This window comes from Haematobacter genomosp. 1 (assembly GCF_002196855.1).
Taxonomy (GTDB): domain Bacteria; phylum Pseudomonadota; class Alphaproteobacteria; order Rhodobacterales; family Rhodobacteraceae; genus Haematobacter.
This window is the reverse complement of the sequence record NZ_NIPW01000003.1, coordinates 1-54,772: the sequence shown is the minus strand read 5'-3', so window position 1 is coordinate 54,772 and position 54,772 is coordinate 1. Positions and strand designations below refer to the sequence as shown.

General features: G+C 66.2%; 56 protein-coding genes, 1 tRNA gene, 1 other RNA gene and 2 pseudogenes (1 of these 60 cut by a window edge). 34 read left to right on the top strand and 26 right to left on the bottom strand.

Annotated features, from left to right (window positions below):
* Positions 1–522: pseudogene (gene mutS / locus CDV49_RS00390) on the top strand (DNA mismatch repair protein MutS) (it extends 2,104 nt beyond the left edge of the window).
* Positions 523–1,050: 528 nt separating this feature from the next.
* Here the strand turns inward: mutS and CDV49_RS00385 are convergent.
* Positions 1,051–1,809 (bottom strand): SDR family oxidoreductase, encoded by a 759-nt coding sequence (locus CDV49_RS00385; RefSeq protein WP_088213605.1) that lies wholly within the window; start codon positions 1,807–1,809, stop codon positions 1,051–1,053.
* Between the two features lie 134 nt (positions 1,810–1,943).
* Positions 1,944–3,242 carry a FliI/YscN family ATPase gene (locus CDV49_RS00380; RefSeq protein ID WP_088213604.1) on the bottom strand — a complete coding sequence of 433 codons (1,299 nt, stop codon included), beginning with the start codon at positions 3,240–3,242 and terminating at the stop codon, positions 1,944–1,946.
* A 79-nt stretch (positions 3,243–3,321) separates the two neighbouring features.
* On the opposite strand from CDV49_RS00380, the gene CDV49_RS00375 reads away from it, so the two are divergent.
* From CDV49_RS00375 to CDV49_RS00335, 9 genes are read left to right on the top strand one after another with little or no spacing between them, the layout of a single operon-like run.
* Entirely contained in the window at positions 3,322–3,702 is a 381-nt protein-coding gene (locus CDV49_RS00375; RefSeq protein ID WP_179209074.1) for a FlgB family protein, read from the top strand.
* Complete coding sequence (gene flgC, locus CDV49_RS00370) at positions 3,702–4,091, top strand: flagellar basal body rod protein FlgC (protein WP_035741849.1); 390 nt, start codon at positions 3,702–3,704, stop codon at positions 4,089–4,091. Before CDV49_RS00375 ends, flgC begins: the two co-directional genes overlap by 1 nt.
* 8 nt (positions 4,092–4,099) lie before the next feature.
* Positions 4,100–4,381, top strand: coding sequence for a flagellar hook-basal body complex protein FliE (gene fliE / locus CDV49_RS00365; protein ID WP_035709173.1), 282 nt, complete (start codon positions 4,100–4,102; stop codon positions 4,379–4,381).
* Positions 4,381–4,647, top strand: coding sequence for a flagellar biosynthetic protein FliQ (locus tag CDV49_RS00360; protein ID WP_035741853.1), 267 nt, complete (start codon positions 4,381–4,383; stop codon positions 4,645–4,647). The genes fliE and CDV49_RS00360 overlap by 1 nt, the downstream gene beginning before the upstream one ends.
* A 1-nt stretch (position 4,648) precedes the next feature.
* Positions 4,649–5,371, top strand: a complete 723-nt coding sequence (locus CDV49_RS00355; protein WP_088213602.1) for a flagellar hook-basal body complex protein — start codon at positions 4,649–4,651, stop codon at positions 5,369–5,371.
* A gap of 9 nt (positions 5,372–5,380) precedes the next feature.
* On the top strand, positions 5,381–6,166 hold the full coding sequence (flgG, locus tag CDV49_RS00350; protein ID WP_088213601.1) for a flagellar basal-body rod protein FlgG: 786 nt from the start codon (positions 5,381–5,383) through the stop codon (positions 6,164–6,166).
* Positions 6,166–6,600: a flagellar basal body P-ring formation chaperone FlgA gene (gene flgA, locus CDV49_RS00345; RefSeq protein WP_088213600.1), complete on the top strand. Its 435-nt coding sequence runs from the start codon at positions 6,166–6,168 to the stop codon at positions 6,598–6,600. The genes flgG and flgA overlap by 1 nt, the downstream gene beginning before the upstream one ends.
* On the top strand, positions 6,597–7,325 hold the full coding sequence (gene flgH / locus CDV49_RS00340) for a flagellar basal body L-ring protein FlgH (RefSeq protein WP_088213599.1): 729 nt from the start codon (positions 6,597–6,599) through the stop codon (positions 7,323–7,325). Before flgA ends, flgH begins: the two co-directional genes overlap by 4 nt.
* 9 nt (positions 7,326–7,334) lie before the next feature.
* Entirely contained in the window at positions 7,335–7,784 is a 450-nt protein-coding gene (locus tag CDV49_RS00335; RefSeq protein WP_088213598.1) for a flagellar basal body-associated FliL family protein, read from the top strand.
* A gap of 96 nt (positions 7,785–7,880) precedes the next feature.
* Here the strand turns inward: CDV49_RS00335 and CDV49_RS00330 are convergent, their stop codons facing one another.
* The 10 genes from CDV49_RS00330 to CDV49_RS00285 form a co-directional block, all read right to left on the bottom strand.
* Positions 7,881–8,198 (bottom strand): hypothetical protein, encoded by a 318-nt coding sequence (locus CDV49_RS00330; RefSeq protein ID WP_088213597.1) that lies wholly within the window; start codon positions 8,196–8,198, stop codon positions 7,881–7,883.
* On the bottom strand, positions 8,195–9,268 hold the full coding sequence (gene flhB / locus CDV49_RS00325; RefSeq protein WP_088213596.1) for a flagellar type III secretion system protein FlhB: 1,074 nt from the start codon (positions 9,266–9,268) through the stop codon (positions 8,195–8,197). The genes CDV49_RS00330 and flhB overlap by 4 nt, the downstream gene beginning before the upstream one ends.
* The gene (locus tag CDV49_RS00320) at positions 9,265–10,044 is read right to left on the bottom strand and encodes a flagellar biosynthetic protein FliR (protein ID WP_088213595.1); all 780 of its coding nucleotides are present in this window, start codon (positions 10,042–10,044) and stop codon (positions 9,265–9,267) included. The genes flhB and CDV49_RS00320 overlap by 4 nt, the downstream gene beginning before the upstream one ends.
* A complete protein-coding gene (gene flhA / locus CDV49_RS00315; RefSeq protein ID WP_088213594.1) occupies positions 10,041–12,128 on the bottom strand; it encodes a flagellar biosynthesis protein FlhA in 2,088 nt (695 codons plus the stop codon). Before flhA ends, CDV49_RS00320 begins: the two co-directional genes overlap by 4 nt.
* A gap of 3 nt (positions 12,129–12,131) precedes the next feature.
* Positions 12,132–12,836, bottom strand: a complete 705-nt coding sequence (locus CDV49_RS00310) for a lytic transglycosylase domain-containing protein (protein WP_256947166.1) — start codon at positions 12,834–12,836, stop codon at positions 12,132–12,134.
* A gap of 112 nt (positions 12,837–12,948) precedes the next feature.
* Positions 12,949–13,971 carry an aspartate-semialdehyde dehydrogenase gene (locus tag CDV49_RS00305; RefSeq protein WP_088213593.1) on the bottom strand — a complete coding sequence of 341 codons (1,023 nt, stop codon included), beginning with the start codon at positions 13,969–13,971 and terminating at the stop codon, positions 12,949–12,951.
* 38 nt (positions 13,972–14,009) lie between these two features.
* Complete coding sequence (locus tag CDV49_RS00300; protein ID WP_088213677.1) at positions 14,010–15,641, bottom strand: ABC transporter ATP-binding protein; 1,632 nt, start codon at positions 15,639–15,641, stop codon at positions 14,010–14,012.
* 41 nt (positions 15,642–15,682) lie between these two features.
* Positions 15,683–16,792 carry an ABC transporter permease gene (locus CDV49_RS00295; protein WP_088213592.1) on the bottom strand — a complete coding sequence of 370 codons (1,110 nt, stop codon included), beginning with the start codon at positions 16,790–16,792 and terminating at the stop codon, positions 15,683–15,685.
* A 3-nt stretch (positions 16,793–16,795) separates the two neighbouring features.
* Positions 16,796–17,896, bottom strand: coding sequence for a microcin C ABC transporter permease YejB (locus CDV49_RS00290; protein WP_088213591.1), 1,101 nt, complete (start codon positions 17,894–17,896; stop codon positions 16,796–16,798).
* Position 17,897: 1 nt separating this feature from the next.
* Positions 17,898–19,799, bottom strand: a complete 1,902-nt coding sequence (locus CDV49_RS00285; protein ID WP_088213590.1) for an extracellular solute-binding protein — start codon at positions 19,797–19,799, stop codon at positions 17,898–17,900.
* A 431-nt stretch (positions 19,800–20,230) separates the two neighbouring features.
* On the opposite strand from CDV49_RS00285, the pseudogene CDV49_RS00275 reads away from it, so the two are divergent.
* A pseudogene (locus CDV49_RS00275) lies at positions 20,231–20,617 on the top strand (transposase); the annotation flags it as partial.
* Positions 20,618–21,051: 434 nt separating this feature from the next.
* Here CDV49_RS00275 and CDV49_RS00270 read toward each other — a convergent pair.
* Entirely contained in the window at positions 21,052–21,570 is a 519-nt protein-coding gene (locus CDV49_RS00270) for a c-type cytochrome (RefSeq protein ID WP_088213589.1), read from the bottom strand.
* A 144-nt stretch (positions 21,571–21,714) separates the two neighbouring features.
* On the opposite strand from CDV49_RS00270, the gene CDV49_RS00265 reads away from it, so the two are divergent.
* Positions 21,715–22,548 (top strand): prephenate dehydratase, encoded by an 834-nt coding sequence (locus CDV49_RS00265; protein ID WP_088213588.1) that lies wholly within the window; start codon positions 21,715–21,717, stop codon positions 22,546–22,548.
* Positions 22,549–23,176: 628 nt separating this feature from the next.
* Here the strand turns inward: CDV49_RS00265 and CDV49_RS20635 are convergent.
* Both CDV49_RS20635 and nudC read right to left on the bottom strand, forming a co-directional pair.
* Positions 23,177–23,317, bottom strand: a complete 141-nt coding sequence (locus CDV49_RS20635) for a hypothetical protein (protein ID WP_218821861.1) — start codon at positions 23,315–23,317, stop codon at positions 23,177–23,179.
* Between the two features lie 170 nt (positions 23,318–23,487).
* Entirely contained in the window at positions 23,488–24,519 is a 1,032-nt protein-coding gene (gene nudC, locus CDV49_RS00260; RefSeq protein ID WP_088213587.1) for an NAD(+) diphosphatase, read from the bottom strand.
* A gap of 249 nt (positions 24,520–24,768) precedes the next feature.
* Here nudC and CDV49_RS00255 point away from each other — a divergent pair, with 249 nt between their 5' ends.
* The 5 genes from CDV49_RS00255 (at position 24,769) to CDV49_RS00235 (ending at position 30,039) form a co-directional block, all read left to right on the top strand.
* A complete protein-coding gene (locus CDV49_RS00255) occupies positions 24,769–26,745 on the top strand; it encodes a bifunctional 2',3'-cyclic-nucleotide 2'-phosphodiesterase/3'-nucleotidase (protein ID WP_088213586.1) in 1,977 nt (658 codons plus the stop codon).
* A 163-nt stretch (positions 26,746–26,908) separates the two neighbouring features.
* Complete coding sequence (locus CDV49_RS00250) at positions 26,909–27,919, top strand: ABC transporter substrate-binding protein (RefSeq protein WP_088213585.1); 1,011 nt, start codon at positions 26,909–26,911, stop codon at positions 27,917–27,919.
* 52 nt (positions 27,920–27,971) lie between these two features.
* Entirely contained in the window at positions 27,972–28,763 is a 792-nt protein-coding gene (locus tag CDV49_RS00245; protein WP_088213584.1) for an ABC transporter ATP-binding protein, read from the top strand.
* Entirely contained in the window at positions 28,763–29,527 is a 765-nt protein-coding gene (locus CDV49_RS00240) for an ABC transporter permease (protein WP_088213583.1), read from the top strand. The genes CDV49_RS00245 and CDV49_RS00240 overlap by 1 nt, the downstream gene beginning before the upstream one ends.
* Before the next feature lie 68 nt (positions 29,528–29,595).
* Positions 29,596–30,039 carry a DUF305 domain-containing protein gene (locus CDV49_RS00235; protein WP_088213582.1) on the top strand — a complete coding sequence of 148 codons (444 nt, stop codon included), beginning with the start codon at positions 29,596–29,598 and terminating at the stop codon, positions 30,037–30,039.
* A gap of 1 nt (position 30,040) precedes the next feature.
* On the opposite strand, the gene CDV49_RS00230 is transcribed toward CDV49_RS00235, so the two are convergent.
* Positions 30,041–30,604, bottom strand: a complete 564-nt coding sequence (locus CDV49_RS00230) for an NADPH-dependent FMN reductase (protein ID WP_088213581.1) — start codon at positions 30,602–30,604, stop codon at positions 30,041–30,043.
* Between the two features lie 95 nt (positions 30,605–30,699).
* Between CDV49_RS00230 and CDV49_RS00225 the strand changes: the two genes are divergently transcribed.
* The 3 genes from CDV49_RS00225 to CDV49_RS00215 all read left to right on the top strand — a co-directional run bounded on the left by CDV49_RS00225 (position 30,700) and on the right by CDV49_RS00215 (position 32,388).
* The gene (locus CDV49_RS00225; protein ID WP_088213580.1) at positions 30,700–31,077 is read left to right on the top strand and encodes a winged helix-turn-helix transcriptional regulator; all 378 of its coding nucleotides are present in this window, start codon (positions 30,700–30,702) and stop codon (positions 31,075–31,077) included.
* A gap of 38 nt (positions 31,078–31,115) precedes the next feature.
* Positions 31,116–31,212: signal recognition particle sRNA small type (gene ffs / locus CDV49_RS00220), an RNA gene on the top strand.
* 78 nt (positions 31,213–31,290) lie between these two features.
* Entirely contained in the window at positions 31,291–32,388 is a 1,098-nt protein-coding gene (locus CDV49_RS00215) for a transglutaminase-like domain-containing protein (protein ID WP_088213579.1), read from the top strand.
* Positions 32,389–32,403: 15 nt separating this feature from the next.
* Here CDV49_RS00215 and CDV49_RS00210 read toward each other — a convergent pair whose 3' ends face one another.
* The gene (locus CDV49_RS00210) at positions 32,404–33,741 is read right to left on the bottom strand and encodes an MFS transporter (RefSeq protein ID WP_088213676.1); all 1,338 of its coding nucleotides are present in this window, start codon (positions 33,739–33,741) and stop codon (positions 32,404–32,406) included.
* 723 nt (positions 33,742–34,464) lie between these two features.
* Between CDV49_RS00210 and CDV49_RS00205 the strand changes: the two genes are divergently transcribed.
* A complete protein-coding gene (locus CDV49_RS00205; protein ID WP_088213578.1) occupies positions 34,465–34,659 on the top strand; it encodes a hypothetical protein in 195 nt (64 codons plus the stop codon).
* A 49-nt stretch (positions 34,660–34,708) separates the two neighbouring features.
* Here CDV49_RS00205 and CDV49_RS00200 read toward each other — a convergent pair.
* The 4 genes from CDV49_RS00200 to CDV49_RS00185 all read right to left on the bottom strand — a co-directional run bounded on the left by CDV49_RS00200 (position 34,709) and on the right by CDV49_RS00185 (position 38,640).
* Positions 34,709–34,784, bottom strand: a tRNA-Thr gene (locus CDV49_RS00200).
* A gap of 107 nt (positions 34,785–34,891) precedes the next feature.
* Positions 34,892–36,481: a heme biosynthesis protein HemY gene (locus tag CDV49_RS00195; protein ID WP_088213577.1), complete on the bottom strand. Its 1,590-nt coding sequence runs from the start codon at positions 36,479–36,481 to the stop codon at positions 34,892–34,894.
* Between the two features lie 7 nt (positions 36,482–36,488).
* Positions 36,489–37,790, bottom strand: a complete 1,302-nt coding sequence (locus CDV49_RS00190) for a COG4223 family protein (protein WP_088213576.1) — start codon at positions 37,788–37,790, stop codon at positions 36,489–36,491.
* Between the two features lie 142 nt (positions 37,791–37,932).
* The gene (locus CDV49_RS00185; RefSeq protein ID WP_088213575.1) at positions 37,933–38,640 is read right to left on the bottom strand and encodes a uroporphyrinogen-III synthase; all 708 of its coding nucleotides are present in this window, start codon (positions 38,638–38,640) and stop codon (positions 37,933–37,935) included.
* Positions 38,641–38,700: 60 nt separating this feature from the next.
* Between CDV49_RS00185 and tsaD the strand changes: the two genes are divergently transcribed.
* The 5 genes from tsaD to CDV49_RS00160 are packed head-to-tail and all read left to right on the top strand — an operon-like array spanning position 38,701 to position 42,253.
* Positions 38,701–39,801, top strand: coding sequence for a tRNA (adenosine(37)-N6)-threonylcarbamoyltransferase complex transferase subunit TsaD (gene tsaD, locus CDV49_RS00180; RefSeq protein ID WP_088213574.1), 1,101 nt, complete (start codon positions 38,701–38,703; stop codon positions 39,799–39,801).
* Complete coding sequence (locus CDV49_RS00175) at positions 39,798–40,760, top strand: NAD(P)H-dependent glycerol-3-phosphate dehydrogenase (protein ID WP_088213573.1); 963 nt, start codon at positions 39,798–39,800, stop codon at positions 40,758–40,760. The genes tsaD and CDV49_RS00175 overlap by 4 nt, the downstream gene beginning before the upstream one ends.
* Positions 40,760–41,026 (top strand): YciI family protein, encoded by a 267-nt coding sequence (locus CDV49_RS00170; RefSeq protein WP_088213572.1) that lies wholly within the window; start codon positions 40,760–40,762, stop codon positions 41,024–41,026. The genes CDV49_RS00175 and CDV49_RS00170 overlap by 1 nt, the downstream gene beginning before the upstream one ends.
* Positions 41,026–41,439, top strand: coding sequence for an EVE domain-containing protein (locus CDV49_RS00165; protein WP_088213571.1), 414 nt, complete (start codon positions 41,026–41,028; stop codon positions 41,437–41,439). The genes CDV49_RS00170 and CDV49_RS00165 overlap by 1 nt, the downstream gene beginning before the upstream one ends.
* Positions 41,440–41,455: 16 nt before the next feature.
* Positions 41,456–42,253, top strand: a complete 798-nt coding sequence (locus CDV49_RS00160) for a DUF72 domain-containing protein (RefSeq protein ID WP_088213570.1) — start codon at positions 41,456–41,458, stop codon at positions 42,251–42,253.
* Here the strand turns inward: CDV49_RS00160 and CDV49_RS00155 are convergent.
* Together CDV49_RS00155 and ahcY are read right to left on the bottom strand one after the other, a co-directional pair.
* Complete coding sequence (locus CDV49_RS00155; RefSeq protein WP_088213569.1) at positions 42,244–42,585, bottom strand: DUF2853 family protein; 342 nt, start codon at positions 42,583–42,585, stop codon at positions 42,244–42,246. The genes CDV49_RS00160 and CDV49_RS00155 overlap by 10 nt on opposite strands.
* 62 nt (positions 42,586–42,647) lie before the next feature.
* Positions 42,648–44,036, bottom strand: a complete 1,389-nt coding sequence (gene ahcY, locus CDV49_RS00150; protein ID WP_088213568.1) for an adenosylhomocysteinase — start codon at positions 44,034–44,036, stop codon at positions 42,648–42,650.
* A 162-nt stretch (positions 44,037–44,198) separates the two neighbouring features.
* Here ahcY and CDV49_RS00145 point away from each other — a divergent pair, with 162 nt between their 5' ends.
* Complete coding sequence (locus CDV49_RS00145) at positions 44,199–44,798, top strand: YfbR-like 5'-deoxynucleotidase (protein WP_088213567.1); 600 nt, start codon at positions 44,199–44,201, stop codon at positions 44,796–44,798.
* 45 nt (positions 44,799–44,843) lie between these two features.
* Here CDV49_RS00145 and CDV49_RS00140 read toward each other — a convergent pair whose 3' ends face one another.
* From CDV49_RS00140 to CDV49_RS00130, 3 genes are all read right to left on the bottom strand, one after another.
* Complete coding sequence (locus CDV49_RS00140) at positions 44,844–45,152, bottom strand: H-NS histone family protein (RefSeq protein ID WP_373447773.1); 309 nt, start codon at positions 45,150–45,152, stop codon at positions 44,844–44,846.
* Between the two features lie 143 nt (positions 45,153–45,295).
* Complete coding sequence (locus CDV49_RS00135; RefSeq protein ID WP_035741931.1) at positions 45,296–45,847, bottom strand: ActR/PrrA/RegA family redox response regulator transcription factor; 552 nt, start codon at positions 45,845–45,847, stop codon at positions 45,296–45,298.
* Between the two features lie 84 nt (positions 45,848–45,931).
* Positions 45,932–46,561 carry an SCO family protein gene (locus tag CDV49_RS00130; RefSeq protein ID WP_088213675.1) on the bottom strand — a complete coding sequence of 210 codons (630 nt, stop codon included), beginning with the start codon at positions 46,559–46,561 and terminating at the stop codon, positions 45,932–45,934.
* A 96-nt stretch (positions 46,562–46,657) separates the two neighbouring features.
* Here CDV49_RS00130 and regB point away from each other — a divergent pair, with 96 nt between their 5' ends.
* From regB to addB, 7 genes are all read left to right on the top strand, one after another.
* Complete coding sequence (gene regB, locus CDV49_RS00125; RefSeq protein WP_088213565.1) at positions 46,658–48,004, top strand: sensor histidine kinase RegB; 1,347 nt, start codon at positions 46,658–46,660, stop codon at positions 48,002–48,004.
* A gap of 116 nt (positions 48,005–48,120) precedes the next feature.
* Entirely contained in the window at positions 48,121–49,641 is a 1,521-nt protein-coding gene (locus tag CDV49_RS00120) for a PAS domain-containing protein (protein WP_088213564.1), read from the top strand.
* Between the two features lie 147 nt (positions 49,642–49,788).
* On the top strand, positions 49,789–50,106 hold the full coding sequence (locus CDV49_RS20020) for a hypothetical protein (protein WP_143413088.1): 318 nt from the start codon (positions 49,789–49,791) through the stop codon (positions 50,104–50,106).
* Between the two features lie 98 nt (positions 50,107–50,204).
* Positions 50,205–50,690 (top strand): tRNA (adenosine(37)-N6)-threonylcarbamoyltransferase complex ATPase subunit type 1 TsaE, encoded by a 486-nt coding sequence (gene tsaE, locus CDV49_RS00115; protein WP_088213563.1) that lies wholly within the window; start codon positions 50,205–50,207, stop codon positions 50,688–50,690.
* Positions 50,691–50,992: 302 nt separating this feature from the next.
* Entirely contained in the window at positions 50,993–52,015 is a 1,023-nt protein-coding gene (locus tag CDV49_RS00110) for an aminoglycoside phosphotransferase family protein (RefSeq protein ID WP_088213562.1), read from the top strand.
* Positions 51,991–52,668 (top strand): nucleotidyltransferase family protein, encoded by a 678-nt coding sequence (locus CDV49_RS00105; RefSeq protein WP_088213561.1) that lies wholly within the window; start codon positions 51,991–51,993, stop codon positions 52,666–52,668. The genes CDV49_RS00110 and CDV49_RS00105 overlap by 25 nt, the downstream gene beginning before the upstream one ends.
* On the top strand, positions 52,661–54,772 hold a 2,112-nt coding region (addB, locus tag CDV49_RS00100; protein WP_143413087.1), incomplete at its 3' end, for a double-strand break repair protein AddB. The genes CDV49_RS00105 and addB, both read left to right, overlap by 8 nt.

The window sequence follows — 54,772 nt, the reverse complement described above, 5'->3', positions numbered from 1 at the left end:
CTGGACGAGATCGGCCGCGGCACCGCGACATGGGATGGCCTCTCCATCGCCTGGGCAACCCTCGAGCATCTGCACGGGGTGAACCGCTGCCGCGCGCTTTTCGCTACGCATTACCACGAGATGACAGGACTTGCCGCGAAGCTGCCCGGGCTCAGGAACGCCACCGTCGCCGTGCGGGAGTGGCAGGGGGAGGTGATCTTCCTGCACGAGGTGCGGGAGGGCGCGGCGGACCGGTCCTATGGCGTGCAGGTCGCGCGCCTCGCGGGGTTGCCGCCTGTCGTGGTGGACCGTGCGCGGGTGCTGCTCGAGGCGCTGGAGAAGGGGGACCGCGAGGGCGGCGGCCATCGGCGCGCCATGGTGGAGGACCTGCCGCTCTTTGCCGCGCGGCCCGCACCGCCGGTCGCGGTCGAGACGCCCGACGGGGTGAGGCGCGCGCTTGAGGAGATCGAGCCCGACGCCCTCACCCCGCGCGAGGCGCTGGAGGCCCTCTATCGGTTGAAGGCATTGCTGACCGCCGGCTGACGCCACCCTTCCCCGGGGCTTTGATAAAAGGTTGCCGCCGGGTCCGGCCTGTTCAGGGGAGGCTCCGTCCGGCAATCCCGTAGGCTGACCCGCAGCGTTCCGACCGGTGGCAGGGTGGGAGGCAGCGCTTCACCGGCAAGACCTGCGCTCCGGCAACGCCCCGGGCAGGACAGTCCGGCATCGTTCGGCAACAGGACGGACCGGACACCCGTCCTCCCGGCCCCTCTCCGCCCGACGCCGCAGGCGAAGGGCGGGCGGGTTCACGACAGGAAAGAGGCGGTATGCCCGCCGCTACCCCGTCCGTCCGGCAAGCAGGCGGCAAGGCGCGGGGGCCGCCCCCCGCGACCCCCGGCGGAGCGGGTGCGCTAGCAGGCTGCTGAAAAAATCCTGAAATGTGATGCCTACGCCTCCGGAATCGGAAAATCGGCCCGGAAACGCCCGGACGTATATCGATTTCCGGCTGGATTTCGTCAGATGGAGAAGGATTTCCGCTCCAACACAGGCCAAAAATCCTTTTTCAGCCGCCTGCTAGGCCTTGTCCGTCTCGCGGCGGTGAACGCGCAGCGGCGCCCAGGACTGGCTGACAGGCATCATCTCGATGCTGTTGAAGTTCAGATGCGGCGGTTGGGTGGCGAGCCAGTGGATCGTTTCGGCGATATCCTCCGGCTGGATCGGATCGGCCCCTTCATAAAGCGCGTCGTAGGCCGCCTGATTGCCGCGGGTGCGGATCATCGTGAACTCGCTCTCGCACAGCCCCGGCTCCAGCGAGGTGACCCGGACCCCGGTGCCGTGCAGATCGGCCCGCAGACCCAGCGAGAACTGCCGCACGAAAGCCTTGGTGGCGGCATAGACATTCCCCCCCGGATAGGGCCAGTGCGCGGCGATGGAGGAGAGGTTCACGATCATGCCCTTCCGCGCGATCAGCCCCGGCAGCAGCCTGTGCGTGACGGCGAGGAGGCCCGACACGTTCGTCTCCACCATCGCCTGCCAGTCCGCGAGCGGCGGTTCCGGCGCAGGCGCGGTGCCGAGCGCCATGCCTGCATTGTTCACCAGCAGGTCGATGGCGGCAAACGCGTCGGGCAGGCTGTCCAGCGCCGCAGCGACGGCGGCGGGATCGGTGATGTCGAAGGCGAGGCCGTGGAAAGCCGGGCCGATCTCCTCGGCCAACGCGCGGAGGCGCTCCTCCCTCCGGCCGGTGCCCACGACGGACCACCCGGCGCGCGCAAAGCGGCGGGCGGTGGCCTGACCGAAACCGGCGGTCGCCCCGGTGATGAGGATGGTGGGCATGGCTGTCTCCTTTCACGGATTGCGACCCGAGGTATTCCGCGACACGGCGGGCAACACAAGCAAAAGCGGCCCCCCCCCGCGACTGGTCCCCGCGGATGGTCTCCCCGAATGGTCCCGGCGGATGGTCCCGTGGCTCAGGCCAGAATCGCTGCGAGGCGGGCGAAGCTTGCCGCCGTTCCATCCTCCGCCCGCTCCGCCAGAAAGGCATCGAGCGCGGGCCAGACGGCGATGGCGCGATCGACCAGCGGATCGGAGCCGGGCACATACAGCCCCGCCTGGATCATCATCTCCGCCCGGTCATAGGCGCCAAGGAGCCGCCGCGCCTCCCCGATCAGCAGGTTCTCCTCGGCGCTTGCGGCGGCGGGCAGGCTGCGGGAGACGGAGCGGAGCAGGTCGATGGCCGGGAAGCGTCCGCGCTCGGCGATGCTGCGGTCCATCACCACATGGCCGTCCAGCACGCCGCGCAGAATATCGGCAACCGGCTCCTCCATGTCGGACCCGGCAACGAGCACACTGAAGATCGCGGTGATGTCGCCCGCGCCCTTCGGCCCCGGCCCCGCCCGCTCGGCCAATGCCGTGATCATCTGGCTGGTGGAGGGCGGGAAGCCCCGCAGGCTCGGCGGTTCGCCGGAGGCAAGCGCGATCTCCCGGTGCGCCTCGGCATAGCGGGTGACCGAATCCATCAGGAGGAGCACCTGTTTGCCCGCGTCGCGGAAATGCTCCGCCACGGCCATCGCGGTCCAGGCCGCGCGGCGCCGGAGGAGGGGCGACTGGTCGGATGTCGCAGCGACGACCACCGCCCGCGCCATCCCGTCAGGCCCCAATACGTGATCGACGAATTCGCGGACCTCGCGCCCCCGCTCACCCACCAGCCCGACCACCACCACATCGGCGGCAACATGGCGTGCCAGCGCCGCCAGCAGCGTGGACTTGCCCACGCCCGACCCCGCAAAGAGCCCGATCCGCTGCCCGCGCACGAGGGGCAGCAGCGTGTTGAATACGGATAGACCCGTCTCCATGCGGGTGCCCAGCGGCCGGCGCAGGGCCGCATCGGGCGGCGCGGCGGCATAGTCCCGCGCCCGCACCCCCGATCCCAGAGGCCGCCCGTCCAGGGGCTTGCCGGAGGCATCGACCAGCCTGCCGATCCAGCTTTCATCCGGGGCGATGCCGCTCCCCTGCTCCCAGAGCGCGAGATCGCCGACGGCCAACCCCTCCGGCCGTTTCTCCGGCAGCACGCCCGCGCCCTCCTGCGTGAGCGAGACGATCTCACCCGCCAGCCCCGCGCGCGTAAACTCCACCCGGTCACCCAGCGCGGCCCTTCGCGGCAGCCCGCCCACACCGATCAGCGCGCCGCTGACGGAAACGACCCTCCCCACGGGACGGGTGACGGGAATGGCTGCGATCCTGGAAAGAAGGATTTCGGGGGGCGACATCGGATTCTCCTGCGGCTCTTACCATTCTTAAAGGAATCACTCTTAAAGCTTGGTTTCGCCGAGAGAGGGAGAAACGCCGATGTTCGAAAGACTTGCACTGTCGCGACTCGCTGGCGCGCTCGCCAATCACGCCGCCGCCCGGCAGGCCATGGTGGCGGAGAACGTCGCCAATGCCGATACGCCGGGATACCGCGCCCGCGACCTGCGCCCCTTCGCCGAACTGGTCGAGCGGGGCGACATGCCGATGGCCGTCACACGGGCGGGCCATCAGCCGGAGGGGCTCTCCAGCCTCCGCAGCCCCGTGGACAAGGGAGGGGAGCCTGCGCCCAATGGCAATACCGTCTCGCTGGAGGGTGAGATGGTGACGGCGGCGGAGATCCGTCACAGCCATGACCTCGCGCTCGCCGTCTATCGCAGCGCGGGCGGCATCATCCGCGCCAGCCTCGGGAAGGCGGGCTGATGGCGGACCTGAAGCAGATCCTCGCCGTATCCTCCTCCGGGATGGAGGCGCAGGCCGGCAGGTTGCGCAACATCTCCCAGAACATCGCCAATGCCGATACACCCGGCTACCGCCGCAAGACCGCCGCGTTCGAAGCGGAAATGCGCGGCGCGGAGGCCGGGCAGGTGCATCTCTCCCGCACGCGGCTTGATCGCTCGGAGCTTCAGCGCATCCATGACCCCGCGCATCCGATGGCCGATGGCTCGGGCTACTACGATGGCTCCAACGTCGATCTGATGGTGGAGATCGCCGACGCACGTGAGGCCCAGCGCAGCTACGAGGCCAACCTGCGCATGTTCGATCAGGCCCGGCAGATGGCCTCCGCAGCACTCGACCTTCTCCGCCGATAGGATACCAGATGGACCTGACCCCCTCCCTCGCCATCCGTGGCTATGACACCGCCCGCCCCGCGACCCGCCCCGAACCGGGCGGCGCGGGCGGCCTGCTCGGCGCCGCGCAGGACTTTGCTCGCGTGCTTTCCGAAGGCGAGCAGACGGCCACCGCCGCCCTGAGCGGCAAGGCGGACGCCCACGCCCTGGTGCAGGCGCTCTCCGCCTCGCAGACGGCGGTGGAGACAGTCGTGGCCGTGCGCGACAAGGTGGTGGAGGCGTATCAGGAAATCCTCAGGATGCCGGTCTGATGGCGGATACCGTCCTTTACGACACGCTCCGGCAGGCGCTCTGGATCGCGGCGCTGACAGCCGCGCCGCTTCTGGGCGTGGCGCTGGTCACCGGCGTGGTGATCGGGCTCTTTCAGGCCCTCACCTCCGTGCAGGAGGCAACGCTGACCTTCGTGCCGAAGCTGGCGGCGATGCTCGTCGTCTTCTGGGTGTCGATGAGCTTCATGACCGAAACGCTGGTGAGCTTTTTCACCGACCGCATCGTGCCCCTGATCGCAGGAGGATAGGATGGACACCCCCGTTTATGTCGCCCTCACCCGCCAGCGCGGATTGACGCGCGAAATGGATGTGATCGCCAACAATATCGCCAATGCCTCCACCACCGGGTTCCGGCGCGAAGGGCTGGTGTTCTCCGAACACGTGAAGCGCTCGGGTCAGCCCGGAGAGGTCCTGTCCATGGCGACGGCCCATGGCCGCACCATCGACCCGCGCGCAGGCGCGATCACGGCGACAGGGGGCACCTACGACTTCGCCATCGAGGGGGACGGCTATTTCCTAGTGGAAACGCCGGACGGTCAGGCGCTCACCCGCGCGGGTCACTTCACGCCGAATGCCGAAGGGGAGCTTGTGACGCCGGAGGGGGACCGGTTGCTCGACGAAGGCGGCGGCCCGGTCTTTGTCCCGGCGGAAGCCCGTGCCGTGACGCTCTCGCCGGATGGCACGCTCGCCGCGGATGGCACGCCGCTCACCCGCATCGGCCTGTGGCAGCCCGTCGATCCCGGCCGGAGCCAGCTGGCGGGTGCAAGGCTCCAAATCCCAGAAGGCGGCGCAGAACCCGTCGCGGAAGACGGAGCGCGGCTTCTGCAGGGCCATCTGGAAGGCTCCAACGTCAACCCGATCTCGGAGATCGCGCGGATGATCGCCGTCCAGCGCGCCTACGAGATGGGACAAAGCTTCCTCGAGATGGAGGACGGGCGCATCCGCGTCGTCGTCCAGACGCTCGGCCGATAGGAGAGAGAGATGCGTGCACTTCAGATCGCCGCGACCGGCATGACCGCCCAGCAGATGCGGGTGGAGGTCACGTCGAACAACCTCGCCAACATGAACACGACCGGCTACGCCGCCCGGCGGGCAGAATTCGCCGACCTCCACTATCAGCAGATGACGCGACCCGGAACGATCACCGCCGCCGACGGGACAATCGTGCCCGCGGGTGTGCAGCTCGGCCTCGGGGTTCGTCCTGCCGCCGTATCAGTGCAGATCGCCCAGGGCACCCTCTCGCAGACGGGGGGGGATCTCGACATTGCCATCGAGGGGCGCGGCTACATCGAAGTCACACTGCCCTCCGGGCTGGCGGCCTACACGCGCGACGGGGGGCTCAAGCGCTCCGCCGAAGGGTTGATCGTCACGGCGGAGGGGCATGAAGTTGCCCCGGGCATCACCATTCCCACCGATGCGCGGACGATCTCCATCAATGCGGCGGGAGAGGTCTATGCCTATTTCAGCGACCGGGTGGAGCCCGAGATGCTGGGCCAGATCACGCTTGCAGGGTTTTCCAACGAAAAGGGGCTGGAGGCGATGGGCTCCAACCTGTTCACGGAAACGGAAGCCTCCGGCCCTGCGCTTCCCGGCAATCCCGGCGAAGATGGGCTGGGCACATTGCGGCAAGGATATCTGGAAAGCTCCACCGTCGATGCCGTGCGCGAAGTGACCCAGCTGATCGAGGCACAGCGCGGCTATGAACTGAACGCCAAGGTGATGACAGCGGCGGATCAGATGATGGCAGCGACGGCTCAGGTGCGCTGATGCGGCTGGCGGTGTTCCTTCTTCTGGCAGCTTCCCCCGCGGGAGCGGAGGCGCTGGTCGCGGCACATACGATCCGCGCGACAAGCGTCATCGCGCCGACCGATCTCGCGCTTTCGGCAGAGGTCGTGCCCGGCGCGCTTACCGACCCAGGCGATGCCATCGGTTTCGAGGCCCGTGTGGCGATCTATGCAGGACGCCCGATTCGTCCCGGCGACATCGCACCGGCCGCCGTGGTGGAGCGCAATCAGATCGTGCCCCTTGCCTGGCGGAAAGGCGGGCTGCTCATTCGCGCCGAAGGCCGCGCGCTCGGCCGTGCCGCCCCGGGCGAGGATGTCCGCGTTCTCAATCTCGCCTCGCGCACCACGGTGACCGGCATCGCCGGCCCGGACGGGACTGTGCATGTCGGCGGCACTCCCAAGGATTACACGCAATGAAAAACCGAGTTCTCGCCACCCTGATTCTGCTTCCGCTGACCGCCGCTTGCGGGCGCATGGCGGAGGTCGGGCGCGCACCCGCTTTCAAGCCGGTGGAGGACACCTACCAGATGCAGGCGATGTATGCGCTCCCCTCCCATACCGACGCGCGGGAGGGGCAGGCCCCCGCCGCCTCGCTCTGGAACGGGGGGCGCGAATCGCTGCTGGGCGACAGGCGCGCGGGCATGCGGGGGGATATCCTGACGGTGGTGATCGAAATCGATGACCGGGCGGAGATCTCCAACACCACGGGGCGCTCCCGGCAGGGGTCCGACACGATGGGGATACCGCAGCTGTTCGGCCTTCCCCAGCGTCTGAACGAAAAGCTTCCCGAAGGCGCGGGCATGGCGGAGGCGATCTCCACCGGCTCGGCCAGCAACTACAAGGGCAACGGCTCCGTCAAACGGCAGGAGAAACTCACGCTCCGCGTGGCGGCCACGGTGGTCGAGCGCCTGCCCAACGGTGTGCTGCGAATCGAGGGCAGTCAGGAGGTACGGGTGAACTTCGAGCTGCGGGAGCTTCTGGTGACCGGCTATGTCCGCCCCAATGACATCACCCGCCAGAACGAGATCGCCTATGACAAGATCGCAGGCGCTCGGATCGCCTATGGCGGGCGCGGTCAGATCACCGATGTTCAGCAGCCGCGCTACGGCCAGCAGATCAGCGACATTGTCCTGCCGTTCTGAGGAGAAACCATGAAGCGCCTTCTTCTCCCGATCCTGCTTTGCGTCACCGGTCTTGCCGGAGGGGTCGCTGCCGGCATCGCGCTCCGGCCGGCACCGACGGAGGAGGAACCGGCCCCGCCTCCCCCGCCAGCGCTGCGTGACTATGCCCGGCTCAACAACCAGTTCGTGGTCCCGGTGATCCGGCAAGGTGAAACGCGGGCGCTCATCGTGCTCTCCCTCAGCGTGGAAGTGCCGCAGGGGCGGAGCGATGTCGTGCACCGGTACGAGCCGAAGCTTCGCGATGCGCTTTTGCAGGTTCTGTTCGATCACGCGAATACCGGCGGTTTCGACGGGGCCTTTACCGAAGGCGGCCCGATGATCGCGCTTCGCGCGGCATTGGGCGAGGCGGCCAGGGGCGTCGTGGGGCCGGATGCTCTGGACGTGCTCGTCACCGACATCGTCCGGCAGGACAGCAGATAGCCGCAGCCCTGCCCGGGGGCTCCCGCCCTGCTGCCCGGCAGTTCCCTAGCTACAAGATGCACCTACCCCGATCCACTCCGGCAGATCTCGCGGCGATCACTTGTCCTTCGCCGCGAGAAGGGAAAGCGCATCCTTCTGACCAAAGGCCCGCATCGCGCTCTCCCGGGCCTCCTCGATGCGCACGAGCCGGTTTGCCAGGTCCATATTCAGCGTCTCCATGCGTTGTCTGATCCATAAAGCGTGACGTTCGCCCAGCCGCTGATCGTCCCGACGCGCCAGCAGCGCGCTATCGGCCAGATGCCGCATCTCGGATCGAAGCGTCTCCGCAGCCTCCGTCTCCCGACGGAGCGCGTTCAGTTTCAGATCGAGCCGGAGGCCCGCAAGATGCTCCAGTCGAAGCACGTCCCTTTTCATGCGCCCGTCCTCCGTGCGGCCCGCACGCGTTCGGCAAACCGGATAGCGATGGCAACCGCCCGGTAATGCTCCGGCCGGATACGCGTACCAACCTCCACCGTTGCATGAAGGGCCCGGGCCGTGGGCGGATCGCTATGGATCGGGACACCATGCTCCGCCGCCATGGCGCGGATACGGGCAGCCACCTCATCGACACCCTTGGCAAGACAGAGCGGCGGTCCAGGTTCGCTCCGCGACCATTTCAGCGCCACGGCATAATGCGTGGGATTGACGATCACCACATCGGCCTTCGGCATATCGGCCATCATGCGGTTCGTGGCGATCGCCTCCGCCTTGGCGCGACGCTGCTGCCGGATATGAGGGTCGCCCTCCTGCTCCTTCATCTCGTCCGTTACTTCCTTCCGCGTCATGCGATTGCGGCGAAGGAAATCGAAACGCTGCCACAGATAGTCCAGCACCGCGAAAACCACCGCGATCGTGAGGATCGGGACAAGAAACGCCAGAAGAAGCTCCCCCAGCAGGCCGGCTCCTTGAGCGGGCGCCAGATGGGGCGCGGTCAGGAGCAACGACATGCGGTTGGAGAGAAATACGCCGAGCAGTCCCGCGATGAGAAGGAGCTTGATGAAGCTTTTCAGGAATTCGACCAGCCCGGTGGGGCCAAATTTCTGCTTCGCATTGGCAAGGGGCGAGATGCGTGAAAGTTTTGGCTCGATCTTGGATGGTGCAAAGATCATTGCCCGTTGTGCAAGGGTTGCGAGCAGCACCAGCGCCGCCGGGAGAAGAAAAAAGGGGGCGACCGATCGGACGGCGGACAACATGACGCCAGACATGCCCCCTTCCGGCGTGGCGACAAGCCCTTCCGCCACCATGTCCGCCTGCCCCAGCAGCAGGCTGCCGAGCGTCCCTATTCCATCGACCGCCGCGTGTCCTGAAAACAGCCCTGCCAGCAGCAGGCCGCCATAGGCCGCCGCCGTGCCGATATCCGCAGACCGGACGACCTCCCCCTTCCTGCGCGCGTCGTCGAGCCGTTTCTGTGTCGGCTCATGTTCCTTTTCGGCATCGTCGCTCATGGCATGCCGAACGGTGCGGAGAGGAATTCGGCGAACCGCCCGATCCAGACGCCCAGCATGACGGGCGCGAGCAGCGCCAGAAGCGCGATCCCGCCAAGCACCTGTGCCGGCGCGCCGACCAGAGACACCATGAGCGACGGCATCGCGCGGTTGATCGCCCCGATTGCAAGGTTGTAGAGCGTGCCCCCGATCACGAAGGGCAGGGCAAGGGAAAAGGCCAGCCAGAAGCTTTCCGCGATCAACGCCACTCCCCAACGGGTCATCTCCGCAGCAACCGGACGCCCCCCCGCGGGTAGCAGGTCGTAGGACAGGATAAGATATTCCGCGAAGCGCACGTGAAGTCCGATCGTCACGGCGAGAGCCAGACCCGCAACGGTCAGAAGATGGGAGACGACAGGCTGCGGCTCGCCCACCGTGCCGAACATCTGGGCCAGCGAGATCGTTTGCGCGACGATCGCGCCCGCGGTTTGCAGGGCGAAAACAAAGAGCCGCAGCGCCGCGCCAAGTGCAAGACCGATCAGCGTCTCCGTCAGCAGCGGCAGGCCGAGAAGGGCCTCCTCCGTCGCGATGGCGGCCACCCTGTCGGCAACAGGCGGCAGAACGATCGCCGTGAAGGCCAGCGCCAGCACCAGACGGATGCGGACCGGCACCGACTGTTCGCCGAAGGCGGGCAGGAGCGCCATGGCGGCGCCAACGCGGAGGAAAACGGCAAAACCGGCAAGGAACATCTCCCGCAGGGAAAGGACCAGGTCGAGCAGCGCCGCGTCCAGCGTCATGCCGGAACCTGCCCGACGAGGGAGGGACGCGCGTCGAAGCCGATCTCGTCGAACGACAGGACGGGCGCGGAGAGGCCACGTGCGCTCATCACCGTGCGCAGGAACCGCCGCCGCAGCGGCGAGGTGATGACGGCGGCATGCACCCCCGTCTCCCCCGCCCGCGCCAGCTTTTCCGCGATGCCGTTGGCGAGCCGGTTGAACAGATCGGGCGGCAGGGCCACCTGCCCCCCAGTACCGCCCAGCTCATAGGTCGCAAAGCTCTGCTCCCACTCCGGCGCAAGCTGCACGAGGGGTATGGTGCCGTCAGGGCGGCGCAACTCGGCCACGAGTTGAAACCCGAGGCGCTGACGGACGTATTCGCAGACCGCTTCCGCATTCGGCAGCGCAGTTTTCGCTTCGGCTATTGTCTCGAGAATCACCGGCATGTTGCGGATCGAGACACGCTCCTCCAGCAGAAGCCTGAGCACGGAGAGCAGCAGGTCCATCGGCACACGCTCCGGGACAAGCTCATCTATCAGCCGGCGGTTGGCCTCCGCCCGCGTGCTGTCGGAAAGGTTTGTCATCTCGTCCAGCACCCGGCGAAGCTGGCGAAGCGTCAGCAGGCGACCGAAGTTCCGCTTGATGACCTCCAGCATGTGGGTTGCAAGCACTTCCGGCGGAGAGACGACCGTGGCGCCGGCAATCGCGGCTTCCTCCTGCCGGGAGGGGAGAAGCCAGCGGGCGGGCGCGCCATAGACCGGCTCCCGCACATCGTCCCCGGCCGGCATCAGCGCCTCCTCCGAGCCGCCGGGCATCAGCGCCAGAACCCTGTCCGCCTCCAGCCGATCGGCGGCCTGCTCCACGCCCTGAATGCGGATCCGATAGCCGCCCGGGGGCAACGTTGCATCATCCGTCAGCCGGATCTCCGGCAGGATCAGGCCGAATGTCGCGGCGACATGACGGCGCATGTTGCCGATGCGTGCATCCAGACCCGAAGAGGGATCGAGCACCATGGAAATCAGCGTGGGCGAGAACTCCACATGGATGTCATCCAGCTCCAGAATATCGCCCAGGGACTTCTCAGCCGGCTTCTCGACGATTGACGGTCCCTGAGCCGGTTCCGCGGCGCGCTTTTCCCGCCGGAGGCCGATCCAGGCGCAAAGGCCAAGCAGCGCCGCCCCCGTCATGAAGGGCAGAAACGGCATGCCGGGGACAAGGGCGAAGAACGCCATCAACCCGCCCACCGTGGCAAGTGCGGCGGGGTAGCGCCCGAGCTGACCGAAGAAATCGAGGTTGACCGCGCCCTTGGAGCCACCGCGGGAGAGCAGCAGTGCGGCGGCGACGGAAACGATCACGGCGGGGATCTGCGACACGAGGCCATCGCCCACCGTCAGGATCGCATAGGTTCGGAACGCGCCGCCGATGTCCATGCCGTGCAGGCCGATGCCGACGGCCAGCCCCACACAGATGTTCAGAAGCGTGATGATGAGGCCCGCGACCGCATCGCCCTTCACGAATTTGGAGGCCCCGTCGAGCGAGCCGAAGAACGTGGTCTCCGCCAGTTCCCGCTCCCGCCGCGCCTTGGCCTCCGCATGGTCGATGGCACCCGCCGCCATGTCGCTGTCGATGGCGAGCTGCTTGCCCGGCATCCCGTCGAGCGCGAAACGCGCGCCGACCTCCGCCATGCGGCCCGCGCCCTTGGTGATGACCATGAAGTTGACGATCATGAGCACGCAGAAGATCACCACGCCCAGAAAGACGTTTCCGCCCATCACGAACATGGCGAACCCCTCGATCACATGGCCCGCTGCCGCCGTCCCGGTATGGCCCTGCCCGATGATGAGCTTGGTCGAGGAGACGTTGAGCGAGAGCCGCAGCAGAAGCGTGGCGAGCAGGATCGTCGGGAAAGCGGAAAAGTCGAGCGGCCGTTCGATGAACAGCGTGATGGTGAAGATCAGGATCGCCAGCGCGAAGGAAGCCGCCAGCCCGATGTCCAGCACGAAGGCCGGCACAGGCAGCACCATCATCACGATCACCGCCATCAAGGCGACGGCGAGCAGGACCGTGGGATGAAAGACGAGCTTAAGGTCGAATTTCGCGGGCATGGCTCACTCCTGCGAGGGTGGGCCGATCAGCGGCCGGGAGGAGGGCGCGGAACCGGGAAACAGCGAGCCGCGCCGCCCGCGTTCGCCCCCCTGCAGCAGCGGGAACAGGTTCTGCCGGGGAGCAGGCTCCCCGCCGTTCAGGGCGAGCACGATATCCGGTATGTCGGGGATGCCGTCCTCCTCCGCCAGACCGGCGCGGATCGTGTCGAACCGTTCGCGGTAGCGCGCGGCATATTCGGGCGTTCGGGAGTGGAACGCGCCCGCGGCCGCGCTCCATGACCCGAATTCCCCGTGCAGCTCCGACAGGAAGCGCGCGGCATAGAGCGCGTTGCCGAGAGGATCGAACATCTCCTCCACCGTCTCGAACGCATCGCCGTGCCAGCGGTAGTTGATCTGGAAACACCCGACATCGAAGGACCGCGCGCCGCGGGCGAACTCCTGCCGGACATAGGCGAGCGCCGCCTCCGGCGTGTCGAACCAGCGCCCCTCGCCCTCCATGTTCACGGTCCAGGGCCATGACTGGAAGCGCCCGCCCTGCCGCCTGCCAGTCTCCGTGAGGGAGATGGCGCGGAGGACGGAAGCGGGCACGCCGCTCTGCCGCGCCGCGATCAGTGCCGCGCGTTCACAGACCGTCGCCGGATCGGCAACGGGAAGCGCGGCAACAGGGGTTGCCAGCAGGAGCAGGAGGAAAAGAAGAAAGCGCGCCATGGATCCCGCCCGGTTGGGGTTCTGGGATCAGGCTAGGGGAAGTTCCTTGAGATTCGGTAACCACCCCGGAAGAAAAACGCGGCCCCTTTCGAGGAGCCGCGCGGGAAGAGCCTCAGCCCTTCTTCAGAACCCGGCTGCCCAGCGTTTCCGCGATCTGAACGGCGTTCAGCGCGGCGCCCTTGCGCAGGTTGTCGGAGACACACCAGAGGTTGATGCCGTTCTCGATGGTGGAATCCTGCCGGATGCGGCTGATGTAGGTGGCGTATTCGCCGACCGATTCGATCGGCGTGATGTAGCCACCCGGCTCCCGCTTGTCGACGACGAGAATCCCCGGCGCTTCGCGGAGGATGTCGCGCGCCTCGTCCTCGTCGAGGAACTCCTCGAACTCGATGTTGATGGACTCGGAATGGCCGACAAAGACCGGAACCCGGACGCAGGTCGCCGTCACGCGCACCTTCGGATCGAGGATCTTCTTGGTCTCCGCCACCATCTTCCACTCTTCCTTGGTGGTGCCGTCCTCCATGAAGACGTCGATATGCGGGATCACGTTGAAGGCGATCTGCTTGGTGAATTTCGACGGCGCCACTTCCTGACCGGGGACATAAAGGCCCTTGGTCTGGTCCCAGAGCTCGTCGATGCCCGCCTTGCCCGCGCCGGAGACCGACTGGTAGGTGGAAACCACGACCCGCTTGATCCGCGCGCGGTCATGCAGCGGCTTCAGCGCCACCACCATCTGCGCGGTGGAGCAGTTGGGGTTCGCGATGATCATCTTGTTGCGGTAGTCCTCCACCGCCTCCGGGTTCACTTCCGGCACGACCAGCGGAACCTCCGGGTCGTAGCGGTAGAGCGAGGAGTTGTCGATAACGACGCAACCCGCCGCGGCAGCCCGGGGCGCGTAGATCTTGGTCGCATCCGAGCCGATGGCGAAGAGCGCGATGTCCCAGCCTTCGAAATCGAACGTGTCGAGATCCTTCGTCTTGAGCGTCTTGTCCCCGAAGCTGACCTCCGTTCCCAGCGACTTGCGCGAGGCAAGCGCGGTAATCTCGTCGATGGGGAATTCCCGCTCGGCGAGGATGTTCAGCATTTCGCGGCCCACGTTACCGGTGGCGCCCGCGACGACGACCCTGTAGCCCATCCGGACCTCCTGTCTGTCAAGGGACCCGGTCCCTTAGCCTAAAGGGGGGAAGGTGGAAAGGGCTTTGGTGGTTCGGGGGGCAATTCCGGCTGGCGTGTATCGGCGACGGGGGGTGCGTCCTCCGCCGACATGTTGAGCGCGGCGGCCATGAGCGCGCGGGTGTAATCGGTCTTCGGCGCGGCGAAGATCTCCGCCGCCGGACCCTCCTCCACCACATCGCCCGCGCGCATCACCATGACCTTGTGCGACAGCGCCCGCACCACCCGCAGGTCATGGCTGATGAACAGATAGGCGAGGCGGTGCTTCTGCTGCAGCCCGCGCAGCAGGTCCACGATCTGCACCTGCACCGTCATGTCGAGCGCGGAGGTCGGCTCGTCCAGCACGACGAGGCGGGGCCGCAGGATCATCGCGCGGGCTATGGCGATCCGCTGCCGCTGGCCGCCGGAGAATTCGTGCGGATAGCGGTACATGGACTCGGGGGGCAGACCCACCTCCTCCATGATCTCCGCCACGCGGCCGTGCCGCTCCGCCGCGGACAGGGTGCCATGCACGCCCAGCCCTTCGGCGATGATCTGCTCCACCGTCATGCGCGGAGAGAGGCTGCCGTAGGGATCCTGGAACACGATCTGCATGTCGCGGCGCACCGCCCGCATCTGCCGCGAGCGCCAGCCCTGGATGTCGCGCCCCAGAAACACGATCGGCCCTTCGGAGGAGATGAGCCGCAGGATGGCGAGGGCGAGCGTCGTCTTGCCGGAGCCGGATTCGCCCACCACCCCCAGCGTCTCCCCCTCGCGCACGGAGAGGCTGGCGCTGTTGACCGCCTTCACATGGCCGGTGACCTTGCGGAGAAAGCCCCGATGGATCGGAAACCAGACGCGGAGCGCGTCCGTCCTCAGCAGTTCCTCCGCGCCCTCCGGCACCGGGGCGGGGCGCCCCTTCGGCTCGGCGGCGAGGAGCTTCTGCGTATAGGGATGCTGCGGATCGGCAAAGACCGCCGCCGTGGGGCCGGTCTCCACGATCTCGCCGTCCTTCATCACACAGACCCGGTCTGCGATCCGCCGCACGATGCCGAGGTCATGGGTGATGAACAGCATGCTCAACCCCTCCTCACGCTTCAGTTCCGCCAGAAGGTCGAGGATCTGCGCCTGAATCGTCACGTCGAGGGCGGTCGTGGGCTCGTCCGCGATGAGCAGCTCCGGCCCGTTGGCGAGCGCCATGGCGATCATCACCCGCTGCCGCTGCCCCCCCGAGAGCTGGTGGGGATAGGCGTCCAGCCGGCTCTCCGGGTCTCGGATCCCGACCTTGCGCAGAAGTTCGAGCACACGCGCCCGCGCGGCGGAGCCGGAGAGGTTCTGGTGGAGCGACAGGCTTTCCGTGATCTGCTTTTCGATGGTGTGCAGCGGGTTCAGCGATGTCATCGGCTCCTGAAAGATGAAGCTGATGTCATTGCCCCGCACCTCCCGCAGCTTCGCCTCCGGCGCGCCGCGAAGCTCCTCGCCCTTGTAGCGGATGCTGCCCGTCACCTCCGCGCTGTCGGGCAGGAGCGAGACGGTGGACAGCGCGGTGACCGACTTGCCCGAACCGGATTCGCCCACCAGCGCCACCGTCTCCCCCCGCCCCACGGTGTAGGAGACGCTGCGCACGGCCTCATGCACCCGTCCGTCCTGCATGAAACGGACGTGAAGATCGCGGACATCAAGGACGGGATCGCTCACCGGAAGGTCTTTCTGGGGTCGAAGGCATCCCGCACCCCTTCAAAGATGAAGATGAGCAGGGACAGCATGATCGCGAAGGTGAAGAAGGCGGTGAAGGCGAGCCACGGCGCCTGGAGGTTGTCCTTGGCCTGCTGGGTCAACTCTCCCAGCGACGGATAGGAGGAGGGCAGCCCGAAGCCCAGAAAGTCCAGCGCGGCCAGCGACCCGATGGTGCCCGTGATGATGAACGGCAGCATGGTGACGGTCGCGACCATGGCATTCGGCAGCACGTGGCGGAACATGATCTTGCCGTCGGAGACGCCGAGCGCGCGGGCCGCGCGGACATATTCGAAGTTCCGCGCCCGCAGGAACTCCGCCCGGACGACCCCCACCAGCGCCGTCCAGCCGAAGGCGGTCATCAGGATCACGAGCAGCCAGAAATTCATCTGCCAGATCGCGCCCACGATGATGATGATGTAAAGGCTGGGCGTCGCCCCCCAGATCTCGATGATCCGCTGAAAGCTCAGGTCGATCCAGCCGCCGAAATAGCCCTGCACGGCGCCGGAGGCGATGCCGATCACCGTCGTGGCGAAGGTCACCACCAGCGCAAAGACCACCGACAGGCGGAAGCCGTAGATCACCCGGGCCAGCACGTCCCGCGCGGTATCGTCGGTGCCGAGCCAGTGCTGGGCATCCGGGGCGGACGGCGCGGTGCCCTGAATGTCGTTCACGGTGTTGTAGCTGTAGGGAATGAACGGCCAGATCATCCAGCCGGTCTGCACGGGCGCGCCGCCCACGGTTCCGGTGGCCTGCGCCTCCGCCATCGCGGCGGCGGGGTCATCCCAGCAGGCCTCCGCCCCACCGGTCGCGATCAGGCACTGCACCTCCGGGTCGCGATAGACGGCCTCCGTGGCGAAGTCGCCGCCGAAGGTCGTCTCCGGGTAGAAGCGCATCACCGGCACGAAAAGCTCCCCCCGGTAGCTCACCAGCAGGGGCTTGTCATTGGCCACGAATTCCGCGCAGAGCGCGATGAGGAACAGGACCGAAAAGATGACCAGCGCCCAGGAGGCACGCCGGTTGGCCCGGAAGGTCCGCCAGCGGCGGCGGGTCAGCTCTGAGACTGCCATCACTCAGGTCTCACGTGATTCGAAGTCGATGCGGGGGTCGATCCAGACATAGGTCAGATCCGACAGCAGCCCGAGGATCAGGCCGATCAGCCCGAACACATAGAGCGTGGCGAACATGACCGGATAATCCCGCGACACCGCCGCCTCGAAACCCAGCCGTCCCAGTCCGTCGAGCGAGAAGATCGTCTCAATGATCAGGCTGCCGCCGAAGAACACTGATACGAACAGCGTCGGGAAGCCCGCGATCACGATCAGCATCGCATTGCGGAACACGTGGCCGTAAAGCACCCGCCGCTCCGGCAGGCCCTTGGCACGGGCCGTCATGACATACTGCTTCTTGATCTCGTCCAGAAAGGAGTTCTTCGTCAGCAGGGTCAGCGTGGCGAAGCTGGAGATGGTGGAGGCGATGACCGGCAGCGTGATGTGCCAGATATAGTCCAGCACCTTGCCAATGGGCGAAAGCTGATCCCAGTTGTCCGAGGTCAGCCCGCGGAGCGGAAACCACTGCCAGTAGGAGCCGCCCGCGAACAGCACGAGCAGGAGCACCGCGAACAGGAAGCCCGGGATCGCATAACCCACGATGATGAGGCCGGATGTCCATGTGTCGAAAGGGGTGCCGTCCTTCACCGCCTTGCGGATGCCGAGCGGGATGGAGATGAGATAGGCGATCAGCGTGGACCACAGGCCGAGCGAGATCGACACCGGCATCTTCTCCAGCACCAGATCGACCACGGAGATGGAGCGGAAGTAGCTCTCGCCGAAATCGAAGCGCAGGTAGGACCACATCATGTCTAGGAACCGCTGGAGCGGCGGCTTGTCGAAGCCGAACTGCTTCTCCAGATCGGCGATGAAGTCGGGCGGCAGGCCGCGGGCGCCGAGATAGCGGTCGTCCCCCCCGGCGTTGCCCGCCGAAAGCTGTCCGGCCCCGGCATCGCCGCCGCCGCCCGAGATGGAGGAGAACACATCCCCCCCGCCCCGGACCTGCGCGATGATCTGCTCGATAGGGCCGCCCGGCACGAACTGCACCAGCGTGAAGTTGATGACCATGATCCCGATGAGGGTCGGGATCATCAGCAGGAGGCGGCGAAGGATATAGGCAGCCATCTTAGCGGAGCGCGCCCTGTGCCTTCAGCCGGCCGAGCTTTGCCTCGTCCATCCACCACATGCCGTCCCCGCGGGAATAGGGCGGCTTTTCAGGCGGCTTGCCGAACACGTCCCAGTAGGCGACGAGGTATTTGCCGGAGTACCAGTTCGGCACCCAGATCTGCTTGGAGCGGAGCACCCGGTCCAGCGCCTTGGCACGGGCGTCCAGTTCCTCGCGTGTTTTGGACTGGATGACCTTTTCGATCAGCGCGTCCACCACCGGGTCGGCCACGCCCGAGAGGTTGGCCGAATCCGGTGTCGCCGCCGCTTCGGCGGAGAAAAGCTGCCGGAGTTCGATGGAGGGGCTGAGCGACATGACGAACCGCCCGCTCATTATGTCGTAGTCGAAGTCCTTCTGCCGCTGCTGCATCTGCGCGCTGTCGATCCGCGTCAGGCGGGCATCCACGCCGATGCGGCGCAGGTTCTGGATATAGGGGTTTAGCACCCGGTCCATGGAGGTGCCGTCCTCGATGAATTCCAGCGTCAGCCGCTCGCCCTTCGCGTTCTGACGCATCCCGTCACCGCCGACGGACCAGCCCGCCTCGTCCAGAAGCTGCGAGGCGCGGCGCATGTTGCCACGGTCAAGCTGCTGCTTGCCCGAGACCGGCGGCTCGAAGGCGGGTGCGGTGAAGATTTCCGGGGGGAGCTTGTCGCGGAACTCCTCCAGCACGGCCAGTTCCTCCCCTTCCGGCAGCCCCTCGGCCTGCATGGGAGAATTCTCGAAGAAACTGTCGGTGCGTTTGTAGAGGCCGTAGAACAGCGTCTCGTTCGTCCATTCGAAGTTGAACATCAGCCCGATGGCCTCGCGCACGCGCGGATCCTGAAACTTCTCGCGCCGGAGGTTGAACCAGAAGCCCTGCGTGCCCGAGGGCGTCGCATCCTCCAGCTCCTCCCGCTTCACCCAGCCGCGCTCCACGGCGGGGAAGTTGTAACCCGTGGCCCAGAGCAGCGAGAAGAATTCCTGCTGGTAGAGGAACTGGCCGACCTTGAATGCCTCGAAAGCGGCATTGTTGTCGGCGAAATACTGGTAGGTGTAGCAGTCGAAATTCGCCATGCCGACATTCACCGGCAAATCCTTCGCCCAGTAATCGGGGTTCCGGCAATAGGTGATGGATCGGCCGGGCTGTGCGTCCTTGACCACGAACTGCCCCGATCCCACGGGCGGGCTCATCGTGGACTGGGCAAAATCGACGGTGTCGTAATAATGCTTCGGCAGGATCGACAGCCCGCCCGCCAGCATCGGCAGATCGCGGGTGGCCGCACCCTCCTTGAAGGTGAATTTCACCCGGTGCGGGTCCAGCGCCTCGACATTCTCGATGTCGCGGAGAGAGATGCGATAGGCGGGGGATCCCTTCTCCAGCAGCACCTTCCAGGTAAAGACCACATCCTCCGCCGTGATCGGCTGACCGTCGGAGAATGTCGCCTCCGGCCGCATGGTGAAGGTCACCCAGGAACGGTCCTCCGGATACTCGACGCTCGAAGCCACCAGCCCATAGGCGGCATCGGGATCGTCCGGCGCGCCGGAAAGCAGGCTGTCATAGAGCAGCCCCAGCCCCTGCGCCGGGTTGCCCTTCAGCACGAAGGCGTTCAGGCTGTCGAAGGTCTGGCTCGCTCCGGTGCCGCGGAAGGTCATCGTGCCGCCCTTGGGTGCCTCCGGGTTCACGAAGTCGAAATGCTTGAAATCGGCGGGGTATTTCAAATCGCCGAAGGTGGAGATCCCGTAGGAGGTGATGACCTTCTGCTCCTGCGCCGCAGCCATCGAAGAGCCGAGCGCCAGGAACGGCAGTGTCAGGAGCAGGACGCGGGAGGAAATCGCAGACGGCTTCCGTCCGGCGATAATAGTAGTCCTCGGGTCAACCGGCATCCTGTCCCTCCGATCAGCGTCGTTCCGCGCCAGCTAAGGGCGCAAGCGGCAAAGTTTCAAGTTGCGATTGCGTGAGAGACTGCGCCATCGGGCAGGATAGACGGAAAACCGACCACATACACCCCAAAGCGGCAGCGCGCTGAGCCGACGGTATCTGGGTGACGTTGCCCGGCGCCGGTTTCGTACCTCCGCTCTCCGCTCTCCGCTCTCCGCTCTCCGCTCTCCGCTCTCCGCTCTCCGCTCTCCGCTCTCCGCTCTCCGCTCTCCGCTCTCCGCTCTCCGCTCTCCGCTCTCCGCTCTCCGCTCTCCGCTCTCCGCTCTGACGGGTGCTGGCTCACCACCCTTTCCGCAAGTGCCATGGCGGACGAGCTGTGCTCGGCCACGGTGAGCATCGCCTGAAGCTTGCGGCTCGAGTAAATCCTTCGACACGGAGCCTGCAGACCATGCCGGGCATTGGTCCAATGACTGCCGTCGCCATCGATGTGTTTGCACCCCCCGCCGAGAACTTCCGAAGCGGCCGAGACTTTGCCGCGTGGGTCGGTCTCGTGCCAAGGCAACATTCCACCGGCGGAAAGACGCGGCTTGGGCGCGTCTCGAAGATGGGGCAGCAGGATATCTGCAGGCTGCTCATTATCGGCGCCATGGCTGTCGTGCGATGGGCGATACGCAAGGCGCCAAAGCCCGGCAGTTGGCTGGCAAACATGCTGGCGCGAAAATCAAAGATGCTGGTCGCCATCGCGCTTGCCAACAAGATGGCGCGCGGTATCTGGGCCATGATGCGGCGGGGCGAGAATTACAGAATTCCCGCGGTGGCCTGAACGCCAGTTCGTGGGAAGACGCCGGGAGTGAAGGGAGTGCCGAAGCGTTAGGGAAGTCGATCGACAGATCGGGATTGGCAGAAGCCGAAACGACCCAAGGGCGAAAAGCCCGGTTCACTGATTTGCAGCCAATCCGCGTATCACCATAACGGCCAGCGGTCATGTATCAGAGCCGCACAAAAGGCCTGACCCATGACCGCACCGATCTTCAGAACCACCGCTAAACACGCCTTGACCTCAGACGGGCACCCACACATGGGTCAATACCGCGGCGGCGCAGCTCGTGAAGGAACTGTCCGGCCTGCGGGTGCAGGCGGGGACACATCTGCCCGATCGGAAGGCGGGACAGCCCGGCTCTACGCCCCCAGGACGCCCTCACAACGGAAAAGGCCGGCGCAAGCCGGCCTGTCTCATGCCTTCGCACAGAGGCGGGGTCAGTGCGGCAGCGATTCCAGATAGGCGATGAGGTCCACACGCTCCTTGATGCGCGGCAGCCCGACGAAGGACATCTTGGTACCCGGCACGTCGGCCTTGGGGTTGGCAAGGAACTCGCTCAGCTTGTCAGGCGTCCACTCGCCGCCATGCGTCTTCATCGCGTCCGAATAGCCGAAGCCGTCCACGGAACCCACCGGGCGGCCGACCACGCCGTCCAGATGCGGGCCGGTGGCATTAGCGCCGTCGATCTTGTGGCAGGCGCGGCATTTCGCGAACACCTTCTCGCCCGCGGCGGCATCGGCGGTGGCGAAGACCTCCTCGAACGGCGGTTCATCGGAGGCGGCGGCAACGCCCGCACCTTCCTGCGCGCCCGTGTCGATCACATAGGCGGCGTGTTCATCACCATGACCGCCCCCCATCGAGAACAGGGCACTGGCGGCCCAGTTCGACAGCAACAGGATGAGCAGGGCCCCGCAGAGCGCGGCAACGGTCTTGGTCACGGTCATCTGGTCGAACATCTGGCCCCCCCGGCTGGTGTCTCGTCCGGTCTTAGCCGCTTCCGTTCGACGTTTTCAAGGTGTAGTTACCACGCGCCGGGGCGGTGTGTCCCGCAAGCCCTCAGAAGACCTCACAGAGCAAGCCTCAGAATTCCGGGAGAAACCATGCGGGGAAAGATCGCCTTCCAGGGTGAGCCGGGAGCCTACTCCCACCAGGCCTGTCGCCAGGCGCGGCCGGAGATGGAGCCGATGCCATGTCGGACCTTCGAGGATGCGATGGAAGCGGTCCGTCAGGGGCAGGCTGAACTGGCCATGCTGCCGGTGGAAAACTCAACCTACGGGCGCGTGGCGGACATGCACAGCCTGTTGCCGCAGAGCGGCCTCCATATCGTGGACGAGGCCTTCGTGCGCGTTCACATCAGCCTGCTTGGCGTGCCCGGCACGAAGATCGGGGATATCCGTCAGGCGATGAGCCATACCGTGTTGCTGGGCCAGTGCAGGGATTTCCTGCGCGCTCACAGCATCCAGTCGCTGACCGGGGCCGATACGGCGGGCTCTGCGATGAAGGTCGCGGAAATGGGCAATCCCGCCATCGGGGCGCTGGCATCGGAACTCGCGGGAGAGATCTACGGGCTCGACGTGCTGGCGAAGGAAATCGAGGACCAGCAGAACAACACCACGCGATTCCTCGTCATGTCCCGCGATCTGGACCTGACGCGCCGGGGGGAGGCCGGGATGATCACGACCTTCATGTTCCGCGTCCGCAACATCCCCGCCGCGCTCTACAAGGCGATGGGGGGCTTTGCGACGAACGGCGTCAACATGACGAAGCTGGAAAGCTACATGGTCAACGGCTCCTTCACGGCGACGCAGTTCTATGCCGATGTGGAGGGACACCCCGAGGACCGGAACGTGCAGCTCGCCTTCGACGAGCTTCGCTATTTCACCACGGAAATGTCCCTTGTCGGCGTGTATCCGGCGGATTCGCGCCGGCGTTAGACACCATGATCGCGGGGTGAAAACCGACCGGGATCGCGGGGTGAGCTGACTGGTCTTTTGACTCTCGCAGCATTTTCCGTTCGCGTATTGCTCCAGATCGGCTGGCGCCACCGCAATCATTGCGCGCGGGAAGATGCAGAAATCATCCTCCAGTCAAGGTTCGTTGGCACGGCCTGCTAGCCGGGGCGGACAACCTGCTTCCGCCCGGAGAACGGCGATTTAACAGGCTGCTGAAAACGCATTCCGCGGTTGTGCTGGGGTCGAAATCTTCCTCAGATTTTCAGAAGCGCCCCGGAAGCCGAGTTTTGGCGCGTGACCGGACAGACTTTCTCGCCCTCCACGCAAGCCCGGGTAAGTTCCCGACTTTTTCAGCAGCCATGTTTCGCGGCCTCCGGTGGTCACCAGGCAGGCTATCGGGGGAAACAACCTCGGGCGCGCCCCAAGGCCGACCATTTCCTCCGGCATCGCCTGTCGGAATCCTTCCGGGAAGCCCTTATGCGCTCGGCGCGTAGCCGTGTGCTGCCTTTCCTGCACAAAGTCTCCCCTCGCAGGCCGAAGAGGCTTTCAGGTCGGCGTTGGAGCGGAAATCCGGCCAAATCCGGCAGGAAATCTACCCATTTCGGATCATTCAAAGGCTCGGTTTTCCAATTTCCAAAGCATAGACATGAGGCTTCAAAACTTTTTCAGCAGCCCGCAAGGCGGTGAAAAAATCGCGAAACTCTGCCACCCGCCGGTGAGACCGGGAAACCTGCGGGAAGCGTTGCAGCACCCTCTGTATCCGCGAGCCTCTCGACGGGAGCGCATCCCGGCGCGACAGCCAACCAAGAGCTGGTTTTCACCGTCTCCCTCTCATGCCCGCGGCGGCGCCAGCCGATCTGGAGCAACCCTCGAACGAAGCATACCGTGCTGGAACCCGGTCCGCCCACCCACTGATGTGCGCTAGTCCAGCCGGTCCTCCATCCAGCGCTGGATGAGGAAATGCGCGATCGCTCCCTCCCGCGCGGGGCGGATCGCGGGATTGGCACCGGAGAGTACGTCCACCATCTCCTGCCGCGAAACCCAGCGCGCATCCTCAATTTCCGCGAGGTCGATTTCTATGGCATCCGACAGGGCCTCCCCCCGGCAGCCGATCATCAGCGACGCGGGGAAGGGCCAGGGTTGGCTCGCGAGATATTGCACCGCGCCGACACGGACGCCCGCCTCCTCCAGCACCTCGCGGCGGACGGCGGCCTCCACCGTCTCGCCGGGTTCGATGAAGCCCGCGAGCAGCGAATACATTCCCTGCGGCCAGGCGGCGCTACGCCCCAGCAGCACCCGGTCTCCCCGCGTGATGAGCATGATGACCACCGGATCGGTGCGCGGATACTGCTCCGCCCGGCAGTTCGGGCAACGCCGGATCCAGCCCCCCAGCGCGGGCTCGGAGGCATGGCCGCAGCGCGGGCAGAAACCATGCGTCGCGTGCCAGCCGAAAAGCGCGCGGGCGGTGGCGGCGATCTCCGCCTCCCGGCGGGTGAGACGGGTCATCACCGCGCGCAGTTCGACAAAACGGCTCTCGGCAGGAAGCGCGGGATGGCGCTGCTCCCGCGGGTCAAGGAAAGCGGCATTGGCGGCGGCATCGGCGATGTCGGGTGACCAGGCGGAAATATCGGCCCCGAACCATGGCACGCCGTCGTCAAGGCCGAGCAGCGTCGGTGCTCCGCTTGCTTCCGCCAGTGCAGGATGGCCCGGCGACACGGTGACGAGGCCGGTTTCCCCGATGGGCCCCCTCTTCCCGATGGGCCCCGTCTCCCCGATGGGTCCCGTCTCCCCGACCGGCCGCCCCTCCACAACCGGCACAAGGCCCTGCCACAGCGGCAGAACCCGTGCATCCGGCCTTTTCAGCAGCGCCGCCAGCGCTTCCGGCTTCGCCCTGAGACCGGAGGCCCTGTCGAGCCCCGCGCTTCCAAAAGTTACCGCTTCCGCATCCCGCATTTCTGCCTCCCGCAGCCGTCAGACATCCGGCCGACTGCCATCTGCTGTGAGTTTCGGTCATTGGATCGCATGCCGCCGTGGCCACCGCAAGCTGCACAAAAACACGGCATTCATGGAAATTAAACAATTACAAGTTGTAATTCCTGGGTTATAGCTGCGATGGCAATCCTCCGCCGGTGGCGGGGACGCGGTATGCGGCCTGCCTCCGATGATGCTAGGATCACCCCGTCTGAACACGCGGAGGTGGGCATGCGGCGGGGAACAGATTTCACGATGACCCGGCGGAGGTTTCTGGCGGGAACGGCAGGAACCGGTTTGATCGCTCTGCATCCTTTCTCCCTCCAGGCCGCCACCAATCAGGCGCATCTGCGGATCCTCGAGACGACGGATCTTCACGTCCATATCTACCCCTACGACTATTATGCGGACCGGGCGTCCGACACGGTCGGGCTGGCGCGGACCGCCGCGCTGATCGAGGCCGTCCGGGCGGAGGCCACGAACACGATCCTGCTGGACAACGGCGACTTCCTGCAGGGCAACCCGATGGGCGACTACATCGCCTATGAGCGGGGCATGCGGCAGGGCGATGTGCATCCCGTGATCGCGGCGATGAATGCGGTCGGCTACGACGCGGGCACGCTTGGAAACCATGAGTTCAACTATGGGCTGGAGTTTCTGGAGCGGACGCTTGCGGGCGCGGACTTCCCGGTGATCTCCGCCAATGTCGCAAGACAGCGGGGCGCCGGACCGCGGGGAGACCAGACACTGATCCCCCCCTATGTCATTCTCGACCGCATGGTGAGGGACGGCTCCGGGCGGGACATCCCCATCCGCATCGGGCTGATCGGTTTCGTGCCGCCGCAGATCCTGAAGTGGGACCGCAAGCACCTGGAGGGCCGGGTCGAGACGCGCGACATCGTCGAGGCGGCGGAAGCATGGCTGCCGGAGATGAAGGAGGCGGGGGCGGATATCATCGTCGCGCTGTCCCATTCGGGCATCGGCCCGGCGGAGCGGTCCGACGGAATGGAGAATGCCTCCACCCCCCTCGCCGCCTTGCCGGGGGTGGATGCGGTGCTGACGGGGCACAGCCATCTCGTCTTCCCCTCCCCCGCCTTTGAAGCCTCTGCCGCCGTCGATCCGGTCACGGGAACGATCCACGGCAAGCCTGCGGTGATGGCGGGCTTCTGGGGCTCGCACATGGGGCTGATCGACCTTCTGCTGGAACGCGAGGGCGGCCAATGGCGCGTCGTCACCGCGACGAGCGAAGCCCGCCCCATCGCCCGCCGGAACGAGGACAGGAGCATAACCGCGCTGGTGGACAGCCGTCCCGAAGTGCTCGCCTCCGTCATGCGGGAGCATGAGGAGACGCTGGCCTATGTCCGCCGGCCCGTGGGCCGGACGAGCGCGCCGCTGCACAGCTATTTCGCCCTCGTGGCCGACGACCCGTCCGTCCAGATCGTCTCCAACGCGCAAAAGTGGTATATCGCCGAGATGATGACCGGCTCTCCGCATGAGGGGTTGCCGATCCTCTCCGCCGCCGCGCCGTTCAAGGCGGGCGGCCGGGGCGGGGCGGAGTACTATACCGATGTGCCTGCGGGCGACATTGCCATCCGCAACGTGGCCGACCTCTATCTTTACCCCAATACGATCCGGGCGGTCCGGGTGACGGGGGCGGAACTGCAGGGCTGGCTCGAACGGTCCGCGGGCATGTTCAACCGGATCACGCCGGGCGAGGCCGACCAGCCCCTCCTGAACCCGGAGTTTCCGAGCTACAATTTCGACGTGATCGACGGCGTGACCTATGAGATCGACCTTTCCCAACCCTCCCGCTACTCCGCCAAGGGGCAGCTGGAGGCGCCGGAGGCCACCCGTATCGTCAACCTTGCCTTCGACGGGCGCCCTGTGGAGCCGGAGCAGGAATTCATTATCGCGACCAACAACTACCGGGCGGAAGGCGGCGGTGACTTCCCTGGCGCGGACGGCACGACGATCGTCTTTGAAGGGCCGGATACCAACCGGGACGTCATCGTGCGCTACATCGTCGAACAGGGCACGATCAACCCGTCCGCGGACAACAACTGGCGTCTTGCGCCCCTGGCCGACACAAGCGTGATCTTTGAAACCGGGCCGAAGGCGGCAGATCATCTGGGCGATCTGAACGGACTGCGCATCGAAGCGGCAGGGCCGGGAGAGGAGGGCTTCGCCCGCTTTCGCATCCTTCTTTAGTTTGCACGATGCCTATCAATGGGGCATTATTTGGTGACACGCCTGACAAACAGGCATTTACCTGCGACGAATTTGCACAGTTCGCAGGCAGTTGCCCGAAGATGCTCCCCTCCCCGGCGGAGGTCGGGCAGGGTCGGTGCCGCAGTTTTCAAGGAGGCCCTTCGTGTTCCACCGCGCCCTGACAGCCATCACCGCCACCGTCCTCATCGCCACGGGCGCGTCGGCGGAAACGACGGTCCCCTTCGCCCTCGACTGGAAGTTCGAAGGCCCGTCCGCCCCCTATTTCGCCGCGATCGACAATGGCCATTTCAAGGCCGAGGGCCTGAACGTGGAGATCTCCGCAGGCCAGGGCTCGCTCGACGCCATTCCGAAAGTGGCGACGGGCGCGTTCCCGTTCGGCTTCTCCGACATGAACTCCATCGCGAAGTTCCTCGACCAGAACCCGGGCGCGCCGGTCACGGCAGTGATGATGGTCTATGACAAGCCCGCCGCCGCGATGGTCGGCCGCAAGTCGCAGGGCATCAACGAGATCAAGGATATCGAAGGCAGGAAGCTCGGCGCTCCGCCCCCGGACGGCGCATGGGCGCAGTTCCCGGCCTTTGCCAAGGCCAACGGCATCGACATTTCCAAGATCACCGTGGAACCCGTCGGCTTCCCCACCCGGGAACCCATGCTGGCAGAGGGCAAGGTGGATGCGGTGATGGGCTTCTCCTTCTCCGTCTTCCTCAACCTGACGCGGCTCGGCGTCCCGGCGGATGACATCTCCGTCTTTCTGATGGCCGACAACGGGGTGAAATACTACGGCAACGCCATCATCGTGAACACCGCCTATGCCAAGGAACACCCGGAGCAGGTGACGGGCTTCCTCCGCGCGGTGGCGAAGGGCTGGCACGATGCCATCGCCAACCCGGAAGCGGCGGTGGAATCCATGATCAAACGCTCCCCCGCCTCCGATCTGGCGCTGGAAACGGAGCGGCTGAAGATGTCCATCGGGACGAATGTGCTAACCGACTGGGTCAAGGAGCACGGTATGGGCAATGTCGATCCCGAGCGGTTCGCGGCATCTATCGAGCAGCTCAAGGAAATCTACACCTTCCAGAACGATCCCACGCCGGATCTGTATTTCACCGCCGATTACCTGCCCGCCGACGGCAGCCTGAAGCTCGCAGACTGACCGCATTCAAATAGGGCCGGGCGGGGTCGGACCCGCCCGAAACGGAACCGGCATGGCAAACCTCGTCGATATCAAGGGCGTCACGCACGCCTACAAGACCAAGGCCGGCCCGCTGCCGGTTCTGGACGGCCTCAACATCTCCATCCCGGAAGGCAACTTCTGCGCGGTGGTCGGCCCCTCCGGCTGCGGCAAGTCCACGCTCACCCGGCTGATCGCCGGGCTGATGATCCCCGACAGGGGCGAGGTCTGGCTGCACGGGGAACGGGTGAAAGGCCCGCGCAAGACGGTGGGGATGGCGTTCCAGAACCCCGTCATGCTGGAATGGCGCACGATCCTGGACAATGTGATCCTGCCGCTGGAGATCGTTTCCCCCGGCATGGCCCGCAAGGCCCGCGAAGCCCGTGCGATGGAGCTGCTGGAGTTGGTGGGCCTCGGCAAATTCGCCGACAAGCGTCCCTCCGAACTCTCGGGCGGAATGCGGCAGCGCGCCTCCCTCTGCCGGGCGATCGTCCACAAGCCCGACGTGCTCATCATGGACGAACCCTTCGGCGCGCTCGACGCCTTCACGCGGGAGGATCTGTGGCAAACGATGCACGCGCTCCGCGCGGAGGAGCCGTTCACCTCCCTGCTCATCACCCATGACCTGCGGGAGAGCGTGTTCCTCGCCGACGAGATCGTCGTGCTCTCGGGCCGCCCTGCCACCACCCAATATGTCATGACCGTCGGCCACGACGGCCCGCGGACGCTCGACATGCTGTATGAACCCGCCTCGGTGGAGCGCCTCTCCATCCTCCGCGACCAGATCGAGATCGCGCAGGGCCGCAAACCGGCGGGGGCGCATTGATGGAAACGCTGCGCAAGATCGCCATTCCGCTGATCGCCACGGTGCTCCTGCTCGCGGGGTGGGAATTTCTGGTCTGGGTGAAGGGCTGGCCGAACTACGTGATGGCCTCCCCCTCAGACCTGCCGCCCGCCTTCTGGAAATACCGGGAGCTGTTCTTCACCCAAGGCTGGCAGACGCTGTGGCGCACGGTCGTGGGTCTGGTGCTGGCGGTGATCTTCGGCACGCTGCTGGGCATGGTCATGGGCTTTTCCCGCACCATGCGGGATGCGCTCTATCCGCTGCTGGTGGGCTTCAACGCCATACCGAAGGCGACGGTGGTGCCGGTGGTGGCGCTGATCTTCGTGGGCCAGCATGATTTCAACACCATCCTCATGGCCTTCATGATCTCCTTCTTCCCGATCTCCGTGTCGGTGGCGATCGGCCTGTCCACGCTGGAGCCGGAGTATCGCGACATCCTGCGATCCCTCGGCGCGTCCAAGTTCACCATATTCCGCAAGATCGCCCTGCCGAAGACCCTGCCGGAGTTCTTCGGCGCGCTGAAGGTTGCCGTCACGCTGGCCTTCATCGGCACCAACCTGATGGAGATCGTGGAGCCGCACGGCCGGGGCCTTGGCGCTCTGTTCGATTCGGGCAAGATCAATGCGGATTACCCGCTGATGTTCGCCGTCCTGCTCGCGCTCGCCTTCCTGGGGATCGTGCTCTACTACATCGTCGTGGCGCTGGAGAAGGTTTTCGCCGGCTGGGCGGAACGCAATCCGGGCTGAGAATTCGGGGATCGGCGGGGAACCATTTCACCGGGGGCGGTTGATCCTGATCCAGTCAGGAGAAGCCGATGTCCTACGCCCGCTTCCTCATCATGATCGCCGTTTCCACCGTGCTGATGTACGTCCTGATGTATCTCAATACCTGGAGCTGGGATCACGTCTATTTCAGCGAAACCCGCGCCTTCGCCGCGCTCTACATGGGTGCGGGGATGGCGGTGGTCATGCTGCTTTTCATGTGGGGCATGTATCGCAACCGCGCCGCGAATTACGCCATTCTCGCGGGGAGCGCCGTGGTGTTCGTGGTGGCGCTCGCCCTGCTCCGGTCGCAGGCGACCGTAGGGGATGTGGCATGGATGCGCGCGATGATCCCGCATCATTCCATCGCCATCCTGACGTCATCGCGGGCGCATATCACCGACCCGAGGGTGCGGTCGCTGGCCGATGGGATCATCACGACCCAAGAGCGGGAGATCGGCGAGATGAAGTCCCTCATCGCCGATCTCGACAGGTAGATCAGGCGGGAACCGGCTCCTTGGCGACCGCGTCGATGAGATTGGCGAAAGCGTCGATCCAGCTCGACAGGAACGCCTTGGCCGTCGGCTCGACCAGCGTGCCGGTGGCATCGAACAGTTCGGGCTTCCAGACGAAATACACTTCCGGCTGACCGAGTTGCACGGTGCCCAGAATCGTCGCGAGCATCTTCATTGACTGTTGTCCGGCGGCGGAGCCCGTCGTGCCGGGCGTGGTCCCGACGACAGCGGCGGGTTTGCCCATCCAGGAGCTTTTCCCATAGGGGCGGGAGCCCCAGTCGGCGGCGTTCTTCAACGCGGGGGAGAGCATGCGGTTGTATTCGGGCGTAACGAAGAGGACGGCATCGGCGGCCTCGACCTCGGCTTTCATCCGCAGGACGGAAGCCGGCACCTTGTCCCACAGGTCTTCATTGTAGAGCGGCAGATCACCGATCTCGACGAATTTGAAATCCAGTTTGCCGGCGGCGAGCTTTGCCAGCGCTTCGGCGAATTTGCGGTTGATCGAATCCTTGCGGAGCGATCCGACCAGAACGGCCACGGTCTTCATGGGAGGAGCCTCTTGTTTCTTTGAGTGACTGGGGGCAAATTAGTAACCGTCTCGCGAAACGCAAGAAGGCACCTTGCAGTCAGAAGGTTACACCCATGGAACCCACTCATCAGCGCTGCAACCGCGTGAATGACATCATTTCCCTTGTCGGTGACAAGTGGAGCGTGCTGATCGTCATGCATCTCAGCCCTGAACCGCGCCGATTCTCCGAGATAAAGCGGTCGATTACCGGTATTTCACAGAAGATGCTGACGGTCACCCTCCGCGGGCTGGAGCGGGACGGCTACGTTCACCGGCGGGTGTATCCGACCGTGCCGCCGCGTGTGGAATATCGGCTCACCCCGCTGGGAGAGGAGCTGCAGGTGCCGCTCCGCGCGCTCGGCAATTGGGCGGAGGCGAATTACGAACGGGTCTGCGCGGCGCGGGAAGCCTATGACGAGGGTGCGAATCAGCGGCTGGTCGCTGCAGAGTAGGCTTGCCATTTCCGCCCGCGCCCCTTAGATCCCCCCGCGAGAGGTTGGCGCGGGCGAGCGCCTCGCCAACTCGGTCAGGTCCGGAAGGAAGCAGCCGTAACGAGTCCCGCTTGGGTCGTTGTCCAGCCTCTCACCCTTTCTTCTCCCGAAAATCGTTGAGCGTGATCGGGTCTTGGCGCAGTCTGTTCGGATACCCACGGACAGGAGGAGCCGATGACCGCCCACCCCCGCAGGACCGTTCTGAAGATCGCACTGGCCGCAGGGTTCGCCCCGATGTTCGGGGGCCTCGCCTCCCGCGCTTGGGCCGATCCTGTCAGCTTCGCCCCGGCACCCACGCCCTGGCGGGCTTACGAGACACGCACGGCGATTGCCCTTCCCGCCGGCAAGGCGGAGATATGGCTGCCGGTGCCCTCGCTCTCCACCGATTACCAGCGCAGCCTCGACGATGGCTGGACAGGCAATGCGGCGCAGGCCGAGCTGGTGACTGACCCCGCCACTGGCGCGCGCTTCCTGCATGCGGAGTTCGATGGCAAGACGCCTGGAAACCTTGAACTGGTCAGCCGGTTCGAGACGCGGAACCGCACCATCGACTGGTCGAAACCTTCTGAAGCCGGGGAAGACCCTGCCGTTCTGGCAGCGGCGCTGCGGCCCTCCGCGATGAAGCCGCTCGACGGCGTGGTGGCGGAGACGGCGGCACGGATCACCGCGGGCGCCACCACGGATGTGGAGAAGGTGCGCGCGATCTATGCCTATATCGTTGCCAACTGCTACCGCAATCTCGACACGCCGGGCTGCGGTCCGGGGGATGCCGTGGCAACGCTGACCAGCGCCGGGCTGGGCGGGAAATGCGCCGATCTGAACGGGTTGTTCGTGGCCCTCGCCCGCGCATCGGGCGTTCCCGCGCGCGACATGTACGGGGTTCGGGTTGCGCCCTCTGCCTTCGGCTACAAGCAGCTCGGCGCGAACAGTGAGACGATCACCGGCGCGCAACACTGCCGGGCGGAGGTCTGGCTCGACGGTTACGGCTGGGTCGCGATGGACCCCGCCGATGTACTCAAGGTGATGCGCGCCGAATCGGACCGCTGGATCCGTGACCCGTCCGACCCGCTGGTGACGAAGGTGAACGCGGCGCTGCTCGGCAACTGGGAGGGCAACTGGGTAGCCTACAACCGGGCGGAGGATCTGCACCTGCCGGGCCGGACGGGCACCCTGCCCTTCCTCATGTATCCGCAGGGGACGGTGGAGGGCGCCGCGCTGAATGAGCTTGACGCCAAGGCCTTCGCCTACACGATCACCGCACGCGCGGTATGATGCGGGGGGCGGCCCTCAATGGGCCGCCGCTTCCGTTCCGTCGAGGCCGATCTCCCCCTCCACCCGTGCGCTGTTCGCCATCAGGTAGAAGCCCAGACCCGTCGTCAGCGCGGCGATGAACACCAGATACCACGCATGGGCCATCGGGCTGACGGCAAGGAACGTGGTGACGAGCACCGGCGTCAACCCGCCGAAGATCGCGTAGGCCACGTTGTAGGAGAAGGAAAGCCCGGAAAACCGCACCTGCGCCGGAAAGGCCCGCACCATGACATAGGGCACCGCCCCCACCATGCCGACGGCCAGCCCCATCACCGCGTAAAGCCCGAACAGAACCGGCAGGGAGACGCCCGCGAAGGTGTAGAAGGTGAAGGTCGCCACCCCGAACACCACCCCCGCCACTGCGAAAAACGGGCCGCTGCCCACCCTGTCCACGATCGCCCCGGCGCTGACCGTCCCGAAGATCAGGAACAGCGTGCCGAAGCTGGTGGCGGAGAGGGCCTCCAGCGCGGAATAGCCATAGAGCTTTTGCAGAAAGGTCGCCGTCATCAGCGTGGTGACGACGATTCCGGCGGACAAAACCCAGGTGAGCAGGCCGGAGATGATGACACCGTGCATATGGTCGCGCAGGACGGTGCGGATCGGCAGCGTCTCCTGCAGGCGGCTGTCCTGCTTCATGGCGAGGAAGATCGGCGTCTCCGACAGCCAGCGGCGCAGATAGACCGCAAGCAGGCCGAAGATCCCGCCGAGGAAGAACGGAAGACGCCATGCCCAGGCGGAAACCTGTTCCGCCGTGAAGCTCCAGTTGATCGCCGTGGCGACCAGCGAGCCGAGCAGGATGCCCATCGTCAGGCCGGAACACAGGAACCCGCAGGCCATGCCCACGCGCCGGGCCGGTACGTGTTCGGCCACGAATGTCCATGCGCCCGGAACCTCGCCGCCGATGGCCGCGCCCTGCAACATGCGGAGCACGATCAGCAGGATCGGAGCCAGCACGCCGATGGTCGCATAGGTCGGCAGCATCGCCATGCCCAGCGTCGAGATCGACATGAGGAACACCGAAAGGGCAAATACGCGCTTGCGCCCCACCTTGTCGCCATAATGCGCCATGACGATCCCGCCCTGCGGACGCACGAGGTAACCGGCAGCAAAGATGCCGAAGGTCTGGATCATGACGAGCCAGTCCGGCATGTCCGGCGGAAAGAACAGATGGCCGATGACCGCCGCGAAAAAGACAAAGATGATGAAGTCGTAGAATTCCAACGCCCCGCCCAGAGCCGACAGGCCCAGAACCTTGAAATCCTCACGGTTGAGCGGGCGGTTTTCCTCACCCGCGCCTTGCAGCGTCTCAGTCATCATGCGTCCTTTTCGATTTCCCGCTCCATCCTTCGGGACGCAGCCTTATCGCGGCAATCGCGCAGCGCGGCAAGCGAGACGTGGGAGCACAACATGGGACTGCGGCCAGGACGCTACGGTGGACACCCTCCCCTGGGCAGGGGCGCCAGTACAGGAGAAGCCCAGTTTTTTCGGACGACCGCGCCAGGCAGACTGCTGAAGTTTGCTTCGGAGCGGAAATCGTCCCTTGTCCGGCGAGGTCCAGCCGGAACGCTACGGATGTCAGGTCATTGCGGGACCGATTTCCCGGGTCCGAGAACAGGACCATGCTAACAGCTGAAAAAATCGTGGTGCTCCCCGACCTTGGGTTGAAACCAGGAAATCGGTCCGGTCACGAGCCAAAACCTGCGGCTTCCGGGGAGTTCTTCAACCATGGAAGATCTCCGCCCCGGAGCAACCTCGGGATACTTTTTTCAGCACGCTGCCAAAGATGCGTCTGCAAGTGCCGCCTCGCCCAGCTCTGGCCGCAAATCGCAGGCGGGCAAGAGAGGCAGCCCATGCACCGGCCATTTCCATGGGGATCACTCGACATCCCGAGGTAAACCGATGCGTGACACATCCCGTTCCGGCAAGATTTCTTCCAACTCGCTGGCTGACGGCATCCCCCGCCGAATGTGTTCCGCCACACGCGGCCGAGGCGGGCACGATCGCATGGGGTGACGGCCTATCCGGATCGCGGCGGCGGTGTTCCTTGCCATTGAGACGGACGTGTTCTTCTCCGAAAGGTCGCTCTACGGCGACCGGTGGATCGATAGTGCGCTGGCGCGGCTGCAATCCGAGGGGCTGGTCCACAAGGGTGCGCTGGAGCCGCCGAAGGGCAAGAGGCCCGACGGCTGGAAACCGCGGGAGCAGACCCCGTTCGGCACAACCGAGCCATGAAGCGGCACGGAGATGGATGCCCTGAACGTGCCGGTTTTTGTTGATGAAGTGGTGCCGCAGAAGGGACTCGAACCCCCGACCCCATCATTACGAATGACGTGCTCTACCAGCTGAGCTACTGCGGCGTTCCCTTGCGGGAGGCCCGCCCGGCCGGGGCCGGAGGGGCGTTGTGGCGGGCTGATAGCACCATCCTGCGGGGGTGTGTAGCCCTAAAACGCAAGAATTCTCGCGCTCAGCCCCCGGCTTTCCGCATCGCGTCGAGGTCAACCGCGCGCGGGGTGTGGAACGGGCTCGAGCTGGCCGGCTGCGGCTCTTGCGGCTCGACCGGGAGGGGCGGCGTTTCCACCACCGGCTCCGGTGTTTCGTCCGGCGCGATGGTTACCGACTCAGGCACGGGTTCCGGCTCCGGTTCCGCGACCGGGGCGACGGGAGCGGACTTCGGCTCCGGCGCGCGGACGATCAGGGGCAGCATTTCCGCCTGCGTGGGAGAGGGGCCCGCCCCTTCCGGCGGCTCTTTCCATGTGAGCGTGTCGAAGGCGCCGCAGTTGTCGCAGATCGGCCCCCATTGCGCATGGATCGCACCGCAATTGTCACAAACCCATTGCGGCCCGCGCGGAGAAACGAGCGCCCGGGCCAGCCAGCCGCGCACCACTGCATCGTCCGCGCCCTCTCCCCGTTCGATCGCCGCCATGATGGCAAGGCTCCGCGCGGTGGGATGCGTCTCCGCCAGATCGCCCATGGCCCGCCGGGCGGCTGGGAAATCCTCCGCCGCAATGTTCAGTTCGGCGCGCAGCAGGCGGGTCTGCTCGTCATCCGGGCGCAGCCGGAGGAGCGTATCGAACCGCTTCAGGCGCTGCGCAGGGGTTTCGTTCGGCTCGATTTCGGCAAAGGCGGCGGCGAGGTCGGGATGCGGGGACACCTCCCAGGCCTTGCGCAGGACCCGCGAGGCGCTTTTCCTGTCCCCGGTCGTGAGATAGCCGCGTGCGGCCATGACGGCGGCGGGGATGAGGTCGGGGGACTGACGGTTGGCGGCGATGGCCGCCTCCCGTGCCTCGATGGAATTGCCCTCGGCAAAGACCTCCTTTGCCTCCTGCAGCGCCAGGACGGCGTCGCGGCGCTTGTAAACATCGCGGGGCATGTTGCCGCTGCGCTGCTTTGCCTCCAGCGTACGCCGCGCGCCCTTCCAGTCGCCCCGGTCGGCCTGAAGCTTCAGAAGGACATCCTGAGTCTCGCCATGACGCGGGCGAATGGCCAGCGCGTGCTCTGCGAGTTTCAGCGCGGTGTCGGTATCGCCTTCGGCCAGCTTCATCCGCATCAGCCCGCGCAGGGCCACGAAGCGCGTCCGGTCATCGTCCAGACGCCGCTTCCACGCCTCTGTGGCGCGTTTCGAATCACCGACCATCTCCGCCGCCTGCGCGATGACGAGGTCCGTGAGTTCGGGACGGTTGAGGAATTTCTCCGCCCGGACGGATTTGTTGATGGCGAGCCGCCCCTCCCCCGCGGTGAGGGCGAGGATGCCGTCGGCCAGCGCCTCGTACCCCCGCTTTTCGCGGCTGCGGTCGAGATAGCGGCTCATCGCCGTCTCATCCCCGTTCAGGAAGCGGAACAGCGCGACCGCGAGGCCCACGATCTTGAACAGCACCCATGCGCCGACAAGGCCGAGCAGCGAGAGGATCACCGCCTGCAGCAGTCCGATGGAAAACTCCGTATCCCCGAAGATGATGCGGATGCCTTCGCCCGCGCTGAGCAGATGGCTCGCGCCGAAGGTCAGCGCCGCGATGATGGCGACGAAGAGGAGAACCTTGAGAAGGGACCAGAGCATGTGCGCCTCAGTTCCGGGTAAGGCTGGCGACGATCTCGTCGGCAGCCTGCTGTGCAGAAACGCGGGTCTTGGCGGCGGAAGTCCACCCGGCCATCGCGGCCTGACCCGCGGCGGGAAGGGTGGCGATTTCGGTCAGGGCCTGATCGATCTGGCCCGCCTGCACCGCGGCATTGGCGCGGGAGAGCACCGCATCGGGGGAATTGCCCTCCTGCGGGGTAAGGGAGCGGATGCCCAGTTGATTGCGCAGAAACATTTCCGCCCGGTCGCCAAAGCTTTCCTCCCCCGTCGCACGGTAGGAGGCATCGAGCGCGGCGCGCGCGGCATCGGGGAAATCACGGCGCAGGTCGGACAGCGGAGCCACGCCGCCGCTGGCCTCCTTCAGGGCCGCGGGAACGTTCACATCCAGCTGCTCCAGACGCTCGACAGCCGGCGCAAAACCGCTCCCGAGTTCGATCGCCATGCGGATGCTGGCGACGATCGCCTCCCCTTCCGCCACACGCGCACCGGCCGCGGATGAGGAGCGGAGACTTTCCACCTCGCCCGACAGGGCGGCGTTGCGCTCCGCCTGGGCGGACAGGTCGCTCCGCAAGCTTTCCAGCGCCGCGCTCACGTCTGCGGAGGGCGGCGCCGCCTCTCCTGGCGGCGCGGAGGCAACGGGCCGATTTTCCAGCGCCGTGATCCGGGAGGTCAGGGCGTCAAGCGTGCTTTCCCCCTCGGTCGCGGCATTGGAGAGACGCGAAAGCTCCGCCTCCATCCCGGAAAGATCGGCCGGCGCGGGCAGCGCCGAGATCTCGGAACGCATCGCGGAGATCTGCTGCGCCTGCTCCGCGATCCTGCTCTCCAATGCGGGATCGCTCGTATGACGAGGCAGAAGGAAATAGGCCGCACCGAACCCCAAAGCCGCCGCGATCGCTCCACCGGCGAGCGTCGGCCAGAAGCCGCCGCCCTGCGCTGCGGGTTCCGTCGGAACGGGACGGGCGGGCGGAACCACACGCTCCTCCTCCGCCGCCTTTGCCAGCGGCTCCTCAAGTGTCAGATCACGGTCGGGCGTCAGATCCCGGGGTTGATCGGCGTCAGGCAGAGCGGCGGGATCGGTGCCCTGCCCGGCAGCGAAATCATGGTGCTCCGCCGTCGCCGGGTTCTCCGCTGCAACGGTCTCCGGGAGGGCATCGACGCTGGCTTCCGGGCTGTCCGTCGCCCCGAACACCTCTGCCGCCTCGCGCGCGGAGAGGTTTCTTTCGGATGGCGAGGTCTGCGCTTCTTCGGCCTTCGCCTTGCTCCGCGACCTCGGTTTCTTTTCGTCTTCCACGCAGCTCTCCCGTTGGCCGTTCCGTGAACGGAGATTAGCGACCGGATCCCCGGGCCTCAACCCGCAGCCTGATGTGCCAGCGCGAAGCCCTGTCGGCAACTCATGCCTTCTCAGGACGCAAGGTTCCCGAAAACAACCGATTTCAGCCCTTCAGCGCCCCGATTGTCTCCAACATAGCCTCTGCTGAAGGGGTTGGGGCAATTTTCAGGCGGCGCGGCGCTTTACCGGACCATGCGGCTGCGACATTCGCACTCATCGCGGCGATGAGAAGCGGCGCGCGGATCGGCCAGCCCGCCACAAGCCGCGCAGATCGCGGCGAAAACAGCGGCAGGAGCACCGGCTGCTCCGCCTCCAGAAGCCGCACTGCCTCTGCGGAAGGGGGGATGGCCACCTGCTCATAGGCCACAGCCCCCGTGATCTCCACCTCGTCCCTCAGGGCCGCGACCATATCGGCGGCAAGATGCCGCCCATGCGGGTGAAACAGCGGGCCGGACGGACGCTCCCGCCGAATGAGGGAGAGCAGGGATGCCGCATCGCCGCCCGCAGCCCGGGCCGAGAGACCATGCGCCGCCGCCGCCGCCGCCGTGCGCTCCCCCACGCAATAGGCGGGCAGACCCAAACCCGGCGGAAGCGCCGCCACGGCGTTCTCCGATGTGAGAACGATGCCCCGCACCCCTTGGGGCATGACGACGGGCAGGGACCGGATCGCCTGCGCGGGCGCGAGGAGCACCGCCAGATCCGGCCAAAGTCCTGCCACTTCGGCGGCGAAACGGCGGGACTGCGCCTCCGGCCGGGTGAGCAGGAGCGTCGGTACACCGGCAGAAAGGAGCGGTCGGGTTGTCTCGCGCATGTTGCGGTGTTACCTGCGCGGGGGTGGTCAGGCAACGCGGAAGACCCCTCGGATCGGATCATGGACAAGGCTCTCACCCTTCTCGGCATCGAGTCGAGCTGCGACGACACCGCCGCGGCGGTTGTCCGGCTGACGCCGGAGGGCCGGGCGGAGGTGCTCGCGAATGTCGTCGCTGGGCAGACCGCGCTCCACGAGGCCTATGGCGGCGTGGTGCCTGAGATCGCCGCACGGGCACATGTCGAAAAGCTCGACATTTCGGTGGCGGAGGCGCTGCGGACAGCGGGGCTGGCGCTTTCCGATCTGGACGGGGTGGCGGTCACCTCCGGTCCCGGGCTGATCGGCGGGGTGCTGGCGGGCGTCATGCTCGCACGCGGGCTGGCGGCGGGGGCGGATCTGCCGCTTCACGGGATCAACCATCTGGCGGGCCATGCCCTCACCCCGCGGCTGACCGGGGACATCGCCTTTCCCTATCTGCTGCTGCTCGTCTCCGGCGGTCATTGCCAGTTCCTGATCGTCCACGGCCCGGATCGCTTCGACCGGCTGGGCGGTACCATCGACGACGCCCCCGGCGAGGCGTTCGACAAGGTGGCGAAGCTGCTCGCCCTGCCCCAGCCCGGCGGCCCCGCTGTCGAGGCAGAGGCGCGGCACGGCGATGCTGCCCGTTTCCCCTTGCCCCGCCCCCTGCTGGACCGGCCGGGCTGCGACATGTCCTTTTCCGGGTTGAAGACGGCGGTGCTGCGCACACGGGACCAACTGGTGGCCGCCCACGGCGGGCTGCGCCGTCAGGACAGGGCAGATCTCTGTGCAGGTTTCCAGCGCGCGGTGGCCGATGTGCTGGCGCAGAAGGCGCGGCGGGCCATCGCGGCCTATCTGGAGCTTGCCCCCGAAACCCCGGCCATCGCCGTGGCGGGCGGCGTGGCCGCCAACGCAGAGATCCGGGCGGCGCTCGAGGGGGTCGCCACCGCCGAGGGTCTCGCCTTCGTCGCGCCGCCGCTGAAACTCTGCACCGACAATGCCGCGATGATCGCCTGGGCGGCCATCGAGCGGCTCCGGGCGGGCATTCCCGACGATCCGGCCGACCTGACCGCCCGCCCGCGCTGGCCGCTCGACCGGAGCAGACCGGCGCTCATCGGCTCCGGCAAGAAGGGCGCCAAGGCATGAGCGGCATCGCCATACTGGGGGCGGGCGCCTTTGGCACGGCGCTGGCGATCAGCCTCGCCCGGGCGAGGACCGAAGTCGCGCTCTGGACCCGCGACGCGGATCAGGCGCGCGAGATGCGCGACCAACGAACCAACAGCCGACGCCTTCCCGGCGAGGCGCTGCCCATGGCGATCAGGGTGACGGAGACCCTGCCGGAGACGGCGGATCTCCTCCTCCTCGCCATCCCCATGCAGCAGACCGCTGCCTTTCTAGAAGCCCATCGGGCGCTTTTCGCCGGTCGGGGCGTGATCGGCTGCGCCAAGGGGATCGACCTGACCAGCGGCCTCGGCTCCACCGGCCTCATCGCGCGGGCCTGCCCGGACGCCACTCCCGCCGTGCTGACGGGGCCGAGCTTCGCCACCGATATCGCCCGCGGCCTGCCGACCGCGCTGACGCTCGCCTGCGCGGATGCGGCGGCGGGAGCGGCGATGCAGGAGCGGCTCTCCACCTCTGCGCTGCGGCTCTACCGCACGACGGATGTGGCGGGTGCCGAGCTGGGCGGTGCGCTGAAGAACGTCATCGCCATCGGGGCGGGCGCGGTAATGGGCGCGGGGCTGGGCGACAGCGCGCGCGCCGCGCTGATGACCCGCGGCTATGGCGAGATGACCCGGCTGGCGATGCGCGCGGGCGCGCGGGCGGAGACGCTGGCGGGCCTTTCGGGCTTCGGCGACCTCGTCCTGACCTGCACCTCGGTGCAATCGCGCAACTTCCGCTACGGTTACGCGCTGGGGTCCGGCGCGGACTGGGACGTCTCCACGACGGTGGAGGGGATTGCCACCGCCCGCGCCATGGCCGCCCGGGCCGCGCGGGAAGGGGTGGACATGCCCGTCGTCTCCATGATCGTTGCGTTGATAGATGGCCGCGTCACCGTGACCGAGGCCGCCGAACGCCTGTTGAACCGACCGCTGAAGGAGGAATGATGTACGCTGCCGTGATCTGCCGGGACAAACCCGGCGCGCTCGATCTCCGCATGGAGAACCGCCCCGCCCATCTCGCTTATCTGGGGGAGAGCAGGGTGGCCTTCGCCGGGCCGTTCATCGAGGACGGCGCCCCCGTCGGCTCGCTCGTGGTGATCGAGGCCGATGACCTCGCCGCCGCCGAAGCCTGGGCCGCAAACGATCCCTATGCGAAGGCCGGGCTGTTCGAGGCGGTCGAAATCCACGAATGGCGCAAGGTGATCGGCTGATGGCCTTCTGGCTGTTCAAGTCGGAGCCCGACACTTGGTCGTGGGACCAGCAGGTCGCCAAGGGAGAGGCCGGTGAGGAATGGGGCGGCGTGCGCAACTATCAGGCGCGCAACCACATGCGGGCGATGAAGGTGGGGGAGAAGGGCTTCTTCTACCACTCCAACATCGGCAAGGAGATCGTCGGCATTGTCGAGGTTTCCGCCGAATCGGCCCCCGATTCCACTGCGGACGATCCGAAATGGGACTGCGTTCACATCCGCGCGGTGCGCCCCCTGCCGCGCCCCGTCACGCTGGAGGACTGCAAGAACGACCCTCGGCTGAAGGATATGGTGCTGGTCAACAATTCCCGCCTTTCGGTGCAGCCGGTGTCAGAGGCGGAATGGCAGACTATCTGCGAAATGGGTGGCTTGTAGCGGAAGGCTGGCGGACATGGCGGGCAGGATCAGGGTGGGAATCGGCGGCTGGACCTATGCGCCGTGGCGGGGCAGCTTCTACCCCGACGGGCTGGCCCATAAGCGCGAACTGGACTATGCCAGCCGCCACCTGACCACCATCGAGGTCAACGGCACCTACTACCGCAGCCAGACACCCAAGACGTTTGCCGGCTGGCATGACGAGACGCCCGAGGATTTCGTCTTTGCCCTCAAGGCACCGCGCTTCGCCACCAACCGCAAGGTGCTGGCGGAGGCGGGCGAGTCGATCCAGCGGTTCATCGACAGCGGCATCGCGGAGCTGAAGGACAAGCTCGGCCCGATCAACTGGCAGTTCATGGCGACGAAGAAATTCGACCCGGAGGATTTCGCGGGTTTTCTAGCCCTCCTGCCGAAAGAGGTGGAGGGCCGCGCGCTGCGCCACGCGGTCGAACTCAGGCACGAAAGTTTTCTTGTCCCCGAATGCGCGGAGCTGCTCCACCGGCATGGGGTCGCGGCGGTCATCGCTGGGGATTCCGAATTTCCGCAGTTCCCGGATGTGACGGCGGATTTCGTCTATGCGCGCATCATGGGAACCACCGAGACCCCGAAGGCCGGCTATTCATCCGGCGATCTGGCCCGGTGGAGCGAAGCGGCGGTGAGCTGGGCAAAAGGCGGTGATGGCGGCCTGCCCCCCATTAGGAAGGCCGCCCCGAAAAACCCGCGCGATGTGTTTCTTTATGTGATCAGCGGCCACAAGGCCGCCAATCCTGCCGCTGCCATGGCGCTGATCGAACGAGTGCCCGATCAGGCGTAAACGGATTCCTTGCCGAAATTCTTCACCAGCAGGTAATAGAAAACCGCCCGATATTTGTTGCGTTCGGATTTGCCATACGTGTCCACCGCCTTCTGGATACCTTCCATCAGCGAAGGGCTGTCAGGCAGACCGAGTTTCTTCATCAGAAAGCTCGTCTTCACCCGTTCCAGCTCAGCGGAATCGGAGGCTGCCACCGTTTCGCTGTCCGCGCTGTAGATCGTCGGCCCGCAGCCGATGGTGACCTTGGTCAGCAGATCCATGTCCGGTTCCATCCCGCACTTAGTGCGCAGATCCCCCGCATATTTCTCGATCAGTTCGTCGCGTTTGCCCATCCGGCCTCTCCGCATTTGGGATGCGGAGAGGTTAGCAGGACATTCACATAACGCAATCTGGCTCAGTAACGGTAGTGCTCGGGCTTGTAGGGCCCGTCGACCTTCACCCCGATATAGGCGGCCTGATCGGGCCGCAGCTCCGTGAGCTTCACGCCGATCCGGCCAAGGTGCAGCCGGGCGACCTTCTCATCCAGATGCTTGGGCAGGATATACACGCCGGGCTTGTAGGCCTCGCCATTCTGCCAAAGCTCCATCTGCGCCAGAACCTGGTTGGTGAAGGAGGCCGACATCACGAAGCTCGGATGCCCGGTCGCATTGCCGAGGTTCAGCAGACGCCCTTCCGACAGTAGGATGATCCGCGCGCCCGAAGGCATCTCGATCATGTCCACCTGCTCCTTGATGTTCGTCCACTTGTGATTGCGGAGCGCGGCCACCTGGATTTCATTGTCGAAGTGACCGATATTGCCGACGATGGCCATATCCTTCATCGCGCGCATATGCTCGATGCGGATGATGTCCTTGTTGCCGGTCGTGGTGATGAAGATATCGGCGGTCGCGACCTCATCCTCCAGCAGCGTCACCTCATAGCCGTCCATCGCCGCCTGAAGCGCGCAGATCGGATCGACCTCCGTCACCTTCACGCGGGCGCCTGCGCCGCGGAGCGAGGCGGCAGACCCCTTGCCCACGTCGCCATAGCCGCAGACCACGGCCACCTTGCCGGCCATCATCGTATCGGTCGCGCGGCGGATGCCATCGACCAGCGATTCCTTGCAGCCATACTTATTGTCGAATTTCGACTTGGTAACGCTGTCGTTGACGTTGATCGCCGGGAAGGGCAGCAGGCCCTGCTTGTGCAGGTCGTAAAGGCGGTGAACGCCCGTCGTCGTCTCCTCCGACACGCCCTGGAGCAGGTCGCGTTGACGGGTGAACCAGCCGGGGCTCTCCTCTGCCCGTTTGCGGATCTGGGCGAAGAGCGCCTCCTCCTCCTCCGAGGACGGATTGGCGATCAGCGCGGTCTCCCCCGCCTCGACCCGTGCACCGAGCAGGATGTAGAGCGTGGCATCCCCGCCGTCATCGAGGATCAGGTTCGCGCCTTCCGGGAACTGGAAGATCCGGTCGGTATAGGTCCAGTAGTCCTTCAGCGACTCGCCCTTGATCGCAAAGACCGGCACACCCGATTCGGCAATCGCCGCCGCCGCATGATCCTGCGTGGAGAAGATGTTGCACGATGCCCAGCGCACCTCCGCGCCCAGCGCGGTCAGGGTTTCGATCAGGACGGCGGTCTGAATGGTCATGTGCAAGGAGCCGGCGATCCGCGCGCCCTTGAGCGGTTGGGAGGCACCGTATTCCTCGCGGAGCGCCATCAGACCCGGCATCTCCGTTTCCGCGATATCCATTTCCTTGCGGCCGAAATCCGCGAGCGTGATATCCTTGACGATATAATCCTTCATGACAGCTCCTGCGTCGCGTTTGCCCGTCGATAGCACCCATGGGCAGGAACGGCAATGAAACCCCTCCCCCGTGGTCTTGCCCTTGCGCTCCGGCACCTGCGCTCTATCCCTTGCCAACCGGTCGGGCCGGGCCTACCGCTACCCGCGATCAAGGAGCGCAGAATGAAGAAGCCGCCCCGCGCATGGCAGAGGATGTTGTCCGGTCGCCGCCTCGACGTGCTGGATCCGACGCCGATGGACATAGAGATCGCCGATATCGCCCACGGGCTGGCCTTCGTCGCCCGCTGGAACGGCCAGACGCGGGGGGAGTTCCCCTATTCGGTCGCCGAACACTCGCTTCTGGTGGAGGCGATCTTTGCCGAAAGCGAACTTGGCCAATCCTCGCGCTGGCGGCTGGCCGCTCTGCTGCATGACGCACCCGAATACGTGATCGGCGACATGATCTCTCCGGTGAAGGCGGCGATCGGGTCTGATTATGGCAAGCTGGATGAAAGGCTGACCGCTGCCATTCACCTGCGCTTCGGACTGCCCGCCGTTCTCCCGGCGGCTGTCAAGAAAGCGATAAAGCTGGCGGACAGTGCGTCTGCATGGCTGGAAGCGACACAGATCGCGGGCTTCACCGTGGCGGAAGCAAACAAGTATTTCGGCCGAACGCAGTCGCAATTCGCCGGTCATGAAATAATCCCACGCGCGCCCGTCATGGCCCGGGAGGCATTTCTTGCCCGACATTCCGCCCTGCTGGCGGAAATGGACCAAGGCTGAGGCGCGCGTGCCACCCAAAGCAGGTAGCACGCCGCGAAAAGACGTTCAGATCGCGAGATCTTCGAGCTTTCGGCCCGCTTCCAAAGCCGCTTTCACCCAATTGGGCTGACGTCCACGACCGGTCCAAGTCTGGTCGGGATCGTGCGGATTGGCATATTTCGGCGCCGCTGGTCCACGTTTCCGCGCACTGAGCGTTTCGGTAAGATCGGCGATGTCGAAACCGTGGCGTTTCGCAACCTCTTCCAGTTCCTGCAGAGCGTCGCGCTTCTTGCGTTCTTCGAAAGTGGCAATCGCCCTATCGATTTTATGACGCATATCCTTGAGTTCTTTCAGGGATAGCGTCTCGAGATCCATTTCCATTATCCGGCTCCGGGGAAAAACAATGTCGCTTAGGATAATCCGCCGTTGAAGAATATCCAACGGCGGGGGAAATAAATTTTGCGGCCGGTTTTGCGACCGGCAAAAAAGGGCGTCCCGTCTTTGAAATGCGGGGAGTGTTATTTGGGGCTGCGCTTGGCCAGAATGCGCTGCAATGTGCGGCGATGCATGTTGAGCCTGCGGGCTGTGTCACTGACGTTGCGATCGCACAGCTCATAGACCCGCTGGATATGCTCCCAGCGCACCCGGTCGGCGGACATGGGGTTTTCCGGCGGTGCGGGCAGATCGCCCCCGCGGGCCAGCAGCGCGGAGGTGATGTCGTTGGCATCTGCGGGTTTGGAGAGATAATCCGTGGCGCCCGCCTTGACCGCAGCGACCGCGGTGGCGATTGCGCCATAGCCCGTCAGCACGACGATGCGGCTGTCCGCCCGCTGTTCGCGCAGGGTCTCCACCACTTCCAGACCGTTGCCATCCTCCAGCCGCAGGTCGATCACCGCATAGGCGGGCGCCTGTTCAAGCGCGATGGTGCGACCTTCCGCGACAGTCCCGGCCAGAACCGGCTCAAATCCCCGCTTCTCCATGGCGCGGGCAAGCCGCTTCAGAAACGGCTCATCATCATCGACCAGCAGGAGCGAACGGTCAGGGCCGAGGTCGTCTGTATCTTCGGTCATCTCTCATCCCACGAAATTCGCGGCACTCTAGGCGCGCCGCCGGACCGGGTCAAATCCCGCTCTCGGCAGCCCTCCATATGGTGATCACATGTGATCTATGAAACAGGCTGCCGTTTCCGCGACCTGTTCCGGCGTCTGGTCACGGCGGATGAGATCGACGAACCCGTAGCCCGGCAGCATCAGATAAGTGAAGGTGGAGTGATCGACGAGATAGCTCTCATCCCCCGCGGCATGTTCGGGGACATGGGAATAGACCTTGTAGGCCTGCGTGGCTGCGTGGATCTGCTCCTGCGTGCCGGTCAGGCCGATGGCGCGGGGATGCATGGCGCTCGACCATTCGCCCACCACCTCCGGCGTGTCGCGCTCGGGATCGACAGTGATGAAGATGGGCGTGACGTCCTTGCCCTTCTCCTCCAGCAGATCGACAGCCTCGGCATTGCGCACCATGTCGAAGGGGCAGACATCGGGGCAGAAGGTATAGCCGAAATAAACGAGCGACGGTTTTGTCAGCACCGTCTTTTCGGTCACCGTCTCCCCCTGGCCATCGACGAGGCTGAACGGCCCGCCGATCTGCCCGGCGCCCCCCGCAATATTGGTGGAGCGGCAGGAGGCAAAGGGATCCTCCTCCCCCCGGCCACTGACGACAAGGAAGGCCAGCCCTCCGAGAAGAGCGATGATGAAGCCTGCGGCTAGCGCGGCATAGGTGCGTATCATCCCGATGGACCCCGTTCCGGTGCGCGGCTGCATTGATCGCCGATCGCGGGCCGATTAACAATCACCCCCCGCCCCCATGCGACATCAGGCCCCGGCATGACCCTTACCGACCTTTTTCCCGATCCGCCGGAAAGCGCGGCGGAACGCCCGCTCCGCCTGCGCACGCTGGTGCTGCTCAGGTGGATGGCGGTGACGGGGCAGTTCATCGCGCTGATGGTGGCGGAGCGGTATTTCGGCCTCCTCCTTCCCACGGGCTGGGCGATTGCCGCGATCCTGGCCATGGTGGCTGTCAACGTCGTCACCATGCTGGGCTTCCCGAAGAACCGCCGCCTGACGGACCGGGAGGCGATGCTCACCCTGCTGGTCGATACGTCGCAATACGGGCTGCTGCTTTACCTGACGGGGGGGATCCACAACCCGTTCGCGCTGCTGATCCTTGCGCCGGTGACGATCTCCGCCACCTCTCTCCGCCTGTCCTCGACCATCGTGCTCGCGGTTGTGGCGATCGCGCTGGTGACGCTGGTGGAGTTCCGCAGCATTCCCATGCGTTTTGCCGATGGCAGCCCGGTGGTGCTGCCGCCGATCTATCGCTTCGGCAACTGGCTCGCCATTCTGATCGGCATCCTGTTCATCGGGCTATACACCCACCGCGTGGCCTCCGAGGCGCGGGCGATGTCGCGGGCGTTGCTGGCCACGCAGATGGCGCTGGCGCGGGAACAGAAGCTCACCGATCTGGGCGGTGTGGTGGCGGCGGCGGCGCATGAGCTCGGCACGCCGCTCGCCACGATCAAGCTCGTCTCTTCCGAACTGCTGGAGGAGGTGGGCGACGATCCCGATCTGATGGCCGATGTCACGCTGATCCGCGATCAGGCGGACCGCTGCCGTGATATCCTGCGGTCCATGGGGCGCGCGGGCAAGGACGACATGCACCTGCGGAACGCCCCCGTGGAGGCTGTCCTGCGCGAAGCGGCGGAACCGCATGCGGGCCGGGGCAAGGCCGTGCGCTTCGTGATGGAGAGCGGCGACGGCTCCCCCCAGCCGATGATCCGTCGCCGGCCGGAACTGATCCACGGGTTGCGCAACCTCGTGCAGAACGCGGTGGATTTTTCCCGCACCGGCGTCGTGATCACCGCCATCTGGTCGCGGGACAGTCTGCGCATCACCATCGTTGACGACGGTCCCGGCTATCCTCCCCACCTGCTGGGCCGCATCGGCGAGCCCTTCCTGCGCCGCCGCCGCGACGAGCCGGACCCGGAACGGCCCGGCTATGAGGGAATGGGTCTCGGCCTGTTCATCGCCAAAACGCTGCTGGAGCGGACAGGCGGCACCCTGCGCTTCACCAACGCGCCCGAAGGCGGCGCGGTGATCGCCGCCCGCTGGCCGCTGGCGGCGCTCGCGGCGGAAGCGGGTCCGCTGGGCGACAATCCGATGTTCGAGGCCTGAAAGCCACGCCCGCCCGGCTCATTGCGGGTTCATCCGTTTATTAACTCCATCTTAACCCTTTTGCAGCCTGATGACCCAAAACCCTGCGTCCGGGCAGGGAACGGAAGGACAGGGGCATGGACATCGCCTTCTTCCTAACCGTGGCGACTGTCACGGTGATGGCAACCGGCGCGGCCACCGCCGTGGCGGTATTCCTTGGCGGTCACCCGCGGGGGGCAAAGGGGCCTGCGCCCGGGCCACTTGCGGACGGTCCAAATGCGGAGGGGATCACCTTTCTCTTCGACGACGAACGGCTCATCGACAGCTCACCCGAAGGCTTGCTCCTGCTTGCGCCGCTCCGCGGGCGAACGGACTGGACACGACTCGGCAGCTATCTGGAACCGCGGCTGCCCGGCGTGATGGCGCGGCTCGGCGCGCTGCCTCCGGGGGGGGAGGTGCGGGATTCGGGGGGCGGCGTTACACTGGAGGCCCGGCGGGAGAACGCCCACCTGCGGCTCACCCTCCGGGGAGCAACAGCCGCCGCCCTGTCCCGAACCGCTGCGGAGGAGGAGCTGGACCTGCTCCGCCGCACGGTGGAGACAGCGCCCTGGCCAGTCTGGCGGACGGATCCGGCGGGAGAGGTCACCTGGGCCAACGCCGCCTATCTTGCACTCACGGGAAGCAACCCGGACGATATCATGTGGCCGCTGCCGCGCCTCTTCCTGCCGGGTCCGCGCGAGACCACACCCGGAAGCCTGCCGGGAAGCCAGCGGATTCAGGGCGTGGACGGCGAGGCGTGGTTCGATTGCGTGTTCACTGCCGAGGAGGGCGGCGACACCGTCGGCTATGCGATTCCCGCCGACGGCATGATGCGGATGGAGCGGCGGCTTCGCGGCTCGCAGCAGGCGATGTCGGATGCGTTCATGGGGCTCGCGATCGGGCTGGCGGTATTCGACCGGGGCCGCAAGCTCCAGATGTTCAATCCCGCGCTCGCGGACCTTACCCGGCTGGGGACGGATTTCCTTGCCGCGCGACCGTCGCTCTTCGCTTTCCTCGAACGCCTGCGGGAACAGCGGATGCTGCCGGAGCGGCGGGATTATGCAAGCTGGCGCCAGCAGATGACCGAGGTGGAGAAGGCTGCCGAAGCGGGTGGTTATGAGGAGACGTGGAGCCTTCCGGGTGGCCAGACCTATCGTGTGACCGGCCAGCCGCATCCCGAGGGCGCGATAACCTTCCTGCTGGAGGACATCACCGGAGAGATCACCCTGTCCCGCCGCTTCCGCGCCGAGATCGAGCTGTCGCAGGAGGTCATCGATGCCATTCCAGACGGCATCGCGGTGTTTTCCGCGGCGGGAATGCTGCTCGTTTCCAATCAGGCCTATGCAAGTCTCTGGGGGATCGAGGGGGGTGAGGATCTCACGCCGGTGGATATAGACCAGGCGATCGCCCTGTGGGATGCCACCCTGCCCGGAGCGACGCTCTGGCGGAAGCTGCGCCAGCAGGTCGGCACTCTCGATCGGCGGGAGGAGTGGACGGCGGCCGTCCGGCGCGACGATGCAACCTTTCTCCACTGCCGCGCGACGCCCTTGTCCGATGGTGCAACTCTCGTCGCCTTTCGGATCCGTCCGGCGGGGGAAAGGATGCTCGCGGCCGAGTGACTTGCAATGGGCCCAGGCTGCGTGAGGACGCGATTATGGCATCAGCACTTCGGGACAATGTCCTCATACAGCCGCTGGTGCGGAAAGATTTTGCTCGCAGCTGCATGAGGCAATGCCCGAGGGAAATAGTTCTCGGCGGATTTGCGGATGCTGGTTCCAGCGATATGCAGGGGAATTCTGCCCTCCCTGGGGATCAGTGACCCCATCTCCACCTCTGATGGCCTGAAATTTCCTTCAGGACGGAATTCCCATTCCACCGAACAGGCTGCTGAAAAAGTTCAGAAGTGTCGTCTCTATGCTCTGGAAATCGGGAAATCAGCCCAGAAGAAACCCGAAACGCGTAGATTTCCGACTGAATTTCACCCGATTGCGAATGAACTCCGCTCCAACGCGGCGCTGAAAGTCTTTTTCAGCGACCTGCTAATTGTTGTAATGATTTGCCTTGAAACTGCCTTGGCCGCCTGAGGTCCGGCGGATCGGGAAGGACGCGTCCAGCACGACTGCGTTCGACGCTCCCCTTCAAGACCGCTTGCAGAACGGGACGGGAACGTTACAAGTCGGGCATGTCTGGAGCACCCCTTTCCCGCACAGTTGACCTTGCCGGCCCGGAGGCGACGGACGCCCTTGCGCGCTTGATGGAGCCGCTGTTGCGACCGGGAGACGTCCTGCTGCTCGATGGATCGGTCGGGGCGGGAAAATCCCATTTCGCGCGCGCGCTCATCCGGGCGCGGCACGGGGCGGAGACGGAGGTTCCCTCACCGACCTTCACCCTCGTCCAGACCTATGGCGCGGAGGGTGACGAGATCTGGCACAGCGACCTCTATCGCCTGTCCCAGCCCGATGAGATCGTCGAGCTGGGTCTGGAGGATGCGTTCACCACCGCGATAACGCTTGTGGAATGGCCCGACAGGCTCGGCTCCCTCACGCCGGAGGGGGCGCTGACACTGGCCTTCCGCCCCACGCGGGAAGGGGAAAGCCGATCCGTCACCCTCACCGGAAATGCAGGCTGGGCCGCGCGGCTGCAACCCCTGCTCGAGACCTTGCCATGACCACGCCGCCAGGAATGCCCCGGCAGGCCCCCTCGGCTGGGCCGCCTCCGCGTGAAAGCGGTCCGGGCGACGCCCGCCTGCCCGAGGACTGCCTTACCGAGGCCCATCTGCCCGATGTCCGGCCACCCGATGTCCGCCTGCCTGAAGACCGCCTGCCTGAAGCCCATCTGCCTGAAGTCCGCCTGTCCAAAGACCGCCTGTCCGAAGTCCGGTCACCGGAAGTCAGGCCGCCCGAAGTCAGGCCACCCGAAGGCCTCCCACCCACAACGTTCCCGCCCACAACCCCAGCACACAAAGTACCGATGACCGAAACACCCCGGACCCACCTTGCAGATGCCTTTCTCACCCGGGCGGGGCTGACGGGCGCGGTGCGTGCGCCGCTGGCGGGCGATGCCTCCAACCGCCGTTATGAGCGGGTGCGCGCTGCGGGCGAGACACTGGTGCTCATGGATGCCCCGGCGGAGCGGGGGGAGGATGTGCGCCCCTTCGTCGCCATCGCGCGGCATCTGTCGTCGCTCGGCCTGTCTGCGCCCCGGATCCTGGCCGAGGATGCGGCACAGGGCTTCCTGCTGCTGGAGGATCTGGGCGACGACCTTTACGCCAGCCTGCTGCGGGAGGATGCGGGGGAGGAGCGCCTGCTCTATGCCGCCGCTGTCGATGCTCTGGTAGAGCTGCACCGCCACCCCGCGCCCGACGGCGTGGGGCGGTATGCCCCGCCGCTCCTCGGCGATCTCGCGGCGCTGGCGGTGGACTGGTATCTTCCCGGCACCGGTGCGGAGCCTGTGGATCGCGCCCCGCTGGCCGAGGCGGTGAACGAAGCCGCATTGCGCCATGCCGGTGGACCGGAAGTGCTGGTGCTGCGGGATTACCATGCCGAGAACCTGCTCTGGTTGCCCGAGCGGGAGGGCGCGGCCCGTGTCGGCCTGCTCGATTTTCAGGACGCGCGGCGCGGCCATGCCGCCTATGATCTGGTCTCGCTGCTGGAGGACGCGCGGCGTGACACGACCGAAACGCTCCGGCAGGAGATGATCGCGCGCTACATCGCGGAAACCGGTGCTGAAGATGCGGCCTTCCGCGCCGCTTATGCCACTTTGGGCGCGCAGCGGAACCTGCGGATTCTGGGGGTTTTCGCACGGCTCTGTCTCCGGGACGGCAAGCCGCGCTACCTCGCCTTCGTGCCGCGCGTCTGGGATCACCTGATGCGCGACCTCTCCCACCCGGCGCTGGCCGATCTCTCCCGTCTCGTGCGGGAGACGCTGCCAGAACCCACGCCGGAGCGCCTTGAAAGGATCAAAGCCCAATGCGGAACGCGCGCCTGCCCCTGATGTTGTTCGCCGCGGGCCGCGGCACGCGCATGGGCGCGCTGACGCAGGACCGCCCGAAACCGCTGGTGGAGGTGGCGGGCCTGCCACTGATCGACCATGCACTCGGGCTGGCGGAAGCCGCCGGAGCCGCGCCGATCGTGGTCAACACCCATTACCTCGCCCCGATGATCGAGGCCCATCTGGGTGAGCGGGTGTGCTATTCGCCGGAGCCGACGCTTCTGGAGACGGGCGGAGGTCTCCGCGCCGCCCTGCCGCTGCTGGGCAAGGGGCCGCTCTACACGCTGAACAGCGACGCTGTCTGGACCGGGCCGAACCCGCTCGCCACGCTTGCCGCGGCCTGGGAGCCGGAGCGGATGGACGGGCTTCTCCTCCTCGTGCCCCGGAGCCGCGCGGTGGGGCATGGGCCGAAAGGCGATTTCGACCTTGCGGACGGCCTAGTCGCGCGGGGGCAGGAGTACATCTACACCGGCGCCCAGATCATCCGCCCCGAGGGTCTGGCCGGGATCGCGGCGGAGGTGTTCTCCCTGAACCTGCTCTGGGATGAGATGATCGCCGCGGGCCGCCTTTACGGCGTGGTCCATCCCGGCCGCTGGTGCGACGTGGGCCGGCCCGAAGGCATCGCGCTGGGGGAGGCGATGCTCACCGATGGCTGACCTTTTCCCGCCGAGCGGCGATCCCCGCGTCTATGCCCTGCCCGCGGGCGTCGATTTCCCGCGGCAACTGGTGGAAGGTCTGCGGGCCCGGCTGGCCCCCCTGCCGCCGGAGGCCGTGGTGCGGGTAGAGCTTTTCGTCAACACCCGGCGGATGCAGCGGCGGGTGAAGGCCCTGTTCGCAACGGGCGGGGCGACACTCCTGCCCCGCATCCGGCTCGTCACCGACCTGGAGCGGGATCTGGCGATGGCGGATCTGCCGCCGCCGGTACCGCCGCTCCGGCGCAGGCTGGAACTGGCCCAGCTTGTGCAGCGTCTGCTGGACGTGCAGCCGCATCTCGCGCCCCGCGCCTCGGTCTATGATCTGGCCGACAGCCTTGCCGCGCTGCTTTCCGAGATGCAGGGGGAGGATGTGCCGCTGGAACGGCTGGAGGCGCTGGACCTTGTCGATCACGCCCAGCACTGGGAGCGGAGCCTCGCCTTCATCCGCATCGCCGCGCGGTTCCTGTCCCCCGGCCCCGGCGAGGCCCCGGATGCGGAGGCCCGGCGGCGCATGGTGGTGGAGCGGCTGGAAGGCCAGTGGCTGGAAACGCCCCCGGCCCATCCGATCATCGTTGCAGGCTCCACCGGCTCACGCGGCACGACGGCCCGGCTGATGCGCGCGGTGGCACGTCTGCCGCAGGGCGCGGTGGTGCTGCCGGGCTATGACTTCGACCTGCCGGAGCCGGTCTGGGAATCGCTCGACGACGGGCTGACGGCGCAGGACCATCCGCAGGCGCGGTTCCGCAGCTTCCTGCGGAGCCTCGATCTGCCGATGTCGGCGGTGCAGCACTGGGACGGCACGCCCCCCCCCTGCCCGGAGCGGAACCGGCTCGTCTCGCTCGCCCTGCGCCCCGCGCCGGTGACGGATCAGTGGATGGAGGAGGGGCCGGCCCTTGCCGGCCTCGACCGCGCGGTGGAGGGGATGACGCTGATCGAGGCTCCCTCGCCACGGGCGGAGGCGCTTTCCATCGCGCTCCTCCTGCGGGACGCGGCGGAGCGGAACGAGACCGCCGCCCTCATCACGCCGGACCGTGGTCTCACCCGGCAGGTGACGGCAGCGCTGGACCGCTGGGGCATCCTGCCGGACGACAGCGCGGGGCGTCCGCTTGCCCTCTCGCCGCCCGGCCGCTTCCTGCGGCATGTCGCGGCGCTGTTTTCGCAAAAGCTCACCGCTGATGCGCTGCTGACGCTGCTGAAACATCCGCTGACCCATACGGGCGCGGGGCGCGGGCCGCATCTGCGCTGGACGCGGGAGTTCGAGCTGCGGCTCCGCCGTCACGGCCCGGTGTTTCCCGCGCCGGAGGACATCCGCGCCTTCGCCGCCCGCAAAAGCCGCGGCGGAGAGGTCGAGGAAGGCCGCGCCGGTTGGGGGGACTGGCTGGCCGGGGCCCTGACGCTGGCGGCAGAGCCAGGGCATGACCTTCCGCTCGCGGAGCACGTCGCGCGTCACCGCCGGCTTGCGGAACTGCTGGCCGCCGGGCCGGTGCCGGGGAGCGGCATCCTCTGGGAGGACACGGCGGGGGACAAAGCGCTCGCCGCCATGGAGGAACTCGCGTTCGAAGCCCCTCACGGCGGCCGGATGAGCGCCGCCGACTACCGCGACATGGTCTCCGCCATCCTCGCGCGGGGGGAGGTTCGCGAAGCCGCGGAGGTCGATTCGCGCATCATGATCTGGGGGACGCTGGAGGCCCGCGTACATGGCGCGGAGCTTGTCATCCTGGGCGGGCTGAACGAGGGGAGCTGGCCGCAGATGCCGCAGCCCGATCCGTGGCTCAACCGGCAGATGCGCCACAGGACCGGGCTCCTGCTCCCCGAACGGCAGATCGGCCTCTCTGCCCACGACTTCGAACAGGCGGTGACGACGCCCCGCGTCGTCTTGAGCCGCGCCATCCGCTCGGACGAGGCGGAGACGGTGCCCGCGCGCTGGATGAACCGGCTGGTGAGCCTGATGGGCGGGCTGAAGGACAACGGCGGGCCGGAGGCCCTGGCCGGGATGCGGCGGCGCGGGGCCTACTGGCTCGGGCTGGCGGAGGCGCTGGAGACGCCCGCGCGCCGGGCGCCGCCC

Bases quoted from the DNA above. Each gene is read 5' to 3' on its own strand.
- CDV49_RS00385 (WP_088213605.1), bottom strand. From the start codon at position 1,809: ATGCCCACCATCCTCATCACCGGGGCGACCGCCGGTTTCGGTCAGGCC.
- CDV49_RS00380 (WP_088213604.1), bottom strand. From the start codon at position 3,242: ATGTCGCCCCCCGAAATCCTTCTTTCCAGGATCGCAGCCATTCCCGTC.
- CDV49_RS00375 (WP_179209074.1), top strand. From the start codon at position 3,322: ATGTTCGAAAGACTTGCACTGTCGCGACTCGCTGGCGCGCTCGCCAAT.
- flgC (WP_035741849.1), top strand. From the start codon at position 3,702: ATGGCGGACCTGAAGCAGATCCTCGCCGTATCCTCCTCCGGGATGGAG.
- fliE (WP_035709173.1), top strand. From the start codon at position 4,100: ATGGACCTGACCCCCTCCCTCGCCATCCGTGGCTATGACACCGCCCGC.
- CDV49_RS00360 (WP_035741853.1), top strand. From the start codon at position 4,381: ATGGCGGATACCGTCCTTTACGACACGCTCCGGCAGGCGCTCTGGATC.
- CDV49_RS00355 (WP_088213602.1), top strand. From the start codon at position 4,649: ATGGACACCCCCGTTTATGTCGCCCTCACCCGCCAGCGCGGATTGACG.
- flgG (WP_088213601.1), top strand. From the start codon at position 5,381: ATGCGTGCACTTCAGATCGCCGCGACCGGCATGACCGCCCAGCAGATG.
- flgA (WP_088213600.1), top strand. From the start codon at position 6,166: ATGCGGCTGGCGGTGTTCCTTCTTCTGGCAGCTTCCCCCGCGGGAGCG.
- flgH (WP_088213599.1), top strand. From the start codon at position 6,597: ATGAAAAACCGAGTTCTCGCCACCCTGATTCTGCTTCCGCTGACCGCC.
- CDV49_RS00335 (WP_088213598.1), top strand. From the start codon at position 7,335: ATGAAGCGCCTTCTTCTCCCGATCCTGCTTTGCGTCACCGGTCTTGCC.
- CDV49_RS00330 (WP_088213597.1), bottom strand. From the start codon at position 8,198: ATGAAAAGGGACGTGCTTCGACTGGAGCATCTTGCGGGCCTCCGGCTC.
- flhB (WP_088213596.1), bottom strand. From the start codon at position 9,268: ATGAGCGACGATGCCGAAAAGGAACATGAGCCGACACAGAAACGGCTC.
- CDV49_RS00320 (WP_088213595.1), bottom strand. From the start codon at position 10,044: ATGACGCTGGACGCGGCGCTGCTCGACCTGGTCCTTTCCCTGCGGGAG.
- flhA (WP_088213594.1), bottom strand. From the start codon at position 12,128: ATGCCCGCGAAATTCGACCTTAAGCTCGTCTTTCATCCCACGGTCCTG.
- CDV49_RS00310 (WP_256947166.1), bottom strand. From the start codon at position 12,836: ATGGCGCGCTTTCTTCTTTTCCTCCTGCTCCTGCTGGCAACCCCTGTT.
- CDV49_RS00305 (WP_088213593.1), bottom strand. From the start codon at position 13,971: ATGGGCTACAGGGTCGTCGTCGCGGGCGCCACCGGTAACGTGGGCCGC.
- CDV49_RS00300 (WP_088213677.1), bottom strand. From the start codon at position 15,641: ATGCAGGACGGACGGGTGCATGAGGCCGTGCGCAGCGTCTCCTACACC.
- CDV49_RS00295 (WP_088213592.1), bottom strand. From the start codon at position 16,792: ATGGCAGTCTCAGAGCTGACCCGCCGCCGCTGGCGGACCTTCCGGGCC.
- CDV49_RS00290 (WP_088213591.1), bottom strand. From the start codon at position 17,896: ATGGCTGCCTATATCCTTCGCCGCCTCCTGCTGATGATCCCGACCCTC.
- CDV49_RS00285 (WP_088213590.1), bottom strand. From the start codon at position 19,799: ATGCCGGTTGACCCGAGGACTACTATTATCGCCGGACGGAAGCCGTCT.
- CDV49_RS00270 (WP_088213589.1), bottom strand. From the start codon at position 21,570: ATGTTCGACCAGATGACCGTGACCAAGACCGTTGCCGCGCTCTGCGGG.
- CDV49_RS00265 (WP_088213588.1), top strand. From the start codon at position 21,715: ATGCGGGGAAAGATCGCCTTCCAGGGTGAGCCGGGAGCCTACTCCCAC.
- nudC (WP_088213587.1), bottom strand. From the start codon at position 24,519: ATGCGGGATGCGGAAGCGGTAACTTTTGGAAGCGCGGGGCTCGACAGG.
- CDV49_RS00255 (WP_088213586.1), top strand. From the start codon at position 24,769: ATGCGGCGGGGAACAGATTTCACGATGACCCGGCGGAGGTTTCTGGCG.
- CDV49_RS00245 (WP_088213584.1), top strand. From the start codon at position 27,972: ATGGCAAACCTCGTCGATATCAAGGGCGTCACGCACGCCTACAAGACC.
- CDV49_RS00240 (WP_088213583.1), top strand. From the start codon at position 28,763: ATGGAAACGCTGCGCAAGATCGCCATTCCGCTGATCGCCACGGTGCTC.
- CDV49_RS00235 (WP_088213582.1), top strand. From the start codon at position 29,596: ATGTCCTACGCCCGCTTCCTCATCATGATCGCCGTTTCCACCGTGCTG.
- CDV49_RS00230 (WP_088213581.1), bottom strand. From the start codon at position 30,604: ATGAAGACCGTGGCCGTTCTGGTCGGATCGCTCCGCAAGGATTCGATC.
- CDV49_RS00225 (WP_088213580.1), top strand. From the start codon at position 30,700: ATGGAACCCACTCATCAGCGCTGCAACCGCGTGAATGACATCATTTCC.
- CDV49_RS00215 (WP_088213579.1), top strand. From the start codon at position 31,291: ATGACCGCCCACCCCCGCAGGACCGTTCTGAAGATCGCACTGGCCGCA.
- CDV49_RS00210 (WP_088213676.1), bottom strand. From the start codon at position 33,741: ATGACTGAGACGCTGCAAGGCGCGGGTGAGGAAAACCGCCCGCTCAAC.
- CDV49_RS00195 (WP_088213577.1), bottom strand. From the start codon at position 36,481: ATGCTCTGGTCCCTTCTCAAGGTTCTCCTCTTCGTCGCCATCATCGCG.
- CDV49_RS00185 (WP_088213575.1), bottom strand. From the start codon at position 38,640: ATGCGCGAGACAACCCGACCGCTCCTTTCTGCCGGTGTACCGACGCTC.
- tsaD (WP_088213574.1), top strand. From the start codon at position 38,701: ATGGACAAGGCTCTCACCCTTCTCGGCATCGAGTCGAGCTGCGACGAC.
- CDV49_RS00175 (WP_088213573.1), top strand. From the start codon at position 39,798: ATGAGCGGCATCGCCATACTGGGGGCGGGCGCCTTTGGCACGGCGCTG.
- CDV49_RS00170 (WP_088213572.1), top strand. From the start codon at position 40,760: ATGTACGCTGCCGTGATCTGCCGGGACAAACCCGGCGCGCTCGATCTC.
- CDV49_RS00165 (WP_088213571.1), top strand. From the start codon at position 41,026: ATGGCCTTCTGGCTGTTCAAGTCGGAGCCCGACACTTGGTCGTGGGAC.
- CDV49_RS00160 (WP_088213570.1), top strand. From the start codon at position 41,456: ATGGCGGGCAGGATCAGGGTGGGAATCGGCGGCTGGACCTATGCGCCG.
- CDV49_RS00155 (WP_088213569.1), bottom strand. From the start codon at position 42,585: ATGGGCAAACGCGACGAACTGATCGAGAAATATGCGGGGGATCTGCGC.
- ahcY (WP_088213568.1), bottom strand. From the start codon at position 44,036: ATGAAGGATTATATCGTCAAGGATATCACGCTCGCGGATTTCGGCCGC.
- CDV49_RS00145 (WP_088213567.1), top strand. From the start codon at position 44,199: ATGAAGAAGCCGCCCCGCGCATGGCAGAGGATGTTGTCCGGTCGCCGC.
- CDV49_RS00140 (WP_373447773.1), bottom strand. From the start codon at position 45,152: ATGGATCTCGAGACGCTATCCCTGAAAGAACTCAAGGATATGCGTCAT.
- CDV49_RS00135 (WP_035741931.1), bottom strand. From the start codon at position 45,847: ATGACCGAAGATACAGACGACCTCGGCCCTGACCGTTCGCTCCTGCTG.
- CDV49_RS00130 (WP_088213675.1), bottom strand. From the start codon at position 46,561: ATGATACGCACCTATGCCGCGCTAGCCGCAGGCTTCATCATCGCTCTT.
- regB (WP_088213565.1), top strand. From the start codon at position 46,658: ATGACCCTTACCGACCTTTTTCCCGATCCGCCGGAAAGCGCGGCGGAA.
- CDV49_RS00120 (WP_088213564.1), top strand. From the start codon at position 48,121: ATGGACATCGCCTTCTTCCTAACCGTGGCGACTGTCACGGTGATGGCA.
- CDV49_RS20020 (WP_143413088.1), top strand. From the start codon at position 49,789: ATGCTGGTTCCAGCGATATGCAGGGGAATTCTGCCCTCCCTGGGGATC.
- tsaE (WP_088213563.1), top strand. From the start codon at position 50,205: ATGTCTGGAGCACCCCTTTCCCGCACAGTTGACCTTGCCGGCCCGGAG.
- CDV49_RS00110 (WP_088213562.1), top strand. From the start codon at position 50,993: ATGACCGAAACACCCCGGACCCACCTTGCAGATGCCTTTCTCACCCGG.
- CDV49_RS00105 (WP_088213561.1), top strand. From the start codon at position 51,991: ATGCGGAACGCGCGCCTGCCCCTGATGTTGTTCGCCGCGGGCCGCGGC.